Genomic DNA, 55,670 nt, shown 5'->3' on the forward strand with positions numbered 1-55,670 from the left:
CCTACGGGCCGCCACCCCCTGGCCCGGGGAACGCGGTCCACTACGGCGGACCCCCCTTCCCCCAGGGAGCTGCCCAGCCCGGCGGGACCTCCGGCGGAAGAACGTTCCCGCTGCTGCTGTTCGGGGTGCTGGTCCCGGTCGTGCTGATCACAGTGGTGGCGGTCGTGCTCGCCTTCGGAGCGCGGATCGGTTCCTCCGACGCGTCCCCGTCGGAGGGCGAGAACCCGTTCGTGGCGTTGGGAACGGAGGGTCCCCGGCAGCGGGAGCCGGACTGCCTGGAGATCGTCGAACCCAGTCTGGACTCCCTCGTGCAGCGTTCCGCGCGGTGCGGCTCGCGCGAGTCGGACTACGAGGTGGTCCGGAGCAACCCCGTGGACTCGCTGGAGTGCCCCTCCGACTCCTACAGCCGCATCGCCGTCGACGGCGAGGGCTACTGCCTGATGCCGGACGTGCGCACGGACGACTGCATGCGCGAGGGCAGCCCCGACGAGCTCCGCACCAAAGTGGACTGTTCGGCCGTCGAGGCCGACCTGCGGGTGGCCGAGGTCCTGCCCACTACGGACGGACAGTGTCCCGTGGAGACGGAGTGGTACATGGACTACCCCGTGCCGGGCAGGACCCTGTGCCTGACCCCGGTCTCGGCGATATAGCGCCCGGTCCACGGCGGACCCGGCCTTCCTGTCACTCGGTCGGGCCGCGTTCGGACCCGGCCGAGTCCGAACCTGCGAGGGCCGGTTCGTCCGCGCGGTCCTCGCCGGAGGAGTCCGGGCCGGGCTCCTCGTCCTCCCGGCTCCCCTCGTGGTCGCCCTCGCCCCGGTTCTGCGGGGCGTTGCGCAGGGTGCGGGCGATCTCGCCGCGCAGCCGGACGAACAGCTCGGACTCACGAGTGCTGATCTGGTCGCGCTGCTGGCCCAGCTCCACCTCCACGTCGGCCAGCACCGTGGCCGGGGACTTGGACAGCACCAGCACCCGGTCGCCGAGGTAGACGCTCTCGTCGATGTCGTGGGTGACCAGCAGGATCGTGGTGTCCTGCTCGGCCCGCACCCGCAGCAGCAGATCCTCCAGCTCGAACCGGGTCTGGGCGTCCACGGAGGCGAACGGCTCGTCCATGAGCAGCAGCGCGGGTTCGCAGGCCAGCGCCCGCGCGATGGCCACCCGCTGCTGCATCCCCCCGGAGAGCTGCCACGGGTACTTGTCCTCGGCCCCGGACAGCCCCACCCGCTCCAGGGTGTCCAGCGCCCGCCTGCGACGTTGCGCCCGCGGGACCTTCCTGGAGCGCAGTGGGAACTCCACGTTGCCGCGCACGCTCATCCACGGAAACAGCGAGCGCCCGTAGTCCTGGAACACCACGGCCAGGTCCTCGGGCACCCCCCGAACCGGTTGTCCGCGCAGGCGCACCTGCCCGGCGGTGGGGGTGACCAGGGAGGCGATGCAACGCAGCAGGGTGGACTTCCCGCACCCGGAGGGGCCGACGATACAGGTCAACTGTCCGGCCGTGACCTCGAAGGAGACCCCGCCGATGGCGGTGTGCGCCTGCTGTCCCGGGTAGGTGTGCGTCAGCTCGGAGACTTCCAGCATGCTCGGCATGGTTTCGCTCCCGTCGGGGGTGGGCTCGGGTGTTGGCTGTGTTCCGGTCATCGCGGCACCGCCCGCAGCACTCCTCGTTCCACGGCGGACAGGGCCGTGTTCAGCAGGTAGCCGAGGATCCCGAGCAGCACGATCCCTCCCCACAGCCGTTCGTAGTCGAACTGGTCGCGCGCGAGCATCATGGCGTGGCCCAGACCGTTGCTGGCTCCGACGAGTTCGGAGATCACCATCATGATCAGCGCGAGCGAGAGGCTGATGCGCAGTCCCGCGAAGATCTTGGGCAGCGCCGCGGGCAGCACCACCGAGACGAACCAGTGCGCGCGGGAGATTCCGAAGGCCCGGGCCGTCTCGGCCTTCACCGGGTCCACGGAGCGGGCGCCGTCGGCGCTGTTGAGCAGCACGGGCCAGAGGCAGCCGAAGGTGATCGTGACCAGCTGGAGGGTGAAGCCGATGCTGAACAGCACCATGAACACCGGAAGCAGCGCCGGTGGTGGGATGGAGCGGGCGAAGGACAGCAGCGGGCCCACATAGGCCAGCGCGTTGCCGGAACGCCCCAGCAGCATCCCCAGCACGATCCCCACCAGGGCGGCGAGCAGCCACCCCAGCAGCAGCCTGCCGACGCTCGGCAGGACGTCCTCGAAGGCGGCCTCGGTCAGGAAGAGGGTTCCGACGTCGCCGCTGAACCACAGCTGCCACATCTCGGTGACGATCCGCACCGGGGTGGGGAAGAAGGGGCTCCGGGCGCCCAGGGTGGCCAGCTGCCACAGCAGCACGCACGCGGCGAGCACGCCCAGCTGGGAGGCGGAGGCGGTCAGCCCGTCGCGCCACCGTCGTGTCCTCGAAGGGGTGATGACCTCGCTCATGCCGTTCCTCCCGCCGGGGCCCAGGTGATCCACCTGCGTTGGGCTCCCGCCATGCCCGCGTTGATCAGGTACCCGAACACTCCGGCCACCAGCGTTCCGGCCAGGACCTGGTCCATGCGTCCGGCTCCGCTGCTGGCCACGTAGATGAAGCTGCCGATGCCGCCGGTGCTCGGGTTCAGCATCTCCACGCTGACGAGCACGATCAGGGCGGTGCTCGCCGCCAGTCGCAGGCCGGTGAACACGAACGGGACCACGTGGGGGATCTTGATCCGCAGCAGGCGCTGCGCGCGGGAGACGCGGAAGGCCCTGGCCGATTCGAGTAGCTGCTCGTCCACCTGTCCCACCGCGTAGATCGTGTTGAACAGCAGCGGCCACACGGCGGCGTAGCAGGCCAGGAAGATCTTGCCGGCGGGGCTGCCCGCCGAGATCACCACCACCAGGGGGATGAGGGCCACCGAGGGCACCGGCCGGAGGAACTCGATGAGTGCCGTCACGGCGGTGCGCAGCAGGGGGACGCTGCCGAGCAGCAGCCCGGCCGGTATCGCGACCAGGGCGCAGATCCCCAGCGAGATCACCCAGGACAGCACGGTGGCGAGCACGTCGAGCAGGAAGTCGCCCTGGCCGAGCAGCCGGGCCAGTTCGGTCAGCACCAGCGAGGGGGGAGGCAGGTAGTACTGGGGGGCCAGTCCGGAGCGTCCCACTGCCTCGCAGAGGGCGAGGAAGGCGAGGATCCCGGTCAGGGCGCGGGCGGTGTTGCGCATCGTGTCCCGAATCGGTCGAAGGGGCGGTTCCCCCCGGCGGGTTCGTCCGCGCGGGGCCGCGAAACGGGCCGGGCCGCACTGGGCGGCCCGGCCGCACGGTTTCCTGATCTCACGTCGTCCTTCCGGAGCCCGGCGGGCACGGGGCGGCCGGGCCGGAAGGGTGTGGGGTCAGCCGTTGTCGTCGTCGGGAGCGTGGAAGAGCATCGACTCGATGTCGAACTTCTCCTGCGGGAGCTCTCCGTTGTTCTGCATCAGGCTCACCACGCTCTTGAGCCTGCTGGACTCCAGCGTGGACGGGTAGGAGCCGATGGTGACCAGCGCGGCCGTCTTCGGGTCGATCTTGGTGTACTCGGGCAGCAGCTGCTCGATCGTGCTGCGGTCCCCGTTGGCCTCGGCCTGGGCCTTGGCCATCACGCGCTGGAACTTGGCCGCGGCCTCGGGGTGGTTGTCGACCCACTCGCTGGTGGAGGCGTACCCGGCGATCGGCATGTTGGCCGTGGGCCCGGCGGTCTGGTCCAGCAGGGTCTTGGCCCCGAGCTGGTTGGCCCGGGAGATGAAGGGTTCGATCACCGAGGCGGCGGCGACGTCGCCGTTCTTCAGGGCGGCGGGCATGTCGGGGAAGTCCATCGTCACGAACTCGACGTCCTCGGCGTTGACCCCGTGGGTCTTGAGGGTGGTCAGTGCGGTGAGTTCGTTGAGGTTGGCGCGGGTGTTGACCGCGATCCTCTTGCCCTTGAGGTCGGTGATCTCCTGCACGGGCCCGTCGGGCATGTGCATCAGCAGGAAGGTGCCCTCCTTGGCCTGGTAGGCGTCGGAGACGATCTTGAGGTCCACCGTGCCCTTGTGCTGGGCGCGGATGAACGAGACCCAGTTCCCGAAGGTGATGTCCAGCTCACCGCTGGCGATCTTGGGGATGCCGCGGGCACCGCCGGCGATCTGGGTGAGGTTGACCTCCAGCCCCTCCTGCTCGAAGTAGCCTTCCTTCATGGCCAGGTGCAGGGGGGCCACGTCCACGGCGGGCATGGTGCCGAGGTTGATCGTGGTGGTTTCCGAGTCGGAGTTCGACTCGCCCTCCGACCCGCTGAGCAGGCCGCAGCCGGAGACAAGGAGGAGACCGACGCCGGTGGCCAGGGCCAGCGTGGTCCGGAACAGCGAGCGGGCTCGTCTGCCGGCTCGTACTTCGGATCGAACCATGGTCAGCAACGCTCTTTCGGATGAGTGGAACGTGATCGGGGCAGGTCATTACTTTCACGGTTCCGGTACGAAGAGTCAACAGCGACTCCGCACTCACCCGAATGGGTGGATTTTCGTGCTGCGTTCGCTCACGTAGCGCTAATGCACGAGCGATCTCCACGGGTGTGTCCCGCTGTCCTGTACCCCTCGAATGTGAACGTGTTTCATTTCACAGTGATCTGTGGTGTTGCTCACTGTGCCTGTATGGCCCTGCAAGTGCCCTCGAAAGGGGGAGAAATGGCAATAGTGTGAATAACGCTACGTATAGCGCCCCACTTTTCCGATCGTGGTGTCCGTCAGTAGGCTGAGGCTGCCCGCGGGAGTCGCGCGGACCCGGGTACCGGGGTGTGGGTTCGGGGTGCCGCGAGGGTGTCCCCGGTCCTGAACTGCACATCCCCGTGTTTTGGTGTCGCCGATCCGAGTGATGCGACGGCACGTGTCCGTAACTGTCGGAATGAGGAAGCCACGAGTGGCCGGAGGAAACAAAGGCCCCGATCGGTCGACCGAAAGGGGAGGCGCGGATTCGCACCCCGTGACGGGTGCCGAAACCGCCACCGCGAGCGATCAGGGTGTGCTGGGGCAGACACCCTCCGCGAGCAGCGGAGGCGGTCCGGCCGACGACCACGTCGAGGACCGTCCCTCCGGGGGACTGCGCATGCGCAACTGGCGCCTGCGCACCAAGATGCTCGTGGTGCTGCTCGTCCCCGCCCTGGCCGCGCTCATCTTCGGAGCATTCCGGGTCGCCGCCGACTATCAGCGCGCCCAACAGCTGCTGAAGATCCGACAGCAGGTCACCCTCGACGCCAGCGCCGCCAAGGTGGTCCAGGAACTCCAACGCGAACGCGACCTCACCGTGGCCCACATCGCGGCGGGCAGGGTCGGTGACCACGACCAGCTCGTCGAACAGCGACGCGCCGTCGACGAGGCGATCACCGACTTCCGCGATGCCGTCGAACAGGCCGAGCAGCGCAACCGGGAGACCGTGGTCACCCCCTACCGGGAGGCCCTGGGCAGGCTCGACCGGGTGCGGGCGCTGCGCACCGTCTCCGACGAGACGGCCTACCCGGCCACGGCCGCGCTGCGCGCCTACAGCTCCTCCATCGACAACATGCTCGACCTCGGCGAGCAGGGTGTGACCCGGCTCAACAACCCCGGGGTCGTCCAGCTGTACCTGGCCACCAACGCGGTGGCCCACGCCAAGGAGCAGGAGTCCGTCAAGCGCGCCCGGCTGCTCGCCGCCCTGGAACGCGGGAACTTCGGACTCAACGAGCAGCGCGCGCTGCTCACCGCCGAGGCGGGGCTGCGCGCGGCGATGGACGACTTCCGCAAGTGGGCCGACAACAGCCAGATCCAGACCTACGAGGACACCGTCTCCGGCCTGGCCGTGGACCGGGCGCACACGCTGGAGGAGACCGCCCTGGTCCGCGCCGCCAACGGGCAGGACCTGGAGGGCATCGACCCGCAGGAGTGGATGCGTTCCTCCACCGAGCTGGTGAACCTCACCTACCAGGTGAGCACCCAGCTGCGGCAGCAGTTGCAGGACAAGGTCGACAACCTGGCCGGCGCCGCGCGCACCCAGACCTACATCGCCGTGGTGGTCGTGCTGTCGGTGCTGATCGTGGCCTTCGCGATCGCGCTGTTCGTGGCCCGTTCCCTGCTCGCGCCGCTGCGCACGCTGCGCCGCTCCGCGCTGGAGGTGGCCGACCACCGGCTGCCCGAGGCCGTGGACTCGATCCTGGAGGAGGAGAACCCGGACCTGTCCTCCCGCAACCGCATCGACCCGATCCCGGTGCACACCAGCGAGGAGATCGGCCGGGTGGCCCGTTCCTTCGACGCGGTGCACGCCCAGGCGCTGCGGCTGGCCTCCGAACAGGCGTTGCTGCGCAACAACGTCAACGACCTGTTCGTCAACCTGGCCCGGCGCAGTCAGACGCTGGTGCAGCGCCAGCTGTCGCTGATCGACCGGCTGGAGCAGGACGAACAGGACCCGGACCAGCTCAGCCAGCTGTTCGAGCTGGACCACCTGGCCACCCGGATGCGCCGCAACAACGAGAACCTGCTCATCCTCGGCGGCACCGACCTCACCCGCCGGACCGTGCGCCCGGTGCCGCTTGCCGAGGTCATCGGCGCGGCGGTCTCCGAGGTGGAGCAGTACGCGCGCGTGGTGATCGGGGAGACCCCCGACCTGGCCATGCAGGGGCGCGTGGTCAACGACATCGTGCACCTGATCGCCGAGCTGCTGGAGAACGCGACCGTCTACTCCAACCCGGACACCGAGGTCACCGTGCGCAGCGCCTACCGCAGGCAGGAGCTGGTGCTGGAGATCCGGGACCGCGGTGTGGGCGTGGACGTCGAACAGCTCGACGAGATCAACGACCGGCTGGTCCGCCCGCCGGACATCGACGTGGCCGTCTCCCGCCGCATGGGGCTGTACGTGGTCGGCCAGCTCGCCCGCAGGCACCACGTCACGGTGGAGCTGCAGAACAACGACGACCTCGAGGGCGGGGCCACCGCCACGGTGCGGATCCCCGGAGAGCTGATCGTGCAGATCACCCCGAACGGGCCGATGCCGATGCCCGACGTCCCGCTCGGGGAGCAGCACCGCGACCCCGTGGGCGACACCGGAGCTCACTCCGGCCTGGCTGCCGCCTTCGGCTCCTCCGGCGGGGAACGGAACCAGCTGCCCGGCGACGGCGAGGGCTTCGGCGGTGTGCTGGAGAGCGGTCCCTCCCCGGTCGCCGAGGAGCCGCACACCGAGGCGGGAGCAGTCGAGCACGAGCCCGCTGCCTCGTCCGAGCAGCCGGAGGCACCCGGCGCGCAACCCCCGAACTACTCGGTCCAGGTGTCCTCCGGACAGGCCTACGGGGCCACCGAGATACCCGGTGAGATCCCCGGCTGGGACGAGGACCCCGCCCCGGCGGCACCGGCCGCGCCGAGCGCCGCCGAGCGGAGCGGACCGGACACGGGCTGGTCCACCGTGGACTGGCCCGGCCCGGAGGAGCCCTCCCGGCACGAGGCCCCGGCCGAGACCGGTGAGAACCTGGGGCAGTGCGGGCCGCCGCCCGGCCTGGACGGCCCGGGCGACCTGTTCCACAGCCCCTTCGAGGCGGACAAGACCGAACACCTGGCGTGGCCGGCCCCGGAACCGGAGTTCCCGGGGTCCGGCCTCCAGGCACGTCCCGAGGAGCCGGTCACCGCGGCCGCCCCCACCGAGGAACGTCCCCCGCTGGGAAGCGGTCCCCCGCCGGGGGGTGGCCCGGAGGCGGACGACACGCCGACGGAACGGCTGCCCATCTACGAGGCGGTGCTCTCGCAGTGGTTCCGGGAGGAGGATCCCCAGGATCCCCCGCCGGAGAGTTCCGCCTTCGAGGGCACCACGGACCTTCCGCCCGACTCCGAACTCGTCGACGACGCCGTCGGCTGGCCGAGCAACGACGTCTTCGCCGGACGCGGAGCGGGTGCGGACGGGGCCGCCGGTGAGGACCGGACCCGCCGGGCGGACGGGGTCGGCGCGGCCCAGCCGAACGGTCACGACCTCGTCGGCACACCGGCCGGCAACGGCTCCGCCCCGTACGGCGGTGGCACCGACACCGACGCCGTTCCCGGGCGGGGTGGCGCCGCTCCCACCGGGGCGACGACCCCGGGGGCCGCTCCGGAGGGAGTGCCCGGCAACGCGTTCCAGGCGTTCTCCGGCCGCAGGGCGGCCAACCGGGAGCAGCGCAACCGGGAGGCCGACGCGCGTCAGGCCGGGAACGACCCCGGTTGGGGTGCCGGCGATGAGGGCTGGCAGGCTGCCGAGGCCCTCGCACAACGAACCGAACAGGAGCAGGAGCACACCGCTGCGGGTCTGCCCAAACGCAAGCCGAAGTCCAACCTGGTTCCGGGATCGGCCAACCAGCAGCACACTCCGCCGCCGAACAGGCCGACGGTGCCCAGGTCGGCTTCCGCTGTCCGTGGCAGAATGTCCAACTTTCAGCAAGGTGTTCGGCGTGGTAGGCACGCCAAGGTCGAATCCGATTCGACAGAACAGTCCCGCTCGATTCCGAGCCGTCCCGAGGAGCAGGAGTGACCGGGTCCGTCCAGCAACCCATGAGCAGCAACAGCTTCAGTTGGCTGATTACCGACTTCGTACGTCGGGTGCCCGGCGTAGCACACTCGGTCGTGGTATCCGCGGACGGTCTGCTGCTCGCAGGCTCGCAGGGCCTGCCGCGTGATCGTGCGGAGCAGCTTTCGGCCGTCGCCTCCGGGCTGGTCAGCCTCACCCAGGGGGCCGCGCGGTGCTTCGAGGCCGGCGACGTCACCCAGACGGTCGTCGAGATGGAGCAGGGCTACCTGTTCCTGATGTCGATCAGTGACGGTTCTTGCCTTGCCGTGTTGGCGGCCCCGAACGCCGACATCGGCTTGGTCGCCTACGAGATGACCCTGCTGGTCGAGCGGGTGGGGCGCCAGCTCACCCCCGAGCTGCGGGCTCAGTTGCAGGGTATGGGTCGATGAGATCAGCCTCGGCTGACGTTGGGAGCTCACGATGAGCGAGGGGGCCAACCCGAACTGGGACGGCGACCTGTTCCGGCTGTACGGTCAACGCGCCGGAGCCCACGAGTGGCAGGAGGACTTCCTCGACGGCCGCTCCGGTGAACGCGGTGTTCCCCCCGGGGACCCCGCCGCCACCGAGGAGCACCAGCGCGGGCTGTTCGGCGGTCCGGGAGCCGACCTGTTCGGCTCCGAGTACGGGTCCGAACGGGACGCTTCCGGTGCGGGTTCCGAACCGGAGGGCCGCGACAGGGGGGACAACGGCCCGATGTCGATGCCCTCCATCTCGCAGCCGATGTCCTCCGTCTCGCAGTCGATGCCGTCCCTGTCCTCCTCCATGCCCTCCCTCCCGGGGCAGGGCACCTCGCCCCTGGGGGGAGACGGGGAGGACGAGGGCTCGTTGATGCGCCCGTACGCCCGGACACGGGGCCGTACCCGCAGCGACTACGACCTCGCCGTCGAGACGCTGGTGTCCACCAGCGAGCGCGGACGCACGCAGAGTGCCCAGGCCACGCCCGAACACCGGTCGATCTGTGGCCTGTGCACCGAAGCGCGCTCGATCGCCGAGATCTCCGCCCATCTGCGTCTGCCGCTGGGCGTGGTGCGGGTGCTGATCGGTGACATGGCCAGTCTCGGCCTGGTCGAGATCCACGACAGCGGAATGGTCGTGGGCGACCGGCCGTCCATGGAGTTCTTGGAAAGGGTGCTCAGTGGGCTTCGCAGGCTCTGATCCCCGCGCGACGACCGGCTCCGACGGAGGCAAGACCTCGACCAAGATCGTGGTCGCCGGTGGTTTCGGGGTCGGTAAGACGACACTGGTCGGTTCGGTGTCCGAGATCCTTCCGTTGACCACCGAAGCGGTCATGACCGAGGCCAGCGTCGGGGTCGACGACCTCAGCGCCACCCCCGGCAAGGAGACCACCACGGTCGCCATGGACTTCGGCCGGGTCTCCCTGGACTCCGAGCTGATCCTCTACCTGTTCGGTACCCCCGGCCAGCACCGCTTCTGGTTCATGTGGGACGACCTGGTGCGCGGGGCCATCGGCGCGGTGGTTCTGGTGGACACCCGCAGGCTCGCGGACGCCTTCGCCTCCATCGACTTCTTCGACGACCGCGGGCTGCCCTACGTGGTCGCGGTGAACACCTTCGACGGGGTGCTGCACCACCGGCTGGAGGACGTGCGGGAGGCGCTGACCATCGACGACTCCGTGCCGGTGCTCGGATGCGACGCCAGGGACAAGGAGTCCACGAAGAACACGCTCATCACCCTGGTGCAGCACGCCATGCGGCAACGCATGGCCACCCAGAGCTGAGGCGCGAGCACCGGCCGAACGTGTCCGCCCGTGCCCCGGGAGCCGCTCAGTGCCGCACCACCGCCACGGAGGTGATGCGGTGCAGCGGAAAGCTGCCCAGTTCGTCGCGTCCGGTGTCGAACCCCTGCAGCACGCCGTTGCCGACGCTCACCGGCCGCACGATCCGCTGCGTGGCCCCGCCCTGGACGTCCACGAAACCCAGCCACACGCTGTCGCCGCGTTCGGCGGCCGTGCGCAGCAGCTTCAGCGTGGCCTCCGCGCTGGGCCTGCCCCGTTCGGGGGCTAGGGTGTTGCCGTCCACGGCCGCGGCCTGGTCCCCGGCGCGGAGCGTGCGTACCCGCTCGGCCAGCTGCCCCTCGTCCGGCCGGGAGGGCGCGGTCGGTTCCCCCCGCTGTCCACCGTGGCGTCCCCGTCCCCGGATCCGTTGCGGTCGGGGACGCAGGTCCAGCACCCCGCCCTCGGCGTTCTCCGCCACCGGCGCGTAGCCGCAGGAGCGCAGCTGATCGACCAGTTCCTCCAGCGGAAGCGGACTGACCAGCACGGTGGGAGCGATCCGGCGCAGCGCCAGCCCGGCCAGTTCGGACCTGCCGAGCACTTCGGTGAGCACCACCGGGTCCTCGCACCGCAGGAAGGAGGAGGCGGTGCCCGCGCGCAGCCGGCCGTGTCTGCGGGCGGTGTCGTCCACCAGATAGCTGAGAGCCTGCGGCACCGGGGTGCGGGAACGGGTCCGGAACAGCTCGTGCAGCTGTTCGCTGTCACGTCCGGAGTCCAGAGCCCTGCGCACGCTGGACTCGCTCACCCGGTAGACGGTCGCGCTGCCGGAGGACTCCACGTCGGCGACCAGCTCCATCTCCGCGGCCAGCTCGGGGGTGAGCCTGCCCGGGGCGACCACCGTCAGGTCGGCCTGCACGAGCACGTGGTCCACGGGTTCGGGGATCACCCCGCCCATCACCCGGGCCGCCGTGTCCTCGTCCCCGGCCAACAGGGTCCGTCCTCCCGAGGAGAGCCCCCCGGCGGCGACGACGCCGAGCGCGGTGGCCTCGGACAGCACCCAGTGCACCATCTCGTCCCGCAGCGGGCCGCCCCGGCGCGGCGCGCGCCAGGCCAGCACGGCCGCGACCTCGGAGTGGTGCCGCACCCCGTGGCCGGAGGGGAGTTCGTCGAGCAGCTCCAGCACCCGGCGACGTTCCCGGGGGGCGGTGGGGCGGCGCAGCCCCTCGGAGAGGGGACCCAGCAGGCGCCCCCGCTCGTCGCGCGAGCCGATCAGCCCGGGCAGCCGGGGGGAGTCCAGCCAGGATCCGGCCAGCACGGCCCAGCGCTGTTCGGGAGCGGCGGCCAACCACGAGTCGGTCCGCACGGTGGGCACCCACTGGGGCCCCTCCTCGTCGGCGCTGGTGTCCACGAGCCCGGCCGCCACCACCAGTTCGGCCAGCAGTCCGGCCCGGCCCTCGTCGACGTCCAGGTTCCTGGCGGTGCGGCGGACCTCGCGGACTCCGATCCCACCGGAGCGCAGCACGTCCGGGGGTTCCCGCTCCCAGTCGCGCAGCAGCAGCTCCACGTGCCTGGTGAGTTCGAGCAGTTCCCCGGCGGCGGCCTCGTCGATCCTGCCCGTCCCGTGTTCGACGAGCTCCGGTATCGGTTCGGCGGTCTCCACCCGGCCCATGGGCTGCTCCGGGCCCCGCACGGCCAGCCCGAACTGTCCGGGAAGTTCCACGGTGTTCTCGTCCCGGCGCAGCAGCACCCCCTTGTCCAGCAGGCGCTGGACCGGGGTGGGGCCGTCCCCCCGGGGCACGTCGCGGCGGGCCTCGCGGGTGTTGCCCACCGGTGAGCTCCACGCGAGCCGCTCGACCACCCGCCGTTCCTCGTCGTCCAGCCCGTCGAGCAGCCGGTGGACGTGTTCCTCGGACAGTTCCGGTGCGAAGGTGCCCAGACCGCCCGGGTGGGCCCGCAGGACCTCCCGCGTCGTGGCGGGCACGCGCAGCTCGTCCCGCTCCCCCCACACCAGGGCACGGGCGCGCAGCACCTCCAGCCTGCCGGTGGTCTGCTCCACGGTGACCCCGGTGCCGAGGAACCCGGTGAGCCGTCGCACCGTCACCTCGTGCTCGTCGGCACCGAGCACCACGAGGGCTTCCAGCACGGTCAGCATGAACGAGTCGAGGTCCTCACAGGCACGGGCCACGGAGGCGCGCACCGTCGCGCGGTTGGCCAGCACCGTGGTGTCCGTCGGCGGCGGGGTGGCCAGGTCGGGGCGCAGCCGCAGCAGTTCGGTGAGGTGCTCGTCACTGGCGGCGCGCAGCCGGGCGGCCAGGGACTCGACGTCGTCCCGCGCGGTCTCCTGTTCCTGCGATGCGGGTTTCGGGGGCATCCCTTCCAACATACTCGCGGGGTACGGCGGTGCTCCGCCCTGTGCGTTCCCCCACGCGGAGACGACGCGGGGCGGGGGTACCCGGCCGGGCGATCGTCGGAGTCAGGCAAACTGGTCGACGACGGGCAGGCCCGGGACCCGCGTGTGGCGCCGGGCGTTCGGGCACGGCCCGAGGAGGACCGATCCGTTGAGGAGGTTGGCGTGGCCGAGGGGAACAAGGCCAAGGGCGAGCGCATCGACCCGGAATGGCCGCACGAGGGGGAGCACCCCGTGACGGAGTTCCTGTCCGACAGGCAGGGGGCCATGTCCCCCTTCGGAGAGGTGTCCTTCCCGCTGGCCGAGGGGGTGCTCCCCTACGAGCACCCGCACACCGAGATCAACAGGTGAGCCCGGTCGCCGATCTCGGAATACCGAGTGCCGGAAATCACCTTCCACGAAGCGGTGGGGCACCGGTGTTGTCGGGGTGGTGAGTTCTAGTCTCGGACCCGCCACAGGGTTTCGCGAGAGCTCATCACTGACAGAGGTGCTACATGCCGGTTCCAGGTCCGGGATACTCGATCACCGTCCGCGTCGAGGCACCGCCCTCGGCGAGCGCGGCCGGTGATCTGACCACGGCGGTCGGGCGTACCGGTGCGGTGATCACGGCCTTCGACGTGGTCGAGTCGCACTCCGACCGCATCGTGGTCGACATCACCTGCAACTCGCTGTCGGCCGACCACGCCGACGACATCACCGAGGTGCTCGAAGCGCTGCCGGGAATGCGGGTCCGGAAGGTCTCCGATCGGACCTTCCTGGTGCACCTCGGCGGCAAGATCGAGGTCAACTCCAAGGTCGCCCTGGCCAACCGGGACGACCTCTCCCGCGCCTACACCCCCGGGGTGGCCCGGGTGTGCACGGCGATCGCCAAGAACCCGGAGGACGCCCGCAGGCTGACCGTCAAGCGCAGTTCGGTCGCGGTCCTCACGGACGGCTCGGCCGTGCTGGGGCTCGGCAACATCGGGCCGGAGGCCGCCCTGCCCGTGATGGAGGGCAAGGCGGCGCTGTTCAAGAAGTTCGCCGGGGTCAACGCGTGGCCGGTGTGCCTGGACACCCAGGACACCGAGGAGATCATCCGTGCCGCCGAACTCATCGCCCCCGTCTACGGCGGGATCAACCTGGAGGACATCGCGGCCCCGCGCTGCTTCGAGATCGAGGCGCGCCTGCGGGAGAGGTTGAACATCCCGGTGTTCCACGACGACCAGCACGGGACCGCGATCGTGGTGCTCGGGGCGCTGCGCAACGCCCTGCGGGTGGTCGACAAGGACCTGTCCGACTGCCGGGTGGTGGTCTGCGGCGTCGGTGCGGCCGGTTCGGCGATCATCCGGCTGCTGCGACAGAAGAACCCCGCCGACATCATCGCCGTCGACGTGGACGGGATCGTGCACGCCGACCGGGGGGACACCGACGAACACCTGCGTTCCATCGCCGCCCGGACCAACGCCGAGGGGCGCAGGGGAACGCTGCGGGACGCGGTGCGGGAGGCCGACGTGTTCATCGGGGTCTCCGCCCCGAACCTGCTCAGCGCCGAGGACGTGGCCACGATGAACTCCGACGCCATCGTGTTCGCGCTGGCCAATCCCGACCCCGAGGTGGATCCGTTGGAGGCCCAGAAGCACGCCACCGTGGTCGCCACCGGACGCAGCGACTACCCGAACCAGATCAACAACGTGCTCGCCTTCCCCGGCTTCTTCCGGGGTCTGCTGGACGCGCACGCCCACGAGATCACCGACGAGATGATGCTGGCCGCGGCCAACGCGATCGCCGACGTCGTGGACAGCAACGACCGGGTCAACGCCTCGTTCATCGTCCCCAGCGTGTTCGACACGACCGTGGCGCCCGCCGTGGCCGAGGCGGTCCGCCGGGTGGCCGTCGCGAGCGAGGGGTCGAGCGGCGGGGGAGCCCAGCGGGCGGCCGCCGTGACCGGTGGGGCCCCGGGTTTCGCCGACATGGAGGAGGACGTCGAGTTCTGATCCCCTCGCGGGGATGACCGTGCCGGTGCGGGGTGCCGTCCGATCCGTTCGGGCGGCACCCCGTTCGTCGGTTTCCCGCCCCGTGGAAGCGGCGCGCGCACTCTCTAGGCTCGACGTATGGCTTCGGAACACGACCTCACCCACCTGGACGAGTCCGGTGCGGCGCGCATGGTGGACGTGGCAGGCAAGGAACGCGGCACACGGTTGGCGGTGGCCACGGGAACGCTGCGCACCACCGCCGAGGTGATGGCGCGGCTGCGGGACCGGGATCTGCCGAAGGGCGACGCGCTGGCCACCGCGCGCGTCGCGGGGATCATGGCGGCCAAGCGCACTCCGGACCTGGTGCCGCTGTGCCATCCGATCGCCCTCGCCGGGGTGGAGGTGGAGTTCGAGACCGGCGAGACCGAGGTGCGGATCACGGCGACCGTGCGCACCACCGACCGCACCGGCGTGGAGATGGAGGCGTTGACGGCGGTCAGCGGTGCGGGACTGGCGCTGCACGACATGATCAAGGCGGTGGACCCGGCGGCGGTGCTCGACGGGGTGCGGGTGGAACGTAAGGAGGGCGGCAAGACCGGGGTGTGGACCCGGGACGAGGCCCGGGGATGATGTGGTGCGTGAGGACACACCGGTCGTCGTGCGGACCGGTACGGAGGTTGCCATGACCGAACGACACGCCCGTGTGATAGCCGCTTCGAACCGCGCCGCCGAAGGGGTCTACGAGGACCGCACCGGCCCCCTCATCGTCTCCTGGCTGCGCGAACGCGGCTTCACCGTGCCCGAGCCCGAGGTGGTGCCCGACGGGGAGCCCGTGGCGGCGGCGCTGCGTTCCGCGTTGGAACAGGGGGTGCAGCTGGTGCTGACCACGGGAGGAACGGGGATCTCCCCGACCGACCGCACCCCGGAGGTCACCGAGCGGCTGCTCGACTTTCCCGTCCCCGGCCTCGCCGACGCGGTGCGCACCGCAGGGTTGCCCGCCGTGCCCACCGCCGTGCTCTCGCGGGGCGTCGCCGGGGTCGCCGGCCGCACGCTGGTGGTCAACCTGCCCGGCTCCCGGGGTGGGGTGCGGGACGGCCTGGGCGTGTTGGACGGGGTGCTGGAGCACGCCCTCGACCAGCTCGCCGGTGCGGACCACGCTCGTGGAACGGCTGATTCCGAGACCGTCGGCGAGGGCTCGGCCGAGGTGGTGCGGGCCGCGATGACCGACCGGGACGTCGACGTGGCGCTGCTGGAACGCGAGGTGGCGCACCGGGCGGCGGGTGCGGTGGTCGGCTTCGGCGGGGCCGTGCGGGACCACGACGGCGGTCGTGGCGTGCGGGAGCTGGAGTACACCGCTCACCCGTCAGCGGACGAGGTGATCCGGGAGGTGGCCGCCGACGTGGCGTCCCGTTCGGACGGTGTGCGTGCCCTGGCGGTGCAGCACCGCACCGGGGTGCTGCGGATCGGCGACGTGGCCCTGGGCTGTGCCGTGGCGGCCGAGCACCGCAAGCAGGCCTTCGACACCTGTGCGGAGCTGGTGGACGAGGTCAAGCGCAGGCTTCCGGTCTGGAAGCGTCAGGTCTTCGACGACGGGCAGGAGGAGTGGGTCAACTGCCCCTGACCCGGTGAAAGGGCCCGTACGGGCTGCCGGAGCCGCCTTCCCGCCCGGCGGTCCCGGCCGGCAACGGAAAAACGGGGCCCCGCCGCTGGGGGAAGGCGGCGGGACCCCGGTCTCCGCAGGGGCGCGGTCGCGCGCCCGGTCATCCGTGCCCGATCAGCGGATGTCGAGCTGCTGACCCGGGAAGATGAGGTTCGGGTCGTCGAGCACGTCGGTGTTGCGCTCGAAGATGTCCTGGTAGCTCACACCGAAGCGCTGGCCGATCTCGCTCAGCGTGTCCCCGGACTGGACGGTGTAGTCGGCACCGTTGCTGCGCACGCTGCTCTGCTGCGTGGCCTCGGTCGACTGCTCGGTGGAGCCGCTCTGCTGCTCGGGCTGGCTGGGCTGGCTGGGGGCCGGCTGCTCGCTCTCGTTCGAGGAGCCGCCGGAGACCTCGCCCACGTTGCCGGTGCTGCCGTTGACCCAGTTGGTCTTGGCGGTGCAGGCGGGCCAGGCACCGGGGCCCTGCGCGGCGAGCACCTTCTTGGCCACCGCGATCTGCTCGGCACGGCTGGCCTGGTGCGCGTTGGAGGCGTACTGGTGACCGCCGAAGGCCTCCCAGGTGGAGGGGGTGAACTGCAGCCCGCCGTAGAAACCGTTGCCGGTGTTGATGTGCCAGTCCCCGCTGGACTCGCACTGGGCCAGTTCGTCCCAGTCGGCCGCGCTGGCCGGTGCGGCCACCGCGAACGGCGAGGCGACCACGGCGCCCGCGATGGCCACGCGGGCGGCGTTACGCGTGAAGCTGGAAGCCTTGCGATGTTTGCCCTTGTAACGAGCCATGTCCCTCTCTCCTGCCGCGCTTGCGGGATTCCTTCCGGAAACGCGGGTGCGTGTTCCGGTGGGTTCCTGGGAACCCGTGGTCCGCGAAAGCTTCGGGGCGCTTTCACGGTTTCCCCGTCCCTGCCCGGTTTCGTTTCGTTCGGGGGCAGGAAGTCCGCCGGGCAGGGATCGGCGCTGCGGACTTCCCGGTTTTTCTTCGGGTTGGTCGGTTCGGGGCCGACCGGTGGGAACAGTACGTAATCAAGCAAGCGAACGGAAACTTAATGGAATGTGATGCTCGTCACAGTAACGTGTGGCCCGGGGGGATCGATCAGGGGTGTTTATGCAGCGCACAGCGCTGTTATCAACTTGTTTCCGAGTCGATATCGATCACTCGCGGTGAGGCGTGGGTCACTCCGTTGTTGGGCGACCACATCCGCCGACGTGGCCGTGTTACGTCAGATTCACCATTTTTCGCTTGGCACGCAAGGGAAGGCTCGTTTTCGTGGAGTCGTTACTCAACGGAGGTTGCCGATCGCTGAGCGCGTTCGAAAACGGTTCATCGGGTGATCCGTCACCCGTCCGGAGAATGTGCGGCCTCCGGGCGGGTCCGGATCGCGAGTTGTTCCGCTCTAATCACCCAGAAGAGTGAGGCAAACACGCCGCGACACGGAATCGTGTCGCTGATCGCGAACAATGCTCGCACTGAACGCGCCCGTGCGGCGAGTCCCACGGCGCGTGGGAGACCTCCCCGCCGGAACGGACACGCGTTCTCCCACTCCCCGGAACCGTGGGCCGAGCCGTGTCGCCGTCCGCCGCCGCGACCACACACGGGGGCGCGGACTCCGACGGTCAACTCGGTGGGAACACGACCGACGAACGTCCCGGAGGACCTCAGCCGGTCGGACGGAGAGCGGTTCGCGGTCGAACCACGACGATGATCATAACCGACGACACGCCCGGACGCAGTGCCGGACGCGCCCACTTCCCCCGGACGGGCGTAGCTATCCCGACATCCGGACGGGGATCAGCCTCCCGCGAAGGGCGGCAGCACGTCCACTTCGGACCCGTCGCTGACGGGGGTGCTCTCGTCGCGCACCGCCACACCGTCCACGAGGAAACTGCACGCGGCCACCACCCGGCCGAGCCGTGCGTCGTGGGCGGCCAGCACCTGTCGCAGCACGTCGGAGACCGTGACCCCGGAGTCGGCCTCGGCGGGAGTTACCTCGACGTTCTCCTCGGCGGTACCCGCGGCCGCCCGGGCACCGGCGAAGTACCGCACCAGCACCCGGACACCTCCGCTCGGGGCTCGCTCCGGGGAGTCGGTGGCGGCGCCCCCCGCGTGCTCGGGGCGGCTCGTGGGGACGTTCCGTTCCGGTTCCACCGTCGACTACCCGCCGATCGAACTCATCGGGCGCGCGGGCTGCACGAAGTCCTCCCGGTCCATGCCGTGCCCGGCGGCCTTGGCCCACATGGTCTCCCGCCACAGCCGGGCGAGCTCGGCGTCGGTCACGCCCTCGCGCAGGGGTTCGCGCAGGTTCGTCTCCGTCTGGGAGAACAGGCACGAGCGCAGCTGACCGTCCGCGGTGAGCCTGGTGCGGTCGCAGGTGGCGCAGAAGGGCCGGGTGACCGAACCGATCACCCCGACCGTCTCCGGGCCACCGTCCACCAGCCACCGCTCGGCCGGGGCCGAGCCCCGCTCGGCCGTGTGCGGGGTCAGGGAGAACTCCGCGCCGAGCATCTCCAGGACCTCGTCGGCGGTGACCATCTCAGCGCGGTCCCAGGCGTGCTGGGGGTCCAGCGGCATCTGCTCGATGAAACGCAGCTGGTACCCCTGTTCGAGGCAGTAACGCAGCAGGTCGCAGGCCTCGTGGTCGTTGATCCCGCGCAGCAGCACCGCGTTCACCTTCACCGGTTCCAGGCCGTGCTCCTTGGCCGCGCGCAGCCCCTCCAGCACGTCCTCGAAACGGTCCCGGCGGGTCAGCCGGTGGAAGGTGTCCCGGTCCAGGGTGTCCAGGGAGATGTTCACCCGGTCCAGCCCACTCTCCGCGAGCCGTTCGGCGAACCTGCCGAGGTTGATCCCGTTGGTGGTCAACGAGGTCCGGGGGGCCTCGGGCAGGGAGGCGGTCGCGGCGATGATGTCCACCAGGTCCTGCCGCAGCAGCGGTTCCCCGCCGGTGAAGCGCACGTTCGTGACCCCCAGCTCGCGCACCGCCAGGGTGATCAGCCGGACCATCTCCTCGGTGTCCAGCATCTCGGAGCGCTTCATCCACGGCAGTCCCTCGGCGGGCATGCAGTAGGTGCAGCGCAGGTTGCACTTGTCGATCAGGGACACCCGCAGGTCGGTCGCCACGCGCCCGAAACGGTCGACCAGGTACGGCGTGTCCGGGCGCGTCGAGGTGTCGACCGTCCGGCGGGTCACCGGGATGCCCAGGTCCACGGAAGTCACGCCTCGACCCTAACGGTTCCGGCGGGGGTAATTCGATCGCACGCGAGGGTTTTCGTGCGTGTTCTCCCACGTGATCCGGCCGCTCGGGTGGGGGTTCGGAGGAAGACACGAAAAGCGGGCGGAACCGCTCGTGCGGTTCGGTCACCCCTGGATCGGTCGGCGTTCGCGGTTTTATTCTCCCACTCGTGCCGCAGTATCGGATCTCCGAAGTCGCCGGCCTGTTGGGCGTCAGCGACGACACCGTCCGCCGGTGGGTGGACGACGCGCGGCTGCCCGCCGAACAGGGCCCCTCCGGGCGGCTGGTCGTCGAGGGCTCGGTGCTCGCCGAGTTCGCCCGCGACAGGGCCCGGTCCGTCCACGATCCCTCCGGGGTCGAACGCTCGGCCCGCAACCGGTTCGTCGGGTTGGTCACCGAGGTCGTCTCCGACACGGTGATGTCCCAGGTCGAGTTGCAGTGCGGCCCCCACCGGGTGGTCTCACTGCTCAGCACCGAGGCCGTCGAGGAGCTCGGGCTGCGCCCGGGAGTGCTGGCGGTCGCCGTGGTCAAGTCCACCGCGGTGGTGGTGGAGACACCCGGGGATGGACCATGACCCGAGCACGCGCGAGGAGCTTCCCGCTGGCGGTGCTGCTGACCGCGGTCCTGGTGGCCTCCGGCTGCGGGGCCGGGGCGCGTACCGAGGGAACCACGCTGACGGTGCTGGCCGCCGCCTCGCTGACCGAGTCCTTCCGCGAGATGGGCGAGCGGTTCGAGCGGGCGCATCCCGACGTGGAGGTGCGGTTCAACTTCCAGGGATCGGCGCTGCTGGCCGAACGCGTCCGGCAGGGCGCCGGGGGAGACGTGTTCGCCTCGGCCGACCGGGCCATGATGAACAAAGTGGTCCGCGCGGGCGCCGTCGCGGAGCGGCCGCGGACGTTCGCGACCAACCGGCTGTCCGTGGTGGTGCCGCCGGACAACCCCGCCGGGGTGCGCGCGTTGTCCGACCTGGCCGCCGAGGACGTGTCCGTGGTCGTGTGCGCCCCGCAGGTGCCGTGCGGTGCCGCCACCGAGCGGGTGGAGACGGTGAGCGGGGTCCGGCTGACCCCGGTGAGCGAGGAGAACGACGTCAAGGACGTGCTGCACAAGGTCGAGGCCGGGGAGGCCGACGCCGGGCTGGTCTACGTCACCGACGCCGAGGCCGCCGGGAAGAAGGTGCGCACAGTGGACTTTCCCGCCTCCGAACGGGTGACCAACGAGTACCCCATCGCCACGCTGGAGGCGGCCGAACACCCGGACACGGCCGAGGCCTTCGTCGAGTTCGTACGCGGTGACCGGGGGCGTCGGATCCTGCGTGAGTACGGGTTCGGAACCCCGTGAGCGGACGGTGCCGCATGAGGAACGTGCCGCGCCCGCGAGGCCGGACAGGTGCGGAGCGACCCGTCGGAACCCCCCTGCCGCTGTGGCTGCCCGCCGGATGCGCCCTGGCCCTGATCCTGCTTCCGGTGCTCGGGTTGTTCGCCCGCGTCGACCCGGCGCGGCTGCCCGCGCTGCTGACCAGCCCGACCGCACTGAGCGCGCTGTGGCTGTCGCTGCGCACGGCGGCGCTGGCCACGGGGGTGTCCGCGCTCCTCGGCGGCCCGCTGGCGGTGGTGCTGGCCCGCTCCCGTGTCCCGGGGACGCGGCTGCTGCGGGGGGCGGTGCTGCTCCCGCTGGTGCTTCCTCCGGTGGTGGGCGGGCTGGCGCTGCTGTACCTGCTCGGACGCACCGGACCCGTGGGGGCGGTGCTGGAGCAGCGGTTCGGCCTGACCCTGCCCTACACCACCACCGCCGTGGTGCTGGCCCAGACCTTCGTCGCCATGCCGTTCCTGGTGGTGAGTCTGGAGGGGGCCCTGCGTGCCGCCGGGACCGAGCACGAGCGCATGGCGGCCACCCTGGGGGCGGGGCCGTGGTTGACCTTCCGACGCGTCACCCTCCCGATGGTGCTGCCCGCCCTCGTGTCCGGGCTGGTGCTGACCTTCGCCCGCGCGCTCGGCGAGTTCGGCGCGACCATCACCTTCGCCGGCAGCCTGCGCGGCACCACCAGGACGCTGCCGCTGGCCGTCTACACCGAGGCGCAGGCCGACGTGGACGCGGCGGTGGCGATGTCCCTGCTGCTGGTGGCGATGGCCCTGCTGGTCATCGTCGTCGCGCGACCGAGGGCGGTGGGCTGAGGTGAGCGAGGTGGCCCGGGCAGGGGCGGAACCCTCCACCGGCGAGGGACTGTCCGCCGAGGTGCGGCTGCGCCGCCCCGGTTTCGAGCTGGACGTGACCTGTGCGGTGCGTCCGGGGGAGGTGCTGGCGGTGCTCGGGCCGAACGGCGCGGGCAAGTCGACGCTGCTGGGCACGCTGACCGGCTCGGTGCTGCCCGAACACGGCAGGGTGGCACTGGACGGTCGGGTGTGGCTGGACACGCGGCGCGGGGTGGACGTGCCCACCCACCGCCGACGCGTGGGGTTGCTGGCCCAACGACCCACGCTGTTCCCGCACCTGTCGGTGCTGGAGAACGTCGCCTTCGGCCCCCGGGCGGGCGGCCACCGCGCCCGGCGGGCCCGCGCGATCGCGCGGGAGTGGCTCGACCGGCTCGACGTCGCCGACCTCGCCGGGCGGGCTCCGGCCCGACTGTCCGGGGGACAGGCCCAGCGGGTCGCGTTGGCGCGGGCACTGGCCGCCGACCCCGAGGTGCTGCTGCTGGACGAGCCGCTGTCCGCGCTGGACGTGGACACGGCGCCCGCGATGCGCGGGCTGCTGCACCGCGTGCTGGGTGCCCAGCGCACTCCCTGCGTGCTGGTGACCCACGACGTGCTGGACGCGGTGGTGCTGGCCGACCGGGTGCTGGTGCTCGACGAGGGCGGTGTGGTGGAGCGGGGCGAGACCGGGCGGGTGCTGTCCCGCCCCCGCACCTCGTTCACCGCGCGCATCGCCGGGCTGAACCTGGTCCGGGGCACCGCCGTGGCCGAGGGGGTCGAGGTGGACGGTGTCACCATCCGTGGCGGCACGGCCGAACCCGTCGAACCGGGCGACCCGGCGGCGGCCGTCTTCGCCCCCTCGGCGGTCGCGGTGCACCGCGCCGCCCCGGAGGGCAGCCCCCGCAACGTGGTGCGGGTGCGACTGGTCGGCCTCGAACCGCGCGGGGACACCGTCCGCCTGCGCGCCGAGACCGACGCGGAGGGAGGGGGTGTTCCCCTGACGGCGGAGGTGACTCCGGCCGCCGTGGCCGAGCTCGGGCTGGAGCCCGGTGACCGGGTGTTCTTCGCCGTCAAGGCCACCGAGGTGGCTGTCCATCCGCTGTCCGTTGGATGATCGAGGGCGTGACTGACGAGGTATCTCCCTGGACCTATCTGATGGACATGGACGGTGTGCTCGTGCACGAGGAGCACATGGTCCCCGGCGCGGACGCCTTCCTGAACGAGCTTCGGGAACACGGTCTGCCGTTCATGGTGTTCACGAACAACTCCGTGTACACCAGACGGGACCTGCGGGCGCGGCTGATGCGCAGCGGACTGGACGTGCCGGAGTCGGCGATCTGGACCTCCGCGCTGGCCACGGCGCAGTTCCTGGACAAGCAGCGACCGGGAGGCTCCGCCTATGTGGTGGGCGAGTCCGGGCTGACCACGGCGTTGCACAACATCGGCTACGTGCTCACCGACCGCGACCCGGACTACGTGGTGCTCGGCGAGACCCGCACCTACAGCTTCGAGGCGATCACCAAGGCCATCCGGCTCGTGGAGGGCGGGGCGCGTTTCATCGCCACCAACCCGGACGAGAAGGGCCCCAGCCGGGAGGGCACGCTGCCCGCCACGGGCGCGGTCGCCGCGCTGATCGAGCGGGTCACCGGACGCGAGCCCTACTACGTGGGCAAGCCGAATCCGCTGATGATGCGCTCGGCCCTGCGCGAGCTGCGGGCCCACTCGGAGAACACCCTGATGATCGGCGACCGCATGGACACCGACGTGCGTTCCGGACTGGAGTCCGGTTTGCAGACGATCCTGGTGCTGTCGGGGATCTCCGGCAGGCACACGGCCGAGTTGTTCCCGTACCGGCCCACGCGCGTGATCGACTCGGTGGCGGACCTGGTCGGTCGGGTGGAGCACCCGTTCGACTGAAGTTCCCCGGCTGCGGTATTCCTCGGCTCCTTCGGCACGGCCCGGAGGCGGGGCGGGGTCAGCGCAGCGGGATCAGGGCGTGGGCGTCGTCGGTGTCCACGATGCGTTTGCCGAGCGGGAACAGCGACACGGGAACGAGCTTGAAACTGGCGATCCCCAGCGGGATGCCGATGATCGTCACGCACAGGGCGATCCCGCTGAGGATGTGGCCCAGAGCCAGCCACCAGCCGGCGAGGATCACCCACAGCACGTTGCCGATCGCCGAGAACACCCCCGCGTCGTGTTCCTCGACGAGCTGCCTGCCGAACGGCCACAGCGCGAAGTTGGCCATGCGGAACGAGGCGATGCCGAAGGGGATCCCGATGATCGTCACGCACAGCAGGATCCCGGCGAGGGCGTAGCCGATCGCCATCCAGAGTCCGCTGAGCACGAGCCAGACGATGTTGAACAACAGCCGCATGGCACCCACTCTGCCAGCGGCAGGGGGGACACGACTCGGGGAAGTCCCCGATCCGTCCCGGAGAGGCTCAGGCGCGCAGGCTACCGTGCAGCACCGTGACCGCGTTGCCCGCCAGCTTCACCCGCTGTCCGTGCAGGCGGACGCGCAGGCTGCCCCCGCGTGGGGAGGCCTGTTCGGCGCGCAGGTCGGTGCGGTCGAGCTGTTCGGCCCACCAGGGGGCCAGGGCGCAGTGTGCGGAACCGGTCACCGGGTCCTCCGGAACTCCCGCCGCCGGGGCGAAGAACCGGCTGACGATGTCCACACCGGGCCGGTCGCCCCGGGCGGTGACGGTGACTCCCCGCACGGGCAGGTGGGCCAGGGCGTCCGTGTCCGGACTCAGTCCGCGCACCAGGGCGGCGTCGGAGAGCTGCACGATCAGGTCGGTGCCGTCGTCGGCGACGTGTTCGACGGCACCCGGTGGGAGCTCGCCCAGCGCGGGGACCACCTCGGAGCCGTCGGTGGGGGCGAACCGCCGGGCGGGGAAGTCGAGCTCGATCATCCCGTGTTCGTCGGTGGAGCAGCTGAGTTCGCCGCTGCGGGTGGTGAACCGCTGCTCACCGCCGAGCACGTGCGCGGCGGCCAGGGTCGCGTGCCCGCAGAGGTCGACCTCGGTGGTGGGGGTGAACCAGCGCAGCGGTTTGGGCGCGTCGTCCCCGCCACCGGTGACGACGAAGGCGGTCTCCGAGTGCTTGAACTCCGCGGCCACCGAGCGCATCCAGCCTTCTTCGGCGGGTTCGTCCAGCAGCACCACCCCGGCGGGGTTGCCGCTGAAGGGCTCGGAGGTGAAGGAGTCGACGACGTAGGCATCCACGGCGGCGATGTTAGTCGCCGGGTTGTGGCGCGGCGCGGACACCGAGGTGCTCGCCAGTTTTAGGCAAAATTGGACTCTCCACGGGCAGCGACGTCAAAGCGAGGAGCCGCGTCGGCAGTTGCACGAGCTGTGAGCCCTCGGATCCGAACGGGGTCGTTGCCGCCCGGTGAGGCGTGAGCTCACCGCACCGTTGCCCGTCGGTTTTCGGTGGAACCGGCCCACGCGGGGTCCGTCCCGCGTGGGCTCGCGGACCACGGCGCTTCCCTGTGTTCGGTTTCGTGCATCGTAAGTTGTTGCATTTTTTGTAACTAGTTGCCAAAATAGAACCAACAGTGCCGACTGGAACAGGGGGAACGAGGATGACCGAGGAAGCCCGGCAGGCGTTGGAGGAGGTCCGCCGCGCCCCGTCGCTGTACCGGCCCCCACATCCGACGGAGATCGTGCTGGCCGTGGCCAGTGTCGGAGTGCTGCTCGTCGGAGGAAGCTGGGTGATCCAACTCGATCCACCGCTGGTGTGGTCGTTGGTGGCCAGCCTGGGGATTCTGGCGGTCCCGTTCGCGTGGCATTGGGCAGCGTTGCGAACTCCGGGGCGAGCTCCGTGGCGGCGTATCGACACGGTACTGGCAGGGGCAGCGTTGTTGGCGGGTACTTTTCCCGTCCACACGCTGCTCTGGTCGACTGATTCCAGTGCGACCTCCGCCTGGGTCGCCGCGACGATCGCGGCGGTGGCCCTGGCGGTGTTCATCGGTGTGAGGTGGCGCCGATGAACACCGCCCGAGACCCCCGCGAAGCGCTGCCCACGACCCTGCACTCTCCCGTGCGGCTGGCGATCCTCGGAGCACTGCGGCGTGTGCAGGCCACCGAGTTCGGCGATCTACAGCAGGCCCTGGGAATCACCACCCCGGAGCTGTCCCGGCAACTAAGTGTGTTGCAGCGCGAGGGAATGATCGAGATCAGGAAAGTGCAGCGCCACCGCCACACCGTCACCCAGGCACGTCTGTCCGAAGAGGGCCGGTCCCGTTTCGAGGACTATCTCGAACAGCTCCACCGCCTGGCCTTCGGGGAGTAGCCCTCTCCCGGTCGGGAGAAACCGTACGGACCGGATCGTCCGGTCCCGGCCGTGGTTGACCGGGACACGGTGTGGGGAACGGTCAGCGTTTCTGGCTTGTGGAGGGGCCGGTGCGGAGTTTGCCGTCGACCCGGGGGAACTGCTCGCCGTTGTTGTGGTTGCGTTCCAGCCGTTCGACCTCGCGGCGGAGGGCGTGTTCGACGAGGTCGGACATGCTGGAGGTGTGGGCCACGTCGCCGCCGAGGGCGGCCACGGCGGCTTTGGCGCGTTCGATCACGTCGGCGGAGACGTAGGGGGTAATGGCACGGCGGGTCATTGGTCACGCTCCGTTGTCCGGGCTCGGATGATTTCCAGGATGACGGTGGCGACCGCGAAGGTTCCCGTGGTCCACACGAACCAGGTCCACGCGTCGATGATCAGGGCCACCACGAACGCGCCGACGGGGAACACGGCGAAGACGCCCTGCGGCGGGTTTCGTCGCATGTGTCGCTTTTACTCCAGGGGTAGGTGGATATTTCCCGAATTGTGGAACGAAGGAATCCTTCCCGGATTCTGTTCCTCGTTGTCGTCGTGTGTACCGCCGTTCGTCCGAGTGTCGGTTCCGCATGGTTCCGGAGTGGGGCGGGCCGTGCTCCCGGTGAGCTCGGGGCCAGGAAGGCCCTGGTGACAGGGTCGAGGTGCGAACCACCGCCCGGCAAAACCGGGTTCACATGGTGGTAACCGTTTCGTTCGAATGGCTGTGTGCGTCCTCACCCGTGACGGGCGGGCTATTGCGCCGTCCGGAGGTTACTGGTGAGTTGTCACCGAGGATTCCTTCCGGGGTGGTCCGCCGAAACCACGCACCCCGCGTGGGCCGAGGCATTTCGGTGACCGGCAGGAACCGGCCCGTGGGAATTCCCGATTCTGCGTGGAACCGACGCCGGAATGTCCGATTCGTTCCTTTCGTTTGTTCCCGACGTTGTCCGGGGAAGGTTCCGCGACGGTGACGCATCCACCGAGAGGAGCTAAACATGGTTTCCTCCACCGTCAGCACGACACCACCGGAGCGCACCCCGCCCTCGCGGCGCAGGAGGTGGTGGATCCTGCCGATCCTGCTGGTCCTCGGCTGGCTGGTGCTCGGTGTGGTCGGTGGCCCGTTTCTGGGCAGACTCAACGACGTCCAGCGCAACGACGACGCCTCGTTTCTGCCGGCGGACTCCGAGGCCACCAGGGTCGTCGAACTGCAAAAGCGGTTCTCCGCCAGCGACGTCCGTCCCGCCGTGGTGGTCTTCGAACGCCCCGCCGGACTCACACCGCGGGACAGGGAAGCCATCCGCCAACGGGTCGAAGCGCTGAACGGCGTGGACGGTCTGGAGGGGTCCGTCTCGCCGCCGGTTGTCTCCGAGGACGGCCAGGCCGCCCGGGTGCTGGTCCCGGTCTCCGGGGCGGACCCCTTCGCGGCGGGCAGGATCGGCCAGGAGGTGTCCACGGTGGCCTCGCGGGAGCTGCCCGCGGGACTGGAGGCCAACGTGACGGGCCCCGCCGGTTACGGCGCGCAGATGGCCGAGGTCTTCTCCGGCATCGACGGCAAGCTGCTGGTCGTCACCGCCGCTCTCGTCGCGCTCATCCTGGTCGTAGTGTACCGCAGCCCGCTGCTGCCCCTGATCGTGCTCGTGGGCGCCGGACTCGCCCTGGCCCTGGCGTCGATGGTCGTCTACCCCCTGGCCAAGCACGAGGTGGTCAACCTCAACGGCCAGACCCAGGGCATCCTGCTCATCCTCGTTTTCGGCGCCGGTACGGACTACGCCCTGCTGCTGGTCTCGCGCTACCGCGAGGAGCTGACGCGTCACGGCACCGCCCGGGCGGCCATGCGGCGTGCCCTGCGCGCCTCGCTGGAACCGATCGCGGCCTCGGCGGGCACCGTGATCGCCGGGATGCTGTGCATGCTGTTCAGCGACCTCGCCTCGAACCGGGGGTTGGGCCCGATCGCCGCGATCGGGATCGCCGCCGCGCTGCTGGCCTCCCTGACGTTCCTGCCCGCGACGCTGGTGCTGTTCGGGCGCTCGGCGTTCTGGCCCTTCCGGCCCGACCAGCACGCCGAGCCGGACGGAACGGACGAGCCGTCGCGGCCCGTGACGCTGTGGCACAGGGTGGCGGGCGCGGTGGGCAGGCGTCCGCGCCGAACGTGGATCGTCACCGCCGCCGTCCTGCTGGTCGCCGCCGCCTTCGTCCCCCAGCTGCACGCGGACGGGGTGTCCCAGCGCGACACCTTCCTCGGCGAGGTGGAGGCCGTCGTCGGCCAGCGGGCCCTGGACGAGCACTTCCCCGACAGCGGGGGCGCCGGGATGCCCGCCGTCGTCATCGCCGACGCCGACCACGTTCGGCAGGTCGTCGACGCGGCCGAGGGCGTGGAGGGGGTCGAGGAGGCGATCCCGAAACCCGTCTCCCCACGGCGTCCGGGGCAGCCGAAAGTGGTCGACGGGATGGTCGAGGTGAACGCCACGCTGCGGGACCCGGCCGACTCCGAGGCGGCGGTGGACACCGTGCGGCGACTGCGGGAGGCGGTGCACGCTGTTCCCGGCGCCGAGGCCGAGGTGGGCGGACAGACGGCCAACCAGCTCGAAGTGCGTCAGACCGCCGTCCACGACCGGTCGGTGATCATCCCGTTGGTGCTGGCGGTCATCTTCGTGCTGCTGGTGCTGCTGTTGCGGGCCGTGGTCGCACCGTTGCTGCTGATCGGGACGGTGGTGCTGTCGTTCGCGGCCACGCTGGGTGTCGGCGGGTTGGTCTTCGAGCACCTGCTGGGTTTCCCGGGAGCCGATCCCTCGGTGCCGTTGTACGCGTTCGTGTTCCTCGTGGCGCTGGGTATCGACTACAACATCTTCCTGATGACCCGGGTCCGGGAGGAAAGCCTGCGGAGCGGCACCGAGGAGGGAACCCTGCGCGGTCTGGCGGTGACCGGCGGTGTGATCACCTCGGCCGGGGTGGTGCTCGCCGCGACCTTCGCCGCGCTGGGCGTGCTGCCGGTCCTGTTCATGGTCCAGATCGCGATCCTGGTCGCCTTCGGTGTCCTACTGGACACGCTTGTGGTGCGTTCGCTGCTGGTTCCCGCCCTCATTGTCGACATCGGACGTCGTGTCTGGTGGCCCAGCCGACTCGGCCGTTGAGCGGATCATGGCTGCCAGCACACTCCCCACGGCCGTGACCAGCGCGGCCACCAGCAGACTGGTGTGCAGTCCCTCCAGGAAGGCCTGCCGCCCGGCGGCGGTGAGCGCGGCGGCCACGGAGTCCGTGGTCGCGGGCGGCACCGGCACCGTTCCCTGCGCGACGTCACCGGTGTTGTCCAGCGTCCTCCGGACGAGATCCTCGGGAAGCGCGGCGTGGTCGAGCTCGGCGGGCAGCACCTCGCCCACCCGCCATGACAGCACCGCTCCGAGGACGCCGATGCCGAGCACACCGCCGAGCTGGCTGACCGTCTGCTGCACGGCCGAGGCCAGGCCGGACAGCGCGGTGGGGGCCACACCGATGATGGCCTGCGTCCCGGCGACCAGCGCGATCCCGGCACCGGTCCCACCGAGCAGCGCGATCGGGGCGAACCCGGCCAGCGTGGTTTCATCATCCACGGTGGACAAACCGGCCAGTGTCACCACGACCAGGGCCATACCGGCCAGGGCCGGGCGGGGCGCGCCGTACCGTGTGGTCAGCACACCACCCAGCGGGGCGCTGAGCACGACCACGGCGGACAGGGGCAACAGCCAGAGGCCAGCGGCCACCGGATCCAGCCCGCGCAGGTTCTGCAGGTACAGCGTCAGCACGAACAGCAGTCCGTAGATCGCGAAGTAGCTCGCGGTGACCAGCAGCACGCCGAACCCGATTCCGGGCAGCCGCAGCACGGCCCGCGCGGGAGGGCGAGGCGCTTCGTCCCCACGGGACCCGGCGGCGCTCCACCGGCCCAGCAGGGCGGTGACCAGCGCGAACGGCAGGTTGAGCAGGAACACGGCGGGCCAACCGAAATGCTCGACGATGGTGCCGGCGATGATCGGCCCTCCCGCCGCCGAGGCCGCGGTGGCGGCGGTGAGCACGCCGATGGCCGGATTCAGGCGGGGTGGGGGGAAGGTCACGCGCAGCAGGGCCATCGCGGCCGGTTGCATGAGTGCCCCGGCCAGCCCCTGCGCGGCCCGCAGCGTGATCAGCATCGTGGCGCTGGTGGCCAGGGCGATGGGCAGGGACAGCAGGCCGAACAGCGCCACCCCGAGAACGAACCCCCGCCGGGCTCCGACACGGTCGACGAACCGTCCCGCCGGCAGCAGTCCCACCGCCAGGGCCACGAGGTAGGAGTTGGTGATCCACTGTAGTTGGATCGGGCTCGCGTGCACGGTCTGCGCGATGTTCGGCGCGGCGATCACCACGGCCGTGCCGTCCAGTCCGGCGAGCACACCGCTGATCGAGACCGCCAACAGCAGCCACCGGGAGCGCTTCGCTGGGCGCGAATCTCGCATTTCGGTCATACGAATCCTTTCGCCGTATTCGCGAAAGACAATGGGGTGTCCCTACTCCTCGTCACATCATGCACGGAGCGTGGAGATATTTCCTATGAAGTGTGTCTCACGGGGCGGGTGACCAGAATGTGGAATACCTTGACATGGCGAGTTTACCTTATGGCTAATTGTTTGTTCATTTTCGGGGAAGATGATCTGGTGCTCTGATTCACACGTTTTCTTGGTTGTGCTCCGGCGCTGCCTCTGGCTAGTCTTCGCACCATCCGGTGAAAACGAAACGCAAAAGGTGGCCCATCCCGGGGTCGCACTATTCGACCAAGATCGTTTTCTCTCTCCATTGGGCGGACGGTTCCGTCTTTCGACGGTGGGTTCCGTCCGGTGAGAAAACGTTTACCGACTCCTGTTCCATCGGGGGCGAAATGGCTCCACCAGTCATGACCCGCTCGGCGACCGTTGCCGAGACGAACGGTGTATTCGCAGCTCACGGGCTTGTGATGGGCGTGTCGTTCCCGCGATGTCCTCGCCGGAACGAACCCGAACAGCACCACGAACCCCTTTGATTCGATGCGGAAAACGAGATGAAGCTCACCGAGATATCACAATACGACGCGCGAACCGGATACGTCTCCGAGTGGAGACTGCACCCGTCCACCCTCGCCGCGGCCGAAGAAGCGGGAATCGACTCCCGATCGCCCTCATATCTGCAGGAGGCGCACGTTCGCACGGCCGCGATGAATCGTCAGCGCGGCGTGGAGGAACCGACATGGTTGGCGACCGCCTTCGACATCTCCGGCGGGGCCGATCCGGACGCCCTGGAAATGGCCTTCCGGAGCTGGATAGACCGGCACGAAACGCTTCGCAGCGGTTTCCGCGAGTCCGACGGAGAACTGCTGCGTTTCACCCTGGAAACGGAGCGGATAGCGCTCCAACGGGTCGAGATCGGCGACTTCGCCGATCAGGAGGAACTGCACCGCTACCTGGAGGACCGCTTCGACGAGTCGACCGACCCGCTGGACTGGCCGTGCTATCTGTTCGTGACCGTGGACCACGAGGAGGCGACCACGGTCTACATGGCCTTCGACCACACCAACGTCGACGGCTACTCGATCAGCCTGATCGCCCACGAGATCCAGGAGCTCTACCGCGCCGCCGCCGTCGGTGACCGGGCACAGCTGCTCGACGTCGGCAGCTACGTCGACTTCGCCGACGCCGAACGCGCCCGGGCGGCCGAGCTCGACACCGACCACGAGGACGTCCGGCGCTGGCGGGAGTTCGTGGTGGGCGCGGACTGGCAGTTGCCCGCCTTCCCCCTGGATCTGGGGCTGGCACCGCAGGACTCGGTCATCATGCCGCGGCAGAGCGGGCTGTGCGAGTGGCTGCTGGATCCCGCCGAGGCCGACGACTTCGAGGCGGCCTGCAAGGAAGGCGGGTCGAACTTCTTCAGCGGCATCCTGGCCGCCACCGGGATCGCCGCCTGCGAACTCGGCGACCAGGACGTCTACCGCACGCTCGTTCCCTTCCACACGCGTTCGCAGCCGCAGTGGTGGGCGTCGATGGGGTGGTACGTCGGGCTGGCGCCGGTGGAGCTTCCGGCGACGCAGGCGGGTGATTTCCACGCCTTCGCCACGCGGGCGCGGGAGACGGTGCGGTCGGTGAAGTCCATGGCCGAGGTGCCGGTCGCGCGGGTGTGCGAGTTGCTCGGTGTCCTGCTGCGTCCGGTGTTCCTGGTGTCCTACATCGACGGCAGGCTCGTTCCCGGTGCCGACCGCTGGGACGAGTGGAACGCGCACGCTTTCGGCAAGGTCTCGCGCGGCGACGGGGTGTTCATGTGGATCAACCGAACCCAGGACGGCGTGTACGTCACGGCCCGGTATCCGGCCACCGAACTCGGGCACAAGAACGTGCTGCGTTTCCTCGCGCGCACCGGCGAGATCCTCACCACGGTCGCCCAGGACGGTGATTACGTTCCCCTGTTGGCCGGGCCCCGGTGAACCACGGATCACGGCCGAACAGCGCGGCCGCGGATTCGCGGGTCAGTACGGACGCCCCGCACGCGCGGGGACGGGCCGTGGCGGGCCAGTTTTAGGCAAAATCGGCCCCCGTGTTCCCGCACGCGTAGGGGGCGGAGCCGCTGAGACGTGAGGGCCGTGGCAGAGACCCGGGGATCTCCTGGTCGCTGTCACGGTCCTCGCGGGGTTGTCAGGGCCGCCCGCCCGGGCGCGACGTCGAGGGACGCCAGTACCGCGCTCCCACGGCGAAGGCCACGGTGAGACACGCCAGCACCCCGAGGCCCCAGAAGCTGGGCTGCTCGTCCGCGTGGAACAACGACGGGATGAGCAACATCAACACGGCGGCCGAGACGGACATCCCGGCCAGGCTGACCACGAACAGCCGTGTTCCTCTCATCGTCCTCCCCCTTCGTGGAAGCAGCCGGTGCTCCGGCAACAGCCTACGTACCCGTGCGGGCACCGGACGATGTGTGCCGCAGCCGGGTCGCCTACCTCGGCGCTTCTCCGGTGGTGCCTTCTGCTCCGTCGACTGCGTGTCGGGGAGGTTGTTGTGGTGCTCGGTGGGGGCTGGCTAGGATGCGCGTGCTTCCCACGGGAGATCACAAGTGAATAACGGGCCTGCGGAGTCGCAGGTCAGTACGTGTGTTCCCCGCACGCGCGGGGATGGACCCTGCGGTTGTGTGCAGGCCTCGCGCATGGCGGCGTGTTCCCCGCACGCGCGGGGATGGACCGGAGTGGGCCGTTCGTAAGGCGTCTGACCTGGTGTGTTCCCCGCACGCGCGGGGATGGGCCGAGGTGGCCCGGTTTTAGGCGAAATCGGGCCACGCCTTCCCGCGTCAGCGGCTCATGACGACGGGTCGGACGGGACACCCCGGCCGCGCTGTCCCGTGTCGGAGGAGTCCGGCCCGGAGAACACGACCTCCGGGTAGTGCGGTGACGGCCCGTCGAACAGGGGTGAGGTTTCACCGGCCAGGTGTTGCCGCACGAAGGCCGTGACGTAGGCGCGGGTGATCAGCACCGAACGAAGCGCGGGGAGCCTGTCCTGATTGTTCCGACCGGTATCGGCGGGTAGTTCGTCGCGCAGTCCGAGCTGGTCGATCAGGACCGGCCAGTCGGTGAAGGAGGAATGGCCGGTGCCGCGCACCAGCAGGAACCGTTTCCATCCCGCCAGCTGCGACCACGTCCGGTGCCACGAAGGATCGAGGTCGGGCTGTTCCAGTCGCCGACCGTTTCCCAGCAGCAGCACCGGAGCCCGTGTACCGGCCAGGGAGTCGGGGTCGTGGATCGTGCCGTCCATGTTCGCCCCGGCCCGCACCCACGGGTCCGCGTGCGCGGCCTGCACCGCGGCAGCGCCTCCGATCGAGTGGCCGACCGCGGCGATCGCCGAACCGTCGACGACGTGTGCTCCCGACCAGGCCGCCCCGGGGCCGACCAGCGACTCCAGTACCAGGCGGAAGTCGGCGACCCGGCTGAGCACCACGCGTTGCAGTTCCTCGTGTTCGTCGAACTCGCACGGCACCGGCTTGGCGCACTCCGTGACCCGGCCGTCGGGGAACTCCACCGGTGCCTCGTAGGTGTGATCCACCCCGGCCACGACCGTCCCGTGGCTGGCCAGTTCCTCGGCCGTTCCGGTCACCGCAGCACGTGGGTTGCCGAAACCGGGTGAGAGCACCACCAACGGCCACGGTCCCGGTCGGGGCGCGGCCTCCGGGCCCGAGTTGGTGTGCACCCTGCTCAACGCCTTCGGTGGAACCGGCAGCTCCGCCATCTCAGCGACCAGTTCGGAGACGGCGGGGGAGACGTACGGCGCCGAGGTTCCCTCCCACGGCAGCGCCGGGTACCACACCGACACCATGAGGCGGCGATTCCCGGAACGGGGCCGCCACGGGTCGGTACGGTCCCTGTCCACCAGCGACAGCACACTGCGTCCGACGGGGTAGGGACCGGTGGGGGCGGGCAACCACGGTCGGATGCCGGATTCCGCCGAGGTGTCCGCACCGGCCCGTCCGGACAGACCGGCCGAGGCGGCCGAGGCCGTGAGGGGCGCGAACAGCGCCGAGGTCAACATGCGCCGCCGTGAGACCCCCGGGCCGGAACAGTTCCACACACGGCCACCGTGTCACGGTGCCGTGCCCCCGACAACACGATTACTCCGTCCGCGCGAGATTCGGTCCGGACAGGACTCTCCGGTGGTTCGCCCGAAGCGGTCGGTCTTGACCGTGGTGGAGGCACAGTCTTGTCGTTTCGGGGTAGGTTTCGGGAATCCGTGGGAACTGTGTTCTGCTGGTTTTCTTGGTGCACAGGGTGTGCTGTGGACATGTGGATAGTGATTCCCGGTCGTTCTTGGCGGAGTCCGCACCACATCCGCCCCACGCGAAGGCTATAGTGGACAGATCTGGGAAGCGGGCGAAAAGGCCTTCGGAATCGGGGCTTCTTCCGTGGCGCCTTCGGTTCGGAGAGGTACTCCTCGGGAAGGTTGTTGTGGTGCTCGGTGGAGGCTGGCTGGGATGTGCCTGCTTCCCACCGGGGGTAGCAAGTGAATATGCGGCTACGGAATCGCAGGTCAGTACGTGTACGCCCCGCACGTGGGGTGGATGGTACGGGAGTTATCTTGCCTTGTGTTTCAGAAGAGTACGCCCCGCACGCGCGGGGCAGGTGGCCCGTTTTAGGCAAATTCGGCCCACGTCCGTTCACGTGAGGACGGAACGAATACAACGGTGGATATCATGGTGTCCGGTTGTGAGACCTACTGTGTTCGGGCTCTTCAGGCTCCTGCGGAGAAGGAAAGCGGTGCGTGGGCCGATCGTGCGGCTGGTGTACGAACGCACCAGCCCTCCCGGCGTCGATGCGGGCGTCGAGCCGTTGATCGCGGTGTGCGCCACCGAGGAGGAGGCCGAGCACCTCGAACAGGTCAGTTCCAGCCGGGGCCGCTATGCCTTGTGGGAGGAGCACCCGCTCCAGGGGGCCGCCGGCCGGACCACCCCTCTCGTCGACGGGGAGATGGTGCACCTGGTGTTGCTCGGCGATGTGGACGCCGACCCTCGTGATCCGATCGGAATCGCCGTCCACACCGACCGCCAGGCCGCGGAACGGCACGCGGCCGAGCAGGCGCACAGCACCGGAGACGCGGATTACTATGCGGTTTCGCTGCCCATCGGGTGGCGAGCCGAGAGCTGAGCACCGTTGCTCACGAGCCCTCCTCCGCCTCGTCGCGGGCGGCCTCGTCGCGGAGGGCGGCCACGGCGGCTTTGACGCGTTCGATCACGTCGGCGGAGAGGTAGGGGCCATCGTGCGTCGGGTCATCGGGTCACCTTCATGCGGATGATTTCGAGTATCACGGCGGCCACGACGAACGCGCCCATGATCCACAGCATCCAGGTCCATGTACCCAGTACCAGGCCGAGCACGAACACCACGATGGGAACCACCGTGAAGGTTCCGATAGGGGGGTCGGTCTTCATGGTTTGCCTTTCTGGTGGGGAGGAGTATTCTCAGAGTGGTGGGGACTGGATACTCCCTTTACCCCAGTCCCCCGGCATCGTCACCGTCGGCGGTGTTTGCCTCGCTTGCGGCCTCTCTTGAGGCGCCGGTGAGGCGTGGCCGTTCGCGTCACCCTGATTACCAGATCCCGTTGGTTCCGGTCCTGGGTTTTCCGGGTGGCGCGGATGGTCACCGCCCCCGCGATGACGCTCACGATTTCCGAGAGCGTTCCCACGGCGTTGACGACGATTGCCAGATGCATCTCTCCGGCTTTTGCCTCGCTCCGTGGTTAACTGATCCGACTTTCCGCCGAACCGTCTACAGTGCATCCGAATTGGACCTGCTGCACAAGGGTGATCGACCTGCCTCTGTCCCGAGGCGAGCCGGACCTTGATACTGAGGGTTCTTCGTCGGCGAGCTGTGCGGCTACACCGAGCGGGACCGGGTGGCGATCGCGCCGCCCTTCTACCACTGCTTCGGGATGGCAGTTTCGGCTACTAGCACGAACTGGCCGCTGCTAGTTTTCCCTGTGCACAAGGGGTGCTGTGGATATGTGGACTAGCCGCTCCTGGCGTCGACTAGCCGAGTCTGCCCCACATCTGCCCCACGGTGGGGCTACAGTGGACAGAGTGGGGAAGTGGGTGAAGAGTCCTTCGGGAGCGGGGCTTCTTCCGGGGTGTCTTGTGGTTCGTCGCGGTGCCCGCCGGGGAGGTTGTTGTGCTGCTCGGTGGGGGCTGGCTAGGATGCGCGTGCTTCCCACGAGAGATCACAAGTGAATAACGCGACCGGAAAGTCGCAGGACAGTACGTGTACGCCCCGCAGGCGCGGGGATGGACCACAGGACCAACACAGCGCGTCCGGCGCCTGATGGTACGCCCCGCAGGCGCGGGGATGGGCCGTGGTGGGCCAGTTTTAGGCAAAATCGGGCCACGCACTCGCGGCACACGTCCGCAGGAACAGGGCAAGGCATGAAAACGGCGCCCCCGGAAGCCACGGGGGCGCCGTTGTTGTCTACGGCCTCACTCGAAGCGGTTGTTCTTGACCGCGTCGAGGAAGGTGGTCCACTGCTGGCGGGTGGTGGTGAAGTACCCGAGCTCGCGGTTCTTGGTGTCGCGGACGGCGGCGCCGTCGCCGACGCGGCCCACCTCGACGCAGCTCGTTTGTTTCGACGAGCGGCTCGACTTCCGCCAACCTTCAGGGTGTACCGTCATGCTCAGTAGTCCTCCATATCTGTCGCACAACGCAGGATGAACTCGACCGAGTCGGTCGGGTTCATCGCTGCCTCACGGAGGTTAACCGCCGCTTCCCGGTGCACCTGGATGTCCCCGGCGCCGGACAGGAATGCGGAACTACTGAGGTGCTCGTGGTGCACGATCGGAGCACTCTTGGCGAAGTCGAACAGGATGAACGGGCCGGCATGTGCCGGTGTCCAGTTAGTCAGCTCGTGCGGCAGTACATGCACGGTAACGTTGTCGAGTTCGGACATCTTTGCGATGTGGCGGAGCTGGTCGGCCATGACCGTTCGGCCGCCCATAGGTTGCCGGAGGGCGTTCTCGGCGATGATCGCGGTGAAGTCCACCGGCTGTTTCGAGCGGGTGAGTACGTCACGACGTCCGACGCGCATGGCCACCAAGCGCTCCATCTCACCGGGTGGTTCACCGGCCATGATGGTGCGAGCGTAGTCGGACGTTTGTAGTAATCCGGGAACGAGGATCGGTGACACGTCGACGATGCTGGTCGCGGTGCGCTCGAACTCCAGTAGTGTCGTCAACTCGTCGTGACCGGAACTCGCTTTCAGCCAGTTCGCGTCGCCGTTAGAGATGTCGGTGGCCATCTCCGTGAGACGTTCCCGCTCAGCCTCGGGGACCCCGACGGTGGCCGCGATAGCTGATACCTGCGCTGGTGTTGGTACTTGTTCACCGGTTTCGAATCGAGCGTACTTACTGTGGTGCCATCCGAGTTTCTGCGCCACGTCGCGCATGGTCATCCCCGCAGTATCGCGTGCTTCTCGCAGCTCAGCGCCGAGAGCGCGCACGCGTGGCGAGTGTTTCGTGGTGCGAGCCATGAGACAAACCCTAGCGGTCGTCCCTAGATCCACGTCCAGGCTTTCACTCGTTCGGAGCATTGCTCCCTTACCGGGGACGCCATATTGTCCCCGGTACAGACGGAACAGAGTGGACAAGCTCTGTTCGTGCATTTGGGAGGCTACGCTATGTCACATCCGATTGCGTGGGTGCCCGCCGAGCGGGCACGCCACGCCAGCACCGACCCGGTGTCCCGACGGGGTTGTCGGGAGTACCCGGAAGGCCAGCGGGTGACCACCCTGTGTGGACAGACCGTGGAGGCCTGCGAGGGCGAACTCGCCTGGCTGTGGTGGACCTGCCCGGACTGTGATGACAGGGCGCGGGAGCTCGTGGGGGCTCCGCCGCGTCCGGATGTGGGGCAGCGGTCGTGAGCGGGCCGAGTTCGGGGGCCGTGCTGGCCGAGTTGTTGGTGCGGGGCACGTGGTTGGTGGAGGAGGCCGCTTACGAGATCGGCGGGCGGCGCTACACCAGCGGGCAGTGTCGGGATGTGGCTGCCGCGTTGGAGGAGTTGGCCGCCGCGCTGCGGGAGCACGCCGACACGCTGCCGTCGGGGGAACTCACCGTCGACAGCACGGTGGGTGGTTCGGATGCCTGATGTGTTCCGTTGTGGTCCTTGCCGTGGCCTTGGCCGCGACCGCGGTCGTGCTGGGCGTGTGGGGCCACTACTCGGAACGGCGGCCTCGCCATGCTGGGGCCGGGGCGGGGGCGTTGACCGTGCGGCAGCTTCAAGCCCAGATACAGGGCGAGCGGGAAGTCGAACGGACCAGGCAGCTTCCACGGGTGCGGCCCGGAATGCGGTGGGGATGGTGCGGCGACCTCTACAGCGAGGAAAGCCGCCCCGGTAGCAGGCACCTACCGGGGTGGCAGGACCACAGTAGCGCGGACTGGGCCGAGAACGCCCCGCCCCCGGAACTCATGGCCCGCGTGCTGGCGCGGCTGCGCGCTCTGTAGAGACCACGGCCCGGCACTGTGACGGCGCCGTGAGTGGCGCGAACGAAATCGGCTCTTTTTCAGGGAGATTATCGTGCAGAACCTTTCTTTCGTGTGGCTGGAGATCACCGGAAAATGCCAGCTGGAGTGCACCCACTGCTATGCCGACTCTGGCCCTGGTGTCGATCATGGAACGATGACTGAGTCGGATTGGCGCCGAACTATCGACCAGGCTGCCGAACTGGGAACCGAGATGGTGCAGTTCATCGGTGGCGAACCCACGCTGCACCCGACCCTGCCCACTTTGATGGAACACGCACGAAGTCGTGGCGTCGAGGTCGAGGTGTTCTCGAACCTGGTCCACGTGCGCCCCGCTGTCTGGGACGTGCTGTCCCTTCCGGGGGTGCGGCTGGCGACCTCGTACTACTCCGACGATGCCGGCGAGCACGCGGCCGTGACGCGTCGCAACACCCACGAACGTACGAAGAGCAACATCGCCGAGGCAGTGCGCCGTTCGATCCCGCTGCGGGTGGGCGTGGTCGACCTCGCCGACGGCCAACGCAGTGAACAGGCCGTGGCCGAACTACGAGCCCTCGGCGTGAGCGAGATCGGCACCGACCGCCTGCGTCAGGTCGGGCGCGGCGTCCAAGTGGAGGAAGCAAGCCTGAACCAACTTTGCGGGCACTGCGGCAACGGCAAGATCGCTGTGGCACCGACTGGCGAGGTGTGGCCGTGCGTGTTCTCCCGGTGGATGTCCGTGGGCAACGCCCGCGAGTACGCACTGGCCGACATCCTCACCAGCCCCCGCATGGCTGCCACGGAGCAACAGCTCCGGGACCACTTCGGTGCGTTCCCCCGATCAGCGTGCGATCCTCAATGCGGGCCGAACTGCGGCCCCGCCTGCAATCCCTCCTGCTGGCCGACCGGCGCGGGCCCGTGCGGCCCGAAAGGTGGATGCCAGCCGAACTACGACGCCTAGGAGGAACAACCCAGGGTGTTCGTCCGACGCGCCTACATCAGAGAGGCGAACCGCCCCGGCCGCGCCGAACGCGGCCGGTGGCCGTTCACCGTGCCCTGCGTGGCAGAACTCGCCGAGCACGGGCTGACCTTCCACACCCCGGTGACCTTCCTGGTCGGGGACAACGGTTCTGGGAAATCCACCCTGGTGGAGGCCATCGCCGAAGGGTTCGGGCTGGACTCCTACGGAGGTCGTCTCGCCGCCAAACGAGGGCGACCAAACCCGGCCAAAACCCAGCTTGGTGAGGTACTCACCCTGGAGACCACCGCGGCCGGATCGCGGATGCGCGCAGGCCCGCGCAACGCGAGGAAGGGGTTCTTCCTCCGAGCCGAAACCGCCTTCCAGATGACCGAGCAGCTCGGCGGAGTGCCCGGATACTGGGAGGAGGACACCTCGACCATGTCGCACGGCGAGGGGTTCCTGACGGTGTTCCGCGAGATGATGGCCCAGCCCGGTTTCTACGTCATGGACGAGCCCGAGGCGGCGCTGTCATTCACCTCGTGCCTGCACCTGGTGGGGTTGATGCACCAGCTCGGCCGAACCGGCGCGCAGGTCGTCTGCGCCACCCACTCGCCGATCCTGGCCGCCGTCCCCGGCGCCGAGATCGTCGAGGTCGGCGAGCACGGATTCCGCCGAGTCGAGTGGCACGAGCTGGAGCTGGTCGACCACTGGCGACGCTACCTCGACAACCCCGAGGCCTACCTGCGTCACATACTGGACACATGAGCCCGTCCGACTCCGAGGTCGCCGAAGCCGACCTGCGGTTCGCCGCCTGGATGCGGGAGAACCTCGACCACGCCGCCGAGCACTTCGGTGTCACGATCACCGGCGAACCGGTGCACGGCTGGCGGCTGCTGTCCATCGGAGCCCCGGCGCGGAGCGGGCAAGGACGGCGTTGGCTGCGGGTGGTCACCGAACAGCCCCCGTGGGCCCGAGGCGCGTGGTGGGTCGGCAACGCCGAGGCCAACGTTATCACCGGCCTCCGCAAACCCCACGTGCTCGACACCCACGAGTGGGAGATCCCCGGTGTCCGGCGCCAGCGCGCCGAACTCATGACCTACCTGTCCGGCAGGGCCTGCGCGGCCGAGAACGTGCTCCGGCAGGAACTCGACCTCCCGGAATCGTGGTGGCACCGACTCCGCGGCAGCCTCGACACCCTGGCAGACTTCCCCACGGACCGCAGACACAAGACCGAGCCGGAGATCACCGGACGGCTCAACCGGATCGGCGCCCGGCGCCCGGTGCTCGACTGGGAAACCGTCCACGGCGACCTGCACTGGGCCAACCTGCTCCAACCCGAGCTCGGGCTGCTGGACTGGAGTCTGTGGGGACGTGGCCCCGCCGGTACCGACGCGGCCACGTTGTACTGCTACAGCCTGCTGGCTCCACGCACCGCCGCGACCGTGTGGCACACCTTCGTCGACATCCTCGACGCCCCCAGCGGAACCACCGCACTGCTGCACGTGGCCGCACGTCTGCTGCGTCGCGTCGAATCCGGCGACCACCCCGAACTCGCCCCGCCACTACACCAGCTCGTCGAACGGCTCACACAGCGCTGAACCACCCGTTCCCGGCCACCCCTCGCTGCCCCTCAACCAGCGCTCCCCGCACACGTGGGGATGGATAGTGCGAGCCCCGGCCTTCTTCGGCTGGGGCTCGGTGTGTGCGGGGGTCAGCGTCCTTGGTCGGTGGAGGGGCCGGTGCGGAGTTTCCCCCTGACCCGGGGGAACTGGTCGCCGTTGTTGTGGTTGCGTTCGAGTCGTTCGACCTCGCGGCGTAAAGCGTGTTCGACGAGGTCGGACATGCTGGCGGTGTGGGCCACGTCGCCGCCGAGGGCGGCCACGGCGGCTTTGACGCGTTCGATCACGTCGCCGGAGGCGCTCCCGGCCGAACTTCCGAGGACGTCTCGACTCCTTCGTTCGTGTGAGCGACGATGTTGTCCGGAACACACCGTCGTGTCGCAACGGGGAGGTCATCGTGTCGGAGTTCGGCGACGACCGGACGGTCGAGGAACCCCTACGCCGCAGTTACGCCTCGGGCACCTCGGAGGTCCCGCTGCTGGGGGACACGATAGGGGCTGACCTGCTGCGCACGGCCGGGCGCGTGCCGGAGCGGGACGCGCTGGTGGAGTTCGCCACCGGACGCAGGTGGACCTACCGCGAGTTCGTCTCCGAGGTGGACTCCCTGGCCTGCGGGCTGCTGCGGGCGGGCCTCACCCGGGGCGACCGACTGGGCATCTGGGCCCCGAACCGCGCGGAGTGGACGCTGGTGCAGTACGCCACCGCGCGGATCGGGGTGATCCTGGTGACCGTCAACCCCTCCTACCGCGCGCACGAGTTGGAGTACGTGCTCAACCAGGCCGGGGTGCGGATGCTGGTCGCCGCCGAGGGGTTCAAGAGCTCCGACTACGTGGACATGGTCGAGCGGGTGCGCCCGCGCTGCCCCGAGCTGGAGCGGGTGGTGTTCCTGGGCGGCGACGACTGGCGGGAACTGTTCGTCGCGGCGGACCCGGAGGAACTGGCGCGGGTGGAGGCAGGGTTGTCCGCCGACGACCCGATCAACATCCAGTACACCTCCGGAACCACGGGATTCCCCAAGGGGGCGACGCTGTCGCACCACAACATCCTGAACAACGGGTTCTTCGTCGGCGAGCTGTGCGGCTACACCGAGCGGGACCGGGTGGCGATCGCGCCGCCCTTCTACCACTGCTTCGGCATGGTCATGGGCAACCTGGCCTGCACGAGCCACGGCGCGGCGATGGTGATCCCCGCCGAGGGTTTCGACCCCGCCGCGGCGCTGGGGGCGGTGCAGGCCGAGCGGTGCACCTCGCTGTACGGGGTGCCCACGATGTTCATCGCCGAGCTGGAGCTGCCCGACTTCGAGCGGTACGACCTCTCCTCCCTGCGCACGGGGATCATGGCCGGTTCGCCGTGTCCGGTGGAGGTGATGAAGCAGGTCGTCGAGCGGATGGGCATGTCCGAGGTGGCCATCTGTTACGGGATGACCGAGACCAGCCCGGTGTCGACCCAGACCCGCCCGGATGACTCGCTGGAACGGCGGGTGTCCACCGTGGGCCGGGTGGGCCCGCACCTGGAGATCAAGATCGTCGATCCGGAGACGGGACGCACCATGCCGTGCGGGCAGCCGGGGGAGCTGTGCACGCGGGGTTACTCGGTGATGCTGGGCTACTGGAACGAGCCGTCCAAGACGGCCGAGGTGATCGACTCGGCGCGGTGGATGCACACCGGGGACCTGGCGGTGATGGACGAGCACGGCTACGTGAGCGTGACCGGGCGGATCAAGGACATGGTCATCCGGGGCGGGGAGAACATCTACCCCCGCGAGATCGAGGAGTTCCTGTACACCCACCCGGACATCCTGGACGCCCAGGTGATCGGGGTTCCCGACCCGCGTTACGGGGAGGAGCTCATGGCCTGGGTGCGGCTGCGGGAGGGGGCCGTCGACCTCACCGCCGAGGCGCTGCGCGAGTTCTGCGCCGGCCAGCTGGCCCACTACAAGATCCCGCGCTACGTGCACGTGGTCGACGAGTTCCCGATGACGGTCACCGGCAAGGTGCGCAAGGTGGAGATGCGGCAGCAGGCCGTGCGGCTGCTCGGCCTGGAGGAGCAGGCCCCCTCGTCGGAGTGAGACCGGCTCGACGGAGGCCCACCTCGGCTCGCCGAACGGCCCGCCGTCGCCGAGGAACCGCTCAGGCGGAACCGGCGGGCTGTTCCCCGGTGCCGGTGGCCTCCAGCGCGGCGGCGTCCTCGGCGCCGAACTGGTCCTCCAGCCGCTCGGGGGTGGCGTCCACGTCGATGCTGGCCACGTCCGCCCCGCGTGCCGCCGAGATCGCCCCCAGCCGTCGTCCGGCGCGGTCCGAGGCGTAGGCGGACAGCTCGTCGATGTCGAGCCCGAAGGGTTCCCGGTCCCCCGCCCACTCCGGGCGCCACTGGATCTGCTGCACCGCCAGCGGCAGCAGCTCGTCCATGCGCTGCTGGACGAGTTCCCAGTTGCGTTCGTCGGCGGCCACGTGCCTGCGGCAGGTGAACGTTCCCCAGGCCATGTGGCGCCGTTCGTCGTCGCCGATGCGGCGGACCACCTCCCGCATCCCGGGCAGGATGTCGCGGCCGTGGCAGATCCTGTTCCAGGCGTGGTAGCCGGTCAGCGCCAGGGTGCCCTCCACCACGTGGTTGTAGGTCACCGAGGCGCGCACCTGGTTGGCCGGGCTCGGGTCGTGGTGCAGCGAGTCCAGCGCCTCGGGCAGGGCCTCGTAGAAGATCGCCCGGTAGCCGGGGTTGTCGGCCACGTAGTGGTGCAGGTCCTCGGTCAGCCCCACCGCGTCCAGCCAGAGCCGGAACACCTGGGTGTGCTTGGCCTCCTCGAAGAGGAACTGGCTCAGGTAGACCTCGTCGGCGAAGCGTCCCTCGGCGCTCATGGCGGCGATGAACGGCCGCAGGTCCTCGGTGACGGCCTCCTCGCCGGCGATGAACTGCGCGCACAGCAGGGCGACGCTGCGTTGTTCCTCCTCGGTGAGGCGGTGGAAGTCCTCGGCGTCCCGGCTGAAGTCGATGTCGGCCGGGTTCCAGAACCTGGCGTTGCCCTTGTCGAACAGCCGCAGCGGCAGCGAGTCCCAGTTGACGCCCCCGGCCCGCAGGGAGTGGAACTCGGTGCGCTGCGTGTCCTGTCCGCCCGGGGTCCCGTTCATGAGTCACCCCTTCACCGTGTGTGAGGAAAACAACACGGAGATTTTCGATACTGCTTGGTTTCGCGTCAAGGGGCGTCACGACGGGCGCGCACCACCAGCGACACCAGCCCGATGCCCAGTCCGAGCGGGCACAGCATCGTCATGGCGTTGAGCCACCAGGGCAGGTTCCGGTATCCCAGAACCGAGAGGCCGAACACGAGCAGGATCACCAGCAGGCCGACGCAGAACGTGCCCACGGCCACCGGCATCGCGACACCACGGGTGGAGGTGCTCATGTAACCAGCCTATGCGGTGCGCCGACGAACACCGTGCCCACCACGGCACGAAGCCGCCCCGCCGGGACTCCCGCCCGGGCGGTGGACACCTCCGCCTGAGGCGTTGTTGTTCTTCGCAGAACGGGTACGCTTGACGGGACGCGTCCTGGAACGCAGTTGCCGCAACAGGCTCGCAGTGCCCGCGAGGCAGGTAGGCGTATCCGGGGCGCGTTCGTCGTGCCGGGACAGCTTCCGATCGGCGTCGACGCGACTGGCAACAATCGAACGTAGGCAACGGCGTTTCCCGGCAGCCGCCTCCCGTCCCTCTCGGGTGCGCGGTCGGGAACACGTATCTGACAGGGAACGGTGAGGACTGTGCCGACCGGCAGGGTCAAGTGGTACGACGCGAACAAGGGCTTCGGCTTCCTGACCCAGGACGGTGGGGAGGACGTGTACGTGCGGGCCTCCGCGCTGCCGTCCGGGACCCAGGCGCTCAAGACGGGTCAGCGGGTCGATTTCGACCTGGCCCAGGGGCGTCGTGGTCCGCAGGCGCTGCGCGTCCAGTTGCTGGATCCGCCGCCCTCCGTGGTGGAGGCCCGTCGACGCCCTGCCGACGAGCTGCACGGCATGGTCGACGACATGATCAAGCTGCTCGAGTCCAGCGTGTTGCCCGAGCTGAACAAGGGGCGCTACCCGGACCGCAAGGTCGCCAAGCGGGTCGGCGGCGTGGTGCGCGCCGTGGCCCGGGAACTCGATCCGGGCGGGTCCTGAAACCGCGGCCCCTCCCCGTGGCGGGGAGCGGTCAGCTCCGGCTCGCGGCGGGATCCGGCTGTTCGACGTCGATCACCCAGCTTCCGCCGATGACGAACTGCAACCCCTGCGAGTCGTCCATGCTCAGCGTGGCGTAGCGCTGCACCTCGACCTGTTCCAGCTGCGCCTGCGGCTCGGGCAGGTCGAGCGTGTAGCTGAAACGGGTTCCGTGCTCGATGAGGCCGGTGCGGCCCTTGGCCTCCTCCCCGGAGGGGGTGCGGTACCTGAACACCACCTGCCACGGCGCGCGCCGCACCTGCTCCGGAACCGAGATCTGCACCGGCTCTCCGGGCGGGACGGTGAGGCTGCCCGCCGCGTCCGGACGGGGTTCGGAGCACTCCCGTTCCACGGGGTCGCAGTAGGTGACCGGGTCGACCCGCACGGACTCGCCGTGCGCGTAGAAGGTCACCCGCGGGTCGTGGTCCGCTGCGGAACAGCCCGTCACCGCCAGGGCGGTCAGGGCGAGCAGCGCTGTGAGTCCTCGGCGCACGGTGCTGAGCCTACGACCGCGCTCCCCGGCCGCCGTCGCCCGGGCCCCGCCGGGGTGTTCGCCCGCTTGCCGCCCCGTGGGCGCACGGCACGGGCCCGTGCCGTGCTGTTTCCGCGCCGAGGGGCGGCGCGCACCACGCGCGGGGTGTGCTCCGTCCGGCTCAGGCCGGGACGAACCTCACGCGGAACAGGCTGGGCCAGTACTTGCCCGTGAGCAGGAACTCGCCCTCCCGGTCGGTGGCGGCCACGCCGTTGAGCACCCCCGCCGAGGAGGCCTCGGCCTCGGTGAGCAGGTCACCGGCGTCCACCACCGCCGTCACCCGGCCCGTGGCCGGGTCGATCCGGACGAGGTGGTCGGTCTTCCAGACGTTGGCCCACACCGCGCCGTCCACGCACTCCAGCTCGTTGATCTCCTCCACCGGGTTTCCCCCCAGGCGCACCGTCACCTCCCCGCGTCGGGCGAAGCTCTCCGGGTCGCGGAAGGTCAGCCGCGCCGAGCCGTCGCTCATCACCAGGCGCCACCCGTCCGAGCACAGCCCCCAGCCCTGTCCGTCGTAGTCGACGCGTCGGAGCTCCCGCAGGCTGTTCCGGTCCCGGAGGAAGGCCGTCCCGGCTCTCCAGCTCAGCTGCCAGATCCTGTCCCCCACAACGGTGATCCCCTCGCCGAAGAAGCGACGCGGCAGCTCCACCCGCCGGAGCTCCTCGCCGGTTGTCAAGCTCACGGCACGCAGAACCGATTCACCGTGTTTACCGGTGCTTTCGTAGAGTGTCCCCGAGTGCGTTTCGAGGCCCTGGGTGAACAAGGACGGATCATGCGGCAGAACGTGGATCACATCGGCACGCAGGTGTGGCACGCTGCCCCCGTGCCACAAGTCCTGTTCGCTCTGATCGCCGCGTTGGTCGCCGTACTGCTGTGGCTGCGGCGACGTGCCACAACCCGCGACCGTCAGCATCATCAGCGGCACGAGGCACATCACGAGCAGCCGCCCGGTGCCGTCCCGCCGACCCCCGCGGAGCAGCCTCCCGCCGAGCCGGTCACCGCCGACACGACGGAGCGGGACTCGTCCCCGTCCACTCCGAAAACGCACGCCGAAAGCGTGGCACGCCCGCCCACACCGCGAAACACGTGCGGCACAATCGGAAGTGTGACGCCTATGCCTGCTCCGATCAGCGACGTCGACACGGCGCCGGACCCAAGCAACGCTTCCGGAGACGAGCGGCGGCCCGATCCGGATCCGAAACTCGCCGAGGCGGTGGAGATCGCGCGTTCCGCCGCCGAGGAGGAGGCAGCGGGCAACGGACCCTACGACTCGCCCGCGCTCGTGATGGAGGCCGAAGGGCCCGCTGTCGGAGAGCACGTCTGTGTCGAGTACGAGTCCGACCACTCCGTCACGCACTACTTCCGCACCAACTACCGGGGCTACGTCGGGTGGCGCTGGGCGGTCACCGTGGCCACCTCCGGGCGGGAACACCCCGTCACGGTCAGCGAGGTGGTGCTGCTGCCCGGCCCGCAGGCGCTCGTCGCTCCGGACTGGGTGCCGTGGAGCGAGCGGATCCGCCCCGGGGACCTGGGGGCCGGGGACCTGCTGCCCAGCGGGCAGGACGACCCCCGGCTGGCCCCGGGCACGCCTCCCGGGGACGATCCGGTCGCCGAACTCGCCTACGAGGTCGAGGCGGGCCGGGATCGGGTGCTCAGCAAACAGGGCCGGCTGGAGGCCGCCGAGCGGTGGTACCAGGGGGAGTTCGGTCCCGACACCGAGACCGCGCGGCTCGCGCCGGGCCCGTGCGGAAGCTGCGGCTTCTTCCTCCCGCTGTCCGGGTCGATGCGGGCGGCCTTCGGGGTGTGCGCCAACGCCGTGTCCCCCGCCGACGGGCGGGTGGTGCACGTCGAGTTCGGCTGCGGGGCGCACTCCGAGGCCGAGGTGGACACCTCCTCGACCATCCCCGTCGCCGACGTGGTCTACGACGACACCACGCTGGACTACGAGTCCCGGGGCTGACGACGGTTCGTTTCCTCTCCGTGCCCGCCCGGGGCGAGCGTCACCCCCGGTGCGGGGCGGGGGCGCCGTGCGCGGCGGTGCCCGCCCGGTGGGTCAGGGTGTGGCGTGCAGAGCCGTGGCCCTGGTGGCGTAGGCGGCGACGTCGGCGAAGTCCAGGACCGTCACCGGCTCGTTGCCGAGCACGCGTGCGTCGTGCCCGGGTTCGATGTGCAGCATCTCCCCGGCCTTGATCACTCCGTGGGCGCCGTTGTCCATGGACACCTGGAGGTTTCCGGTGAGCACGTAGCCCACGTGCCGTTGCTGGCAGCTCGCGGTGCCGACCAGCGGCGCCATGTCCTCGGCCCAGTGCCAGCCGGGTTCCAGGACGAACCTGCCGGCCGCCGAGCCGTGCAGGTCGAACAGCTCCAGCCTGCCGTGCGGGAATTCGCGGATCTCGGTGGGATCGGCGAAGGACAGGGACATCAGTGCCTGCATGACTACCCCCTCGACGGGGCGATTGACCGGGGTCCGCGCCCGGTCGACGACGGTTGTCGGCACGAGGGCTCCGCGCGGGTGCCACCGCGCTCCACGGGCCCGCTGCCGGTTTCCGGGCGCTCGCCGTGCGAGAAGCCCACCTGGGAACAGGATACAGTGAGCGGGCACGGAACACAGGGGAAACGCGGATGTTTCCCACCGGTCGATGCTGGGCACGTCGGGTCCCTTCCGGACGTCCGCGCCGGTGACGGCCGGGACCTTCCCGGCGGTCACCCGGCCACACCGCTGTGCGAACAGGATCCAGAGGACACAGTTGTTGAGCGATGCATCCCAGGGTCGGGCGGAGGAGCACGTCCCCGCCGAGTCCCGTGACCCCGTGAGTGGCGATCCCTTCGGAACTGCCGAGCTGCGCGCCGCCGTGCTGGAGGCGTGGCGGTCCTCCCCGACGCGTTTCCGGGAGGACGCCAACGCCGAGGAGGACCTGCGGCTCGGCGGCTACCGCAACCGTCTGCTGGTCGAGCTCGCCCAGAACGCCGCCGACGCCGCCGCTGCCGACGGCGTGGCCGGGCGGGTGGAGATCCGCCTCGAAGGCGGGGAGCTGCGGGTGGCCAACACCGGAGCCCCGCTGGACGCCGCCGGGGTGGCCGGGCTGGCCGCGCTGCGGGCCTCGCCCAAGCGCGACGGGAACTCCGTCGGCAGGTTCGGGGTGGGGTTCGCCGCCGTGCTGTCGGTCACCGACGCCCCCCGGCTGGTGTCCACCAGCGGGGCGGTGGAGTTCTCCGCCGAGCGCACCCGGGCGGAGCTGGCCTCCTCCGCCTCCTCCGGTCCCGGGGCGGTGGCCGAGGAGCTGACGGCCCGGGACGGCCAGGTTCCGGTGCTGCGGCTGGTCTGGCCGGTGGAGGAAACACCTCCGGAGGGCTTCGCCACCGAGGTCCGGCTGCCGCTGCGCGCCGGGGTCGACGGACGGCGGCTGCTGGACGAGCTGGCCGAGCAGGTTCCCGACCTGCTGCTGGCACTGCCCGCCCTGGGCGAGGTCACCGTGGACCGGCAGACCTACTCCCGCCGGGATCTCGGGTCCGGGCGGGTGGCGGTGCGCTCCCCGGAGGGGGAGCGGGTGTGGCTGTTGCGCCGTGACCGGGGGGAGCTGTCCGGGGCGCTGTCCTCCGAGCTGGGGGTGGAGCAGCGCGACCGCGCCGGGCGGTGGGTGTGCTGGGCGCTCCCGCTGGACGAGCACGGCGGGGTGGCCCCGTTGGAACGGGACGTGCTGCACGCGCCCACCCCCACCGAGGAGCGGTTGTCCCTGCCCGCCCGGCTGCTGGCCGACGTGCCGCTGGAACCGGATCGGCGCAGGGTCGTCTCCGGCCCGGCCACCGAGGCGGTGCTGGAGCAGGCTGCGCGGGCCTATGTGGAGCTGGTCTCGGACGTGCCCGCGGCGGAGCGGGTCGTGCTGGTCCCCGTGCCCGACCTGCCGTCGTCCGACGTCGACGCCCGGCTGCGGGAGAGGATCCTCGAACACCTCTCCGAGGCGGAGTGGTTGCCCACGGCCGACGGCTCCCCGGTCTCTCCCCGGCGGGCGAGGGTGCTGGACTTCCACGCGCCCGGGCTCGTGGAGCTGCTGGCCGGGGTGGTCTCCGGTCTGCTGGCGGCGGAGCTGTCCGCCCCCGCGCACCGGCGGGCGCTGCGCGCACTGGAGGTCACCCGGATGGGGGCCGCTGAGCTGGTGGAGACGCTGGCCGGGCTGGACCGGCCCGCCGAGTGGTGGTGGCGGCTGTACGAGGCGGTGTCCCCCGTGGAGCGCGAGGACGGCACGGCCCGGGGCGAGTTCGCCGCCCTGCCGGTGCCGCTGGCCGACGGGCGCACGGTCACCGGGGTGCGGGACGTGCTGTTGCCCGAGGGCGAGGGGGACGACGACCCGGCGGTCGCCGTGGCGCGGCTGGACGTGACCGGGCTGCGGGTGGCCGACCCCCGGGCGGTGCATCCGCTGCTGGAACGCCTGGGTGCCCGTCGGGCCGGTGCCGCCGAGCTGCTGGACACCCCGGCGCTGGCCGAGGCGGTGCACAACAGCGTGGCCGACGCCCGCGCCGGTGCCGATCCGATGCCGCTGGCCGAGGCGGTGTTCGCGCTGGTGGAGAACGCGGGAGGCCGCGACTGGCTGGGGGCGCTGGCGCTGCCCGATGTGGACGGGGAGGTGCGCAGGGCTGACGAGCTGCTGCTGCCCGGGGCGGCGCTGCTCGACGTGCTGGATCCCGAGGCCGTGGGCGCCGAGGCCCCGCTGGGCGCACTCGATCCGGGCGTGCTCCGACGGTGTTCCCCCGAGGTGCTGCGTTCGGTGGGGGTGCTGGACTCCTTCGCGGTGGTGACCGAGGAGCAGCCGGATTCGCCGCACGAGGGGCTGGCCGACACCGAACAGTGGTGGTCCGAGTCGGAGCGGGCCCACGGCTCCGAGTGGCCCCCGGCCCGTTTCGTCGGGGTGCGGGACCTGGACCTGGTGGCCGAGGACTGCTGGCCGGCGGCGCTGCGGCTGCTCTGCGCGGACCCGGAGACACTGGAGGCGCTGCGCGAGCCCGGGGGCTACACCGCCTGGTGGGTGGCCAGGTTCGCCCGCCTGGGCGGGCGCGCTCCCCGCCAGTGGCGGTGCGCCGGGGCGGACTCACTGGCGGGGCTGTACGACCCGGTGCCCGAGACGGGCCTGGAGGAGTGGCAGCTGCGGCTGGCCGGGGTGCGCACGGAGCTGACGGTCTCCGACGAGTCCGACGCCGCCGACCTGGTGCATCGGCTGGCCGACGCGAACCGCGCCGTGGGGCCGGGGGTCGTGCTGGGTGCGCATCGTGCGTTGGCGGAGGCGGTGGCCTGCGAGCGGTTCGATCCGGCCGAGGTGGACCCGCCGGGGGCGGTGCGTTCGGTCCAGGGTGCCGTGGTGGGGGCCGACCGGGCGGTGGTGCTGGACGAGCCCTGGTTGCTCGGGGCGTTCGAGCCGGCCCTGGTGGTCGCCGGGGGTACTCCGGAGGAGTTCGACGCCGAGTCGCTGGCCGAGCTGCTGGATCTGCCGCTGGCCTCCGAACAGGGAACCTTCGAGGTGTTGGGGGAGGGCGTCACCCAGGAGTGGGGCGAGGTGGCCCGGGTTCCCGCCGCCTGCGGCCTGTTGGGGCTGGCGGTGCCTTACGGCCGCGTGGTGCTGCGGGACGGTCTGCGGGTGCGCACCCCGGACGGGCGGGAGTGTCCCGTGCACTGGTGGGTCGACGGTGTGGGCACCGTCTACAGTGAGCGCTCCCCGGACGGTCTGGCCCGCGCCCTGGCGTGGGCGGCCGACCGCTGGTCGCTGCGGTTCGCCTTCGCCGCGCTGCTGGCCGATCCGACCGCGACGACCCTGCTGCGGTGAGCGGAGGGCGGGGTGGCGAGGTTCACTCGTCGAGTCCGGCCAGTCCCCGCCAGGCTCCCGGGGAGCCGCGTCGGGAGGCCGCCCGCTGCCAGCGGAAGAGCCCGTAGCCGAGCACGCCGAGTACCGTTCCGACCACACTGGTCCAGAACCGCGTGTCCGGGGCGGATCCGGTCACCCATCCCCATACTCCGAACACCAGCGCGGCGATCAGCCAGCACAGGGTTCCGGTGAGCACCACCGGTGTGGGTTCGGCGAGTTTGCGGGGAAGGGCGGGAACCGGACGCATCGGTGTCGGGCCGCGTGATGCCTCCGTGTTCTCCTCGGACACAGGGTGCGAACTCCCTTCCGGGTATGGTGCCGGCGAGGGGCCCGCCGGGGGTGTGCCCGCCGGAGGGGTCCGATACGGGCGGTTTCAGCCTACCGCGCCGTCGTGGATCACCGTGCGTGACACGCGAAATGTCCGGTATTTTGCTAAACTAACGATGTGTCCGATACCGCTGAACGCGAACGCACCCTGGCGAGCAGGCTGCGTATCGCCGTCGTGCGTCTGAACCGCCGCCTGCGCACGCAGACCGAGTCGAACGTCACGCTGTCCCAGATATCGGCCCTGGCCTGCCTGTGGCGCGGTGGACCGCTGTCCCCGCGCGAACTGGCCTCCAGGGAGGGCGTGCAACCGCCCTCCATGACCAGGGTGATCGCGGCCCTGGAGGAGCTGGGGCTGGTGCGCAGGCGCCCGCACCCCACCGACGGCAGGCAGGCGATCGTCGAGCTGACCGAGGCGGGGCAGGAGCGGATGGACCAGGAGGTGTCCGCGCGCGAGCAATGGCTGGACCAGCGACTGGCCGAGTTGACCGAGCAGGAGCGCGAGACCCTGGCGAACGCGGCGCGGATTATCGACCGAATGGCCCAGCTGTGACTCCGTCCCCGTCCGTCCGAGTCCGCCGATGAGCGTTCCGACCCACCGCACCACCGAACGAACCAGCGGAGAGGCGAGCCCGGAACCGGACTCCGGTCGCGGCCGGATGTTCCGTTCCCTGCGGGAGCGCAACTACCGCTACTACGCCGCCGGTCAGGTCGTCTCGCTCACCGGCACCTGGATGCAGCGCGCCGCCCAGGACTGGCTCGTGCTGGAGCTCTCCGGCGGTTCGCCCGCCGCGCTCGGCGTGGCGGTGGCGTTGCAGTTCCTGCCCACGATGCTGTTCACCCTCTACGCCGGTGTGACGGCCGACCGTTTCGACAAGCGTCGCCTGTTGGTCGTGGTGCAGGCGGGCATGGGGCTGTGCGGGCTGGCGTTGGGTGCTCTCGACGTCGGGGGGCTCGTCGAGCTGTGGCAGGTGTACCTGCTGGCCCTGGTGCTCGGTTGTTTCGCGGCCTTCGACGCTCCCGTGCGCCAGTCCTTCGTGGTGGAGATGGTGGGACCCGCCCAGCTGCCCAACGCGGTGGCGTTGAACTCCATGACGTTCAACCTGGCCCGCATCGTCGGTCCCGCCGTGGCGGGGGTGCTGATCACGGTGATCGGGACCGGGCCGGTTTTCCTGCTCAACGGGCTGAGCTCGGCGGCCGTGGTGCTCGGCCTGGTGCTGATGGACCCCCGGCGGCTGTACCGCTCGGCCGCTCCGGCGCAGGGACGCGGACGGCTCCGGGAGGGGCTGGGTTACGTCTCGGCGCGCCCCGAACTGGTCGTGGTGCTGGTCCTGGTGTTCTGCGTGAGCACCTTCGGGATGAACTTCGAGAACGCCTTCGCCGTGGTGGCGCGCAACGTGTTCCACCGCGACGCGGCGGGATACGGGCTGCTGATCACCGCCCTGGCCGTGGGCACGCTGACCGGGGCCGCGTTGGCGGCCCGACGGGCCGGTGGGCGGCCTCGGCTGCGGCTGGTGTTCGGGGGAGCGGCGGCCTTCGGGGTACTGGAGGCCCTGGCCTCGCAGATGCCCACCTACCGGAGTTTCGCCGTGGCGCTCGTTCCGGTGGGGATCGCGGTGATGACGTGCACGACGGCGGCCAACGCCACGGTTCAGCTGTCCGTGGACCCCGCCGTGCGGGGGCGGGTCATGGGCCTCTACATGATGTTGTTCCTCGGTGGCAGACCGATCGGGGGATTGCTTTCCGGGTGGTTGGCCGAGATCTTCGACGGCAGGGCGCCGTTGTTGGTCGGTGGGCTGGGGGTGCTGTCGGCCAGCGCGCTCGGGGCGATGGTGCTGCTCCGGAGAAATCACGGGTTGCCCAAACGGGCAGGTTAGGCTAACCTAAATGATGTCCGCTTCGTGGTGGGAGCGGCAGTCAGTTCGGGAACCCCGCGGGTCCGTCGAGCGACGCTCGGCGGGCCCGTTCCCCGGGCCGCCCGCTCGACGAGCCCCGCGACCCCGGGGAGGGCGGCCTCACTCCCGCATCCCCATGCCGCGCAACCGCGGCCAGATCCGCTCCCAGGAGGCGGTGCGCCCCTCGGCCAGCCAGAGCCGCGTGCCGTTCTCCGTGGTGCCCAGCGAGTCGACCTCGGCGAAGAACGGCGACAGCGAACTCCGCCCGCCGCCGACGTAGAGCGTGGCCTCCGAGTCCTCCGGAGGACGCCCGAAGAATCCGTAGCCCCTGCTGCCGCTGTAAACCCGTTCCAGCCCGTACTCGGGTCCGAAGTGGTGCAGCGCCCCGGCGGTCCAGTAGGAGGAGGCCAGCACCACCGTGTGCCGCCGCTTGTTCTCCGGCAACGTGTCCAGTTCGGAGGCCACGTCGCGGGTGAGCCCCGCCCACTGCCGTCCGGTGTTGTTCGCGAGTTGTCCGGGGAACACCGGCAGCGGCCACGGGGTCAGGGAGGGCAGGCACAACGCGGCCGAGAGCAGGTAGACCGGCCAGGCCGCCCGGCTCCACCGGGGACGCCCGACCCGTTGTCGGCGCTGTTGCAGTCCCACGGCCCCCGCCGCGAACAGCACGGGATACATCCCCACCGTGTAGTACTCGCGAGCCCCGGTGGTCAGGAAGAGCAACGCCAGCACGCAGCACGTCACCCCGAGGAACCGGTACGGACGCATCCCCGGCGAGAACAGCAGCCGGCCCAGCCCGTAGCACAGCAGCACGGCTCCGACGACCCCCGCCAGCATGACCCACCGGCTGAGCAGCGCCAGCCCCTCGTAGCGGCTCTCGGAGTTGACCACGCCGCTCATCCCCAGCTGGGGCCAACCGTGCGTGGCCTGCCAGAGCAGCGTCGGCACCGTGGTCACCACCGCGATACCGGCCCCGAGCCACAGTTTTCCCCGCGCCAACAGCTGCCGGGGACCGACGAGCGCGACGGCGAGACCGCAGGACAACCAGAAACCCAGCACCAGGAACTTGACCTGGACGGCCACGGCGGTGACCACACCCGCCCACAGCAGCAGCCGGTCGTCGGCACGTCCCACGCCGCGCAGCCGGACCCACCGCACGAGCAGCCAGGTCAGCACCGTCCACAGTAGCGGGTCGAAGGTCATGGTCCCGAGCAGCCTGCCGTTGAGCAGGATCTGCGGGCAGAGCGCGAAGGCTCCCGCCGTCAGCACCTGGGCGCGACGGTCCCCGCCGAACTCGCGTGC

Annotated in this window: 57 protein-coding genes (1 of these 57 running past the window's edge); 31 read left to right on the forward strand and 26 right to left on the reverse strand. The window is 70.1% G+C overall.

Annotated elements, in window-relative coordinates; all coding sequences use genetic code 11:
* The coding region (locus CEP50_RS20140) for an LppU/SCO3897 family protein (RefSeq protein WP_181188363.1) at positions 1–650 on the forward strand (650 nt) is incomplete at its 5' end.
* A 31-nt stretch (positions 651–681) separates the two neighbouring features.
* On the opposite strand, the gene CEP50_RS12660 is transcribed toward CEP50_RS20140, so the two are convergent.
* The 4 genes from CEP50_RS12660 to CEP50_RS12675 form a co-directional block, all read right to left on the reverse strand.
* Positions 682–1,587: an ABC transporter ATP-binding protein gene (locus CEP50_RS12660; protein ID WP_106114159.1), complete on the reverse strand. Its 906-nt coding sequence runs from the start codon at positions 1,585–1,587 to the stop codon at positions 682–684.
* 47 nt (positions 1,588–1,634) lie between these two features.
* Positions 1,635–2,450: an ABC transporter permease gene (locus CEP50_RS12665; RefSeq protein ID WP_181188364.1), complete on the reverse strand. Its 816-nt coding sequence runs from the start codon at positions 2,448–2,450 to the stop codon at positions 1,635–1,637.
* A complete protein-coding gene (locus tag CEP50_RS12670; RefSeq protein ID WP_106114160.1) occupies positions 2,447–3,211 on the reverse strand; it encodes an ABC transporter permease in 765 nt (254 codons plus the stop codon). Before CEP50_RS12670 ends, CEP50_RS12665 begins: the two co-directional genes overlap by 4 nt.
* A gap of 168 nt (positions 3,212–3,379) precedes the next feature.
* Positions 3,380–4,405 carry an ABC transporter substrate-binding protein gene (locus CEP50_RS12675; protein WP_258175196.1) on the reverse strand — a complete coding sequence of 342 codons (1,026 nt, stop codon included), beginning with the start codon at positions 4,403–4,405 and terminating at the stop codon, positions 3,380–3,382.
* A gap of 571 nt (positions 4,406–4,976) precedes the next feature.
* Between CEP50_RS12675 and CEP50_RS12680 the strand changes: the two genes are divergently transcribed.
* From CEP50_RS12680 to CEP50_RS12695, 4 genes are read left to right on the forward strand one after another with little or no spacing between them, the layout of a single operon-like run.
* Entirely contained in the window at positions 4,977–8,513 is a 3,537-nt protein-coding gene (locus CEP50_RS12680) for a sensor histidine kinase (RefSeq protein ID WP_181188365.1), read from the forward strand.
* Complete coding sequence (locus CEP50_RS12685) at positions 8,510–8,938, forward strand: roadblock/LC7 domain-containing protein (RefSeq protein ID WP_017973097.1); 429 nt, start codon at positions 8,510–8,512, stop codon at positions 8,936–8,938. The genes CEP50_RS12680 and CEP50_RS12685 overlap by 4 nt, the downstream gene beginning before the upstream one ends.
* 31 nt (positions 8,939–8,969) lie before the next feature.
* Positions 8,970–9,704 carry a DUF742 domain-containing protein gene (locus CEP50_RS12690; protein ID WP_106114163.1) on the forward strand — a complete coding sequence of 245 codons (735 nt, stop codon included), beginning with the start codon at positions 8,970–8,972 and terminating at the stop codon, positions 9,702–9,704.
* Positions 9,685–10,287 carry a GTP-binding protein gene (locus CEP50_RS12695; RefSeq protein ID WP_106114164.1) on the forward strand — a complete coding sequence of 201 codons (603 nt, stop codon included), beginning with the start codon at positions 9,685–9,687 and terminating at the stop codon, positions 10,285–10,287. Before CEP50_RS12690 ends, CEP50_RS12695 begins: the two co-directional genes overlap by 20 nt.
* Before the next feature lie 46 nt (positions 10,288–10,333).
* Here CEP50_RS12695 and CEP50_RS12700 read toward each other — a convergent pair whose 3' ends face one another.
* Positions 10,334–12,652 (reverse strand): helicase-associated domain-containing protein, encoded by a 2,319-nt coding sequence (locus tag CEP50_RS12700; protein WP_106114206.1) that lies wholly within the window; start codon positions 12,650–12,652, stop codon positions 10,334–10,336.
* Positions 12,653–12,853: 201 nt separating this feature from the next.
* Between CEP50_RS12700 and CEP50_RS12705 the strand changes: the two genes are divergently transcribed.
* The 4 genes from CEP50_RS12705 (at position 12,854) to CEP50_RS20780 (ending at position 16,261) form a co-directional block, all read left to right on the forward strand.
* The gene (locus CEP50_RS12705; RefSeq protein WP_019855670.1) at positions 12,854–13,039 is read left to right on the forward strand and encodes a hypothetical protein; all 186 of its coding nucleotides are present in this window, start codon (positions 12,854–12,856) and stop codon (positions 13,037–13,039) included.
* A 143-nt stretch (positions 13,040–13,182) separates the two neighbouring features.
* Positions 13,183–14,661, forward strand: a complete 1,479-nt coding sequence (locus CEP50_RS12710; protein WP_106114165.1) for an NAD-dependent malic enzyme — start codon at positions 13,183–13,185, stop codon at positions 14,659–14,661.
* Between the two features lie 117 nt (positions 14,662–14,778).
* A complete protein-coding gene (gene moaC, locus CEP50_RS12715) occupies positions 14,779–15,270 on the forward strand; it encodes a cyclic pyranopterin monophosphate synthase MoaC (RefSeq protein WP_106114166.1) in 492 nt (163 codons plus the stop codon).
* 52 nt (positions 15,271–15,322) lie between these two features.
* Positions 15,323–16,261, forward strand: a complete 939-nt coding sequence (locus CEP50_RS20780; RefSeq protein WP_106114207.1) for a molybdenum cofactor biosynthesis protein MoaE — start codon at positions 15,323–15,325, stop codon at positions 16,259–16,261.
* Positions 16,262–16,414: 153 nt separating this feature from the next.
* Here CEP50_RS20780 and CEP50_RS20785 read toward each other — a convergent pair whose 3' ends face one another.
* The 3 genes from CEP50_RS20785 to moaA form a co-directional block, all read right to left on the reverse strand.
* Complete coding sequence (locus CEP50_RS20785) at positions 16,415–17,077, reverse strand: LysM peptidoglycan-binding domain-containing protein (RefSeq protein WP_106114167.1); 663 nt, start codon at positions 17,075–17,077, stop codon at positions 16,415–16,417.
* 1,006 nt (positions 17,078–18,083) lie between these two features.
* Entirely contained in the window at positions 18,084–18,440 is a 357-nt protein-coding gene (locus CEP50_RS12730) for a MoaD/ThiS family protein (RefSeq protein WP_106114168.1), read from the reverse strand.
* A gap of 6 nt (positions 18,441–18,446) precedes the next feature.
* Entirely contained in the window at positions 18,447–19,505 is a 1,059-nt protein-coding gene (moaA, locus tag CEP50_RS12735) for a GTP 3',8-cyclase MoaA (RefSeq protein ID WP_181188366.1), read from the reverse strand.
* A 185-nt stretch (positions 19,506–19,690) separates the two neighbouring features.
* Here moaA and CEP50_RS12740 point away from each other — a divergent pair, with 185 nt between their 5' ends.
* Genes CEP50_RS12740 through CEP50_RS12760 form a run of 5 tightly spaced genes read left to right on the forward strand, consistent with a single transcriptional unit; the run spans position 19,691 to position 23,624 of the window.
* Positions 19,691–20,095 carry a TOBE domain-containing protein gene (locus CEP50_RS12740; RefSeq protein WP_106114170.1) on the forward strand — a complete coding sequence of 135 codons (405 nt, stop codon included), beginning with the start codon at positions 19,691–19,693 and terminating at the stop codon, positions 20,093–20,095.
* On the forward strand, positions 20,092–20,859 hold the full coding sequence (gene modA / locus CEP50_RS12745; RefSeq protein ID WP_106114171.1) for a molybdate ABC transporter substrate-binding protein: 768 nt from the start codon (positions 20,092–20,094) through the stop codon (positions 20,857–20,859). The genes CEP50_RS12740 and modA overlap by 4 nt, the downstream gene beginning before the upstream one ends.
* Before the next feature lie 14 nt (positions 20,860–20,873).
* On the forward strand, positions 20,874–21,692 hold the full coding sequence (locus CEP50_RS12750; protein ID WP_181188367.1) for an ABC transporter permease: 819 nt from the start codon (positions 20,874–20,876) through the stop codon (positions 21,690–21,692).
* Between the two features lies 1 nt (position 21,693).
* Complete coding sequence (locus tag CEP50_RS12755) at positions 21,694–22,821, forward strand: sulfate/molybdate ABC transporter ATP-binding protein (RefSeq protein ID WP_181188368.1); 1,128 nt, start codon at positions 21,694–21,696, stop codon at positions 22,819–22,821.
* A gap of 41 nt (positions 22,822–22,862) precedes the next feature.
* Positions 22,863–23,624 (forward strand): HAD-IIA family hydrolase, encoded by a 762-nt coding sequence (locus CEP50_RS12760; protein ID WP_181188374.1) that lies wholly within the window; start codon positions 22,863–22,865, stop codon positions 23,622–23,624.
* A gap of 58 nt (positions 23,625–23,682) precedes the next feature.
* Here CEP50_RS12760 and CEP50_RS12765 read toward each other — a convergent pair whose 3' ends face one another.
* Together CEP50_RS12765 and CEP50_RS12770 are read right to left on the reverse strand one after the other, a co-directional pair.
* Positions 23,683–24,084 (reverse strand): YccF domain-containing protein, encoded by a 402-nt coding sequence (locus CEP50_RS12765; RefSeq protein ID WP_181188369.1) that lies wholly within the window; start codon positions 24,082–24,084, stop codon positions 23,683–23,685.
* Between the two features lie 67 nt (positions 24,085–24,151).
* Positions 24,152–24,934, reverse strand: a complete 783-nt coding sequence (locus CEP50_RS12770; protein ID WP_106114211.1) for a PhzF family phenazine biosynthesis protein — start codon at positions 24,932–24,934, stop codon at positions 24,152–24,154.
* Between the two features lie 359 nt (positions 24,935–25,293).
* Between CEP50_RS12770 and CEP50_RS12775 the strand changes: the two genes are divergently transcribed.
* Positions 25,294–25,701, forward strand: coding sequence for a hypothetical protein (locus CEP50_RS12775; RefSeq protein WP_106114173.1), 408 nt, complete (start codon positions 25,294–25,296; stop codon positions 25,699–25,701).
* Complete coding sequence (locus tag CEP50_RS12780; protein WP_181188370.1) at positions 25,698–26,003, forward strand: transcriptional regulator; 306 nt, start codon at positions 25,698–25,700, stop codon at positions 26,001–26,003. Before CEP50_RS12775 ends, CEP50_RS12780 begins: the two co-directional genes overlap by 4 nt.
* An 82-nt stretch (positions 26,004–26,085) precedes the next feature.
* Here CEP50_RS12780 and CEP50_RS12785 read toward each other — a convergent pair whose 3' ends face one another.
* A complete protein-coding gene (locus CEP50_RS12785; protein WP_106114174.1) occupies positions 26,086–26,319 on the reverse strand; it encodes a ParB family protein in 234 nt (77 codons plus the stop codon).
* The gene (locus CEP50_RS20145; RefSeq protein ID WP_181188371.1) at positions 26,316–26,486 is read right to left on the reverse strand and encodes a hypothetical protein; all 171 of its coding nucleotides are present in this window, start codon (positions 26,484–26,486) and stop codon (positions 26,316–26,318) included. Before CEP50_RS20145 ends, CEP50_RS12785 begins: the two co-directional genes overlap by 4 nt.
* 527 nt (positions 26,487–27,013) lie before the next feature.
* Here CEP50_RS20145 and CEP50_RS12790 point away from each other — a divergent pair.
* On the forward strand, positions 27,014–29,149 hold the full coding sequence (locus CEP50_RS12790; protein ID WP_106114175.1) for an MMPL family transporter: 2,136 nt from the start codon (positions 27,014–27,016) through the stop codon (positions 29,147–29,149).
* Here the strand turns inward: CEP50_RS12790 and CEP50_RS12795 are convergent.
* Complete coding sequence (locus CEP50_RS12795; protein ID WP_106114176.1) at positions 29,054–30,490, reverse strand: MFS transporter; 1,437 nt, start codon at positions 30,488–30,490, stop codon at positions 29,054–29,056. The genes CEP50_RS12790 and CEP50_RS12795 overlap by 96 nt on opposite strands.
* A gap of 569 nt (positions 30,491–31,059) precedes the next feature.
* On the opposite strand from CEP50_RS12795, the gene CEP50_RS12800 reads away from it, so the two are divergent.
* Complete coding sequence (locus CEP50_RS12800; RefSeq protein ID WP_106114177.1) at positions 31,060–32,472, forward strand: condensation domain-containing protein; 1,413 nt, start codon at positions 31,060–31,062, stop codon at positions 32,470–32,472.
* A gap of 208 nt (positions 32,473–32,680) precedes the next feature.
* Here CEP50_RS12800 and CEP50_RS12805 read toward each other — a convergent pair whose 3' ends face one another.
* Positions 32,681–32,887, reverse strand: coding sequence for a hypothetical protein (locus tag CEP50_RS12805; RefSeq protein ID WP_106114178.1), 207 nt, complete (start codon positions 32,885–32,887; stop codon positions 32,681–32,683).
* Positions 32,888–33,334: 447 nt separating this feature from the next.
* Positions 33,335–34,558 (reverse strand): alpha/beta hydrolase family protein, encoded by a 1,224-nt coding sequence (locus CEP50_RS12810; protein WP_106114179.1) that lies wholly within the window; start codon positions 34,556–34,558, stop codon positions 33,335–33,337.
* A gap of 722 nt (positions 34,559–35,280) precedes the next feature.
* Between CEP50_RS12810 and CEP50_RS12815 the strand changes: the two genes are divergently transcribed.
* Positions 35,281–35,667, forward strand: a complete 387-nt coding sequence (locus CEP50_RS12815; protein ID WP_106114180.1) for a hypothetical protein — start codon at positions 35,281–35,283, stop codon at positions 35,665–35,667.
* Positions 35,668–35,789: 122 nt separating this feature from the next.
* On the opposite strand, the gene CEP50_RS20150 is transcribed toward CEP50_RS12815, so the two are convergent.
* From CEP50_RS20150 to CEP50_RS12825, 3 genes are all read right to left on the reverse strand, one after another.
* Positions 35,790–35,951 carry a hypothetical protein gene (locus CEP50_RS20150; RefSeq protein WP_181188372.1) on the reverse strand — a complete coding sequence of 54 codons (162 nt, stop codon included), beginning with the start codon at positions 35,949–35,951 and terminating at the stop codon, positions 35,790–35,792.
* Between the two features lie 1,038 nt (positions 35,952–36,989).
* Positions 36,990–37,181 carry a DUF397 domain-containing protein gene (locus CEP50_RS12820; protein WP_106114181.1) on the reverse strand — a complete coding sequence of 64 codons (192 nt, stop codon included), beginning with the start codon at positions 37,179–37,181 and terminating at the stop codon, positions 36,990–36,992.
* Between the two features lie 2 nt (positions 37,182–37,183).
* Positions 37,184–38,095: a helix-turn-helix domain-containing protein gene (locus CEP50_RS12825; RefSeq protein WP_374957095.1), complete on the reverse strand. Its 912-nt coding sequence runs from the start codon at positions 38,093–38,095 to the stop codon at positions 37,184–37,186.
* Between the two features lie 87 nt (positions 38,096–38,182).
* Here CEP50_RS12825 and CEP50_RS12830 point away from each other — a divergent pair, with 87 nt between their 5' ends.
* The 6 genes from CEP50_RS12830 (at position 38,183) to CEP50_RS12855 (ending at position 41,561) form a co-directional block, all read left to right on the forward strand.
* Positions 38,183–38,425: a zinc finger protein gene (locus tag CEP50_RS12830; RefSeq protein ID WP_106114182.1), complete on the forward strand. Its 243-nt coding sequence runs from the start codon at positions 38,183–38,185 to the stop codon at positions 38,423–38,425.
* The gene (locus CEP50_RS12835) at positions 38,422–38,649 is read left to right on the forward strand and encodes a hypothetical protein (protein WP_106114183.1); all 228 of its coding nucleotides are present in this window, start codon (positions 38,422–38,424) and stop codon (positions 38,647–38,649) included. Before CEP50_RS12830 ends, CEP50_RS12835 begins: the two co-directional genes overlap by 4 nt.
* Positions 38,649–39,005, forward strand: a complete 357-nt coding sequence (locus tag CEP50_RS12840) for a hypothetical protein (RefSeq protein WP_106114184.1) — start codon at positions 38,649–38,651, stop codon at positions 39,003–39,005. The genes CEP50_RS12835 and CEP50_RS12840 overlap by 1 nt, the downstream gene beginning before the upstream one ends.
* Positions 39,006–39,078: 73 nt before the next feature.
* A complete protein-coding gene (locus CEP50_RS12845; protein ID WP_219905459.1) occupies positions 39,079–39,963 on the forward strand; it encodes a radical SAM protein in 885 nt (294 codons plus the stop codon).
* A gap of 15 nt (positions 39,964–39,978) precedes the next feature.
* Positions 39,979–40,728, forward strand: a complete 750-nt coding sequence (locus CEP50_RS12850; protein ID WP_106114185.1) for an AAA family ATPase — start codon at positions 39,979–39,981, stop codon at positions 40,726–40,728.
* Complete coding sequence (locus CEP50_RS12855) at positions 40,725–41,561, forward strand: aminoglycoside phosphotransferase (RefSeq protein WP_106114186.1); 837 nt, start codon at positions 40,725–40,727, stop codon at positions 41,559–41,561. Before CEP50_RS12850 ends, CEP50_RS12855 begins: the two co-directional genes overlap by 4 nt.
* Positions 41,562–41,674: 113 nt before the next feature.
* Here CEP50_RS12855 and CEP50_RS12860 read toward each other — a convergent pair whose 3' ends face one another.
* A complete protein-coding gene (locus CEP50_RS12860) occupies positions 41,675–41,869 on the reverse strand; it encodes a ParB family protein (RefSeq protein WP_106114187.1) in 195 nt (64 codons plus the stop codon).
* Between the two features lie 110 nt (positions 41,870–41,979).
* Here CEP50_RS12860 and CEP50_RS12865 point away from each other — a divergent pair, with 110 nt between their 5' ends.
* Positions 41,980–43,650, forward strand: a complete 1,671-nt coding sequence (locus CEP50_RS12865) for an AMP-binding protein (protein ID WP_106114188.1) — start codon at positions 41,980–41,982, stop codon at positions 43,648–43,650.
* Between the two features lie 61 nt (positions 43,651–43,711).
* Here the strand turns inward: CEP50_RS12865 and CEP50_RS12870 are convergent, their stop codons facing one another.
* Both CEP50_RS12870 and CEP50_RS12875 read right to left on the reverse strand, forming a co-directional pair.
* Positions 43,712–44,707 carry a R2-like ligand-binding oxidase gene (locus CEP50_RS12870; RefSeq protein ID WP_106114189.1) on the reverse strand — a complete coding sequence of 332 codons (996 nt, stop codon included), beginning with the start codon at positions 44,705–44,707 and terminating at the stop codon, positions 43,712–43,714.
* A 65-nt stretch (positions 44,708–44,772) separates the two neighbouring features.
* Positions 44,773–44,982: a hypothetical protein gene (locus tag CEP50_RS12875; RefSeq protein ID WP_106114190.1), complete on the reverse strand. Its 210-nt coding sequence runs from the start codon at positions 44,980–44,982 to the stop codon at positions 44,773–44,775.
* Between the two features lie 354 nt (positions 44,983–45,336).
* Between CEP50_RS12875 and CEP50_RS20915 the strand changes: the two genes are divergently transcribed.
* A complete protein-coding gene (locus CEP50_RS20915; RefSeq protein WP_019855634.1) occupies positions 45,337–45,732 on the forward strand; it encodes a cold-shock protein in 396 nt (131 codons plus the stop codon).
* A 31-nt stretch (positions 45,733–45,763) separates the two neighbouring features.
* Here the strand turns inward: CEP50_RS20915 and CEP50_RS12885 are convergent, their stop codons facing one another.
* On the reverse strand, positions 45,764–46,261 hold the full coding sequence (locus CEP50_RS12885; RefSeq protein WP_106114191.1) for a DUF2771 family protein: 498 nt from the start codon (positions 46,259–46,261) through the stop codon (positions 45,764–45,766).
* A gap of 160 nt (positions 46,262–46,421) precedes the next feature.
* A complete protein-coding gene (locus tag CEP50_RS12890) occupies positions 46,422–47,114 on the reverse strand; it encodes a glutaminyl-peptide cyclotransferase (RefSeq protein ID WP_374957096.1) in 693 nt (230 codons plus the stop codon).
* Between the two features lie 300 nt (positions 47,115–47,414).
* On the opposite strand from CEP50_RS12890, the gene CEP50_RS12895 reads away from it, so the two are divergent.
* Positions 47,415–48,260: a DUF3027 domain-containing protein gene (locus tag CEP50_RS12895; protein WP_106114193.1), complete on the forward strand. Its 846-nt coding sequence runs from the start codon at positions 47,415–47,417 to the stop codon at positions 48,258–48,260.
* Positions 48,261–48,353: 93 nt separating this feature from the next.
* On the opposite strand, the gene CEP50_RS12900 is transcribed toward CEP50_RS12895, so the two are convergent.
* Entirely contained in the window at positions 48,354–48,797 is a 444-nt protein-coding gene (locus tag CEP50_RS12900) for a cupin domain-containing protein (RefSeq protein WP_258175200.1), read from the reverse strand.
* A 313-nt stretch (positions 48,798–49,110) separates the two neighbouring features.
* Between CEP50_RS12900 and CEP50_RS12905 the strand changes: the two genes are divergently transcribed.
* On the forward strand, positions 49,111–52,113 hold the full coding sequence (locus CEP50_RS12905) for a sacsin N-terminal ATP-binding-like domain-containing protein (RefSeq protein ID WP_106114195.1): 3,003 nt from the start codon (positions 49,111–49,113) through the stop codon (positions 52,111–52,113).
* A gap of 22 nt (positions 52,114–52,135) precedes the next feature.
* On the opposite strand, the gene CEP50_RS12910 is transcribed toward CEP50_RS12905, so the two are convergent.
* The gene (locus CEP50_RS12910; protein WP_258175203.1) at positions 52,136–52,441 is read right to left on the reverse strand and encodes a DUF2530 domain-containing protein; all 306 of its coding nucleotides are present in this window, start codon (positions 52,439–52,441) and stop codon (positions 52,136–52,138) included.
* 156 nt (positions 52,442–52,597) lie between these two features.
* On the opposite strand from CEP50_RS12910, the gene CEP50_RS12915 reads away from it, so the two are divergent.
* Both CEP50_RS12915 and CEP50_RS12920 read left to right on the forward strand, forming a co-directional pair.
* Positions 52,598–53,029, forward strand: coding sequence for a MarR family winged helix-turn-helix transcriptional regulator (locus CEP50_RS12915; RefSeq protein ID WP_019855626.1), 432 nt, complete (start codon positions 52,598–52,600; stop codon positions 53,027–53,029).
* Positions 53,030–53,057: 28 nt separating this feature from the next.
* Positions 53,058–54,353, forward strand: a complete 1,296-nt coding sequence (locus tag CEP50_RS12920) for an MFS transporter (protein ID WP_106114197.1) — start codon at positions 53,058–53,060, stop codon at positions 54,351–54,353.
* A gap of 138 nt (positions 54,354–54,491) precedes the next feature.
* Here CEP50_RS12920 and CEP50_RS12925 read toward each other — a convergent pair whose 3' ends face one another.
* Positions 54,492–55,670 carry the 3' portion of an ArnT family glycosyltransferase gene (locus CEP50_RS12925; RefSeq protein ID WP_106114198.1) on the reverse strand. The gene runs 321 nt beyond the window's last position, so the window shows 1,179 of its 1,500 coding nt (coding positions 322–1,500); its start codon lies off the right edge, out of view — the gene reads right to left on this strand; the stop codon is at positions 54,492–54,494.

The sequence above is a fragment of the Actinopolyspora mortivallis genome (genome assembly GCF_003001495.1).
Taxonomy (GTDB): Bacteria; Actinomycetota; Actinomycetes; order Mycobacteriales; family Pseudonocardiaceae; genus Actinopolyspora; species Actinopolyspora mortivallis_A.

Bases quoted from the DNA above. Each gene is read 5' to 3' on its own strand.
- CEP50_RS12660 (WP_106114159.1), bottom strand. From the start codon at position 1,587: ATGCCGAGCATGCTGGAAGTCTCCGAGCTGACGCACACCTACCCGGGA.
- CEP50_RS12665 (WP_181188364.1), bottom strand. From the start codon at position 2,450: ATGAGCGAGGTCATCACCCCTTCGAGGACACGACGGTGGCGCGACGGG.
- CEP50_RS12670 (WP_106114160.1), bottom strand. From the start codon at position 3,211: ATGCGCAACACCGCCCGCGCCCTGACCGGGATCCTCGCCTTCCTCGCC.
- CEP50_RS12675 (WP_258175196.1), bottom strand. From the start codon at position 4,405: ATGGTTCGATCCGAAGTACGAGCCGGCAGACGAGCCCGCTCGCTGTTC.
- CEP50_RS12690 (WP_106114163.1), top strand. From the start codon at position 8,970: ATGAGCGAGGGGGCCAACCCGAACTGGGACGGCGACCTGTTCCGGCTG.
- CEP50_RS12700 (WP_106114206.1), bottom strand. From the start codon at position 12,652: ATGCCCCCGAAACCCGCATCGCAGGAACAGGAGACCGCGCGGGACGAC.
- CEP50_RS12710 (WP_106114165.1), top strand. From the start codon at position 13,183: ATGCCGGTTCCAGGTCCGGGATACTCGATCACCGTCCGCGTCGAGGCA.
- moaC (WP_106114166.1), top strand. From the start codon at position 14,779: ATGGCTTCGGAACACGACCTCACCCACCTGGACGAGTCCGGTGCGGCG.
- CEP50_RS20780 (WP_106114207.1), top strand. From the start codon at position 15,323: ATGACCGAACGACACGCCCGTGTGATAGCCGCTTCGAACCGCGCCGCC.
- CEP50_RS20785 (WP_106114167.1), bottom strand. From the start codon at position 17,077: ATGGCTCGTTACAAGGGCAAACATCGCAAGGCTTCCAGCTTCACGCGT.
- modA (WP_106114171.1), top strand. From the start codon at position 20,092: ATGACCCGAGCACGCGCGAGGAGCTTCCCGCTGGCGGTGCTGCTGACC.
- CEP50_RS12750 (WP_181188367.1), top strand. From the start codon at position 20,874: ATGAGGAACGTGCCGCGCCCGCGAGGCCGGACAGGTGCGGAGCGACCC.
- CEP50_RS12760 (WP_181188374.1), top strand. From the start codon at position 22,863: ATGGACATGGACGGTGTGCTCGTGCACGAGGAGCACATGGTCCCCGGC.
- CEP50_RS12765 (WP_181188369.1), bottom strand. From the start codon at position 24,084: ATGCGGCTGTTGTTCAACATCGTCTGGCTCGTGCTCAGCGGACTCTGG.
- CEP50_RS12775 (WP_106114173.1), top strand. From the start codon at position 25,294: ATGACCGAGGAAGCCCGGCAGGCGTTGGAGGAGGTCCGCCGCGCCCCG.
- CEP50_RS12780 (WP_181188370.1), top strand. From the start codon at position 25,698: ATGAACACCGCCCGAGACCCCCGCGAAGCGCTGCCCACGACCCTGCAC.
- CEP50_RS12785 (WP_106114174.1), bottom strand. From the start codon at position 26,319: ATGACCCGCCGTGCCATTACCCCCTACGTCTCCGCCGACGTGATCGAA.
- CEP50_RS20145 (WP_181188371.1), bottom strand. From the start codon at position 26,486: ATGCGACGAAACCCGCCGCAGGGCGTCTTCGCCGTGTTCCCCGTCGGC.
- CEP50_RS12790 (WP_106114175.1), top strand. From the start codon at position 27,014: ATGGTTTCCTCCACCGTCAGCACGACACCACCGGAGCGCACCCCGCCC.
- CEP50_RS12795 (WP_106114176.1), bottom strand. From the start codon at position 30,490: ATGACCGAAATGCGAGATTCGCGCCCAGCGAAGCGCTCCCGGTGGCTG.
- CEP50_RS12800 (WP_106114177.1), top strand. From the start codon at position 31,060: ATGAAGCTCACCGAGATATCACAATACGACGCGCGAACCGGATACGTC.
- CEP50_RS12805 (WP_106114178.1), bottom strand. From the start codon at position 32,887: ATGAGAGGAACACGGCTGTTCGTGGTCAGCCTGGCCGGGATGTCCGTC.
- CEP50_RS12810 (WP_106114179.1), bottom strand. From the start codon at position 34,558: ATGTTGACCTCGGCGCTGTTCGCGCCCCTCACGGCCTCGGCCGCCTCG.
- CEP50_RS20150 (WP_181188372.1), bottom strand. From the start codon at position 35,951: ATGAAGACCGACCCCCCTATCGGAACCTTCACGGTGGTTCCCATCGTG.
- CEP50_RS12820 (WP_106114181.1), bottom strand. From the start codon at position 37,181: ATGACGGTACACCCTGAAGGTTGGCGGAAGTCGAGCCGCTCGTCGAAA.
- CEP50_RS12825 (WP_374957095.1), bottom strand. From the start codon at position 38,095: ATGCTCCGAACGAGTGAAAGCCTGGACGTGGATCTAGGGACGACCGCT.
- CEP50_RS12830 (WP_106114182.1), top strand. From the start codon at position 38,183: ATGTCACATCCGATTGCGTGGGTGCCCGCCGAGCGGGCACGCCACGCC.
- CEP50_RS12840 (WP_106114184.1), top strand. From the start codon at position 38,649: ATGTGTTCCGTTGTGGTCCTTGCCGTGGCCTTGGCCGCGACCGCGGTC.
- CEP50_RS12855 (WP_106114186.1), top strand. From the start codon at position 40,725: ATGAGCCCGTCCGACTCCGAGGTCGCCGAAGCCGACCTGCGGTTCGCC.
- CEP50_RS12870 (WP_106114189.1), bottom strand. From the start codon at position 44,707: ATGAACGGGACCCCGGGCGGACAGGACACGCAGCGCACCGAGTTCCAC.
- CEP50_RS12875 (WP_106114190.1), bottom strand. From the start codon at position 44,982: ATGAGCACCTCCACCCGTGGTGTCGCGATGCCGGTGGCCGTGGGCACG.
- CEP50_RS12895 (WP_106114193.1), top strand. From the start codon at position 47,415: ATGCCTGCTCCGATCAGCGACGTCGACACGGCGCCGGACCCAAGCAAC.
- CEP50_RS12920 (WP_106114197.1), top strand. From the start codon at position 53,058: ATGAGCGTTCCGACCCACCGCACCACCGAACGAACCAGCGGAGAGGCG.